The following is a 54788-nucleotide window of genomic DNA, read 5'->3' on the forward strand; positions in this document are numbered from 1 at the left end:
CGCCGGTGCCACGCGAGCGGTGGGAACGCGGCAACGATCGTGGCTTTACATTCCTCTAGAAGAATGTATGATGAGCGCATGACTGAAACGATCGAGCGCGTCGTCGCCGCATCGCCCGAGCGCGTCTGGCAGCTGTGGACCACACCCGAGGGCATCTCCCGCTGGTGGGCGCCCGAGGGGTTCCGCACCGACGTCACCCAGCTCGACCTGCGCCCCGGCGGCGAGCTGACCTACACCATGACCGCCGTCGCGCCCGAACAGGTCGCGTTCATGCAGCAACACGGGATGCCACTGGCCACCGAGTCCCGCAAGTACTTCACCGAGATCGACGAGCCGACCCGACTGGGCTACCGGTCGGTGATCGACTTCGTGCCCGACTACGAGCCGTACGAGCAGCTCACCGAGATCGAGCTGACGCCGGTCGAGGGCGGCACCCGCGTCGTGATGCGCATCGAGGAGATGCACGACCAGGAGTGGACCGGCCGGCTCGTCGCCGGCCGCACCAACGAGCTGGACAACCTCGCCCGGCTCGTCGCCGCCCAGTGACATCCGACGCTGCCGACTCGGCCGACGAGCCGGTCGACATCCAGCGCGCGCTCGCGGCCATCGGCGAGCCCACGCGCTTCCGGATCGTCGAGCTGCTCGCGGCGCGAGCGCGCACGGTGGGCGAGGTGACCGAGGCGATCGGCGCCCTGCAACCGCAGACCACCAAGCACCTGCAGGCGCTGGCGGCGGCCGGCGTCGTCCGGCTGCACAAGCTGGGACGCCGCCGCGTCGCGCGCCTCGACCGGGCCACCCTGCAACAGCTCGCCGACCACTTCGGCCGCTTGGCCGAGAGCGACCCCGACGACGCCGTACTGGACGACTACGAGGCCGCGATCGCCACCGAGGCCGCGCCATCGCCGGGCGACAGCAGCCGAGTACTGCGGATGCACCGCACCGTACGGGCATCGGCCGCGACCGTCTGGGCGGCGTGGACGCAGCCGCAGTGGGCGGCACGCTGGTGGGCGCCGCGGCACTTCCGCGTCGAGACCTTCGACCTCGCCCCACGGGTCGGCGCACCGATCCGGCTGGTGCTGCGAGAAGGAGACAGCACCCGGTACGAGTCGGCAGGCCAGGTGGCCGCGGTCGACGCCGGCCGCAGGCTGGTGTTCACCCTAGCGCCGGTCGATCAGTCCGGGGCGCCACTGTTCTCCGCGGAGCACACGGTCGACATCCACCAGAACCGCACCGGCACCACCACCGTCACCCTGCTCATCCGGGTGTCGAACGCGTCGCCCGAGGCGGCGCCGGCCGTCGCCGGACTCGAACCCGGCTGGGCGCAACTCCTCGACGCGCTCGTCGCCCTGGTGCAGTCCGAAGACCGGCCCTGACCGGTTGCAGATCTCGACGCGGTCCACGGCTGTCGCCGCGAGAAGCCCCCGCATCGAAAACCACAGCTCCGGTATGGACAGAGCTGGCAGCGCGCTCCGAAGTTCCGCGAGAGAGCGTTCGCGGCACGCGGAACCCCAACGACGTGGGCGACTCGACTGCCAACGGGGCGCGTGCTCTCTGCGCGCCGGCCAGCATTCGGGCCGTGCCCCTGACCTGCTCGGTTGGCGCCGTCAGGCAGGATCGAGGATGCGGTGCAGGTTCTCGGCACGGGCCCGGCTGGCGGCATCGCCCTGCTCGAAGTGACCTGCCGCGGCAGCAACGACCTTCCGACAGGCCGCGTTGCCGCCAAGCCGCCACTCCACCAGGTAGCGCACCAGCGCGTCTGCCGCGGCGTCGCGGTGTGCGCACGCCGGGTCCTGCGCCAGGCGGGCCGCGATCTGCACCGACAGCAGGTGCCCGTCGCCGGTCAGCCGCTTACTCAGGGTATGCAGCCGAAGCAGTGCACTGTCGATCTCCCAACTCGTGACGTGGGTGATGTCCGGTGCGCCACCCAGCGACTCGGCCGCGTTGTACGACGAGGTGCTCGTCGTCCACCAGCTCTGGTGATCGCGCAGCGTCTGGTAGATGTACTCGACGCTGGTCTGGTCGCCGACCTCCACCAGCGAACTCAACGCCTGGTACGACGGGTGCTTGACGAGGAGGGCACCAAGCTCTGCCAACGCGTGCTCATCACCGGTCTGCACCAGCATCTTCATCGCCTCGTGCGAGTTGTACTTCGTCACGCAGGCTCGCAGGTGCTCGGCCGCGCGGGGGTCGCCGGTGTTCAGCAACGCCCGTAGGCCGTCCAGAGAGTTGTTGCCGACCCTGGTCAGGAATGTGTCCAGGGCATCCGCGGAGCGCGGGTCGCGAAGCTGGGCGAGCTTGCGGGTGGCGCAGTTGCGCACGCTGCTGTCCCGGGAGTCGAGCTGCCGGCAGACCCGGCGCACAACGCGTAGCGGAACCTCGGTCACCTGGCCCTTTTCCAGCCGCTTGGTGCAGCCGTCACAGAACATCAGCGGGGCCATTCTGAGCCCGACGCGGGTGGCGTGCTGGTCGCGCTTCCCGCAAAGCTGACACCGCACCCGAGGTACACCCGCGCCCATGGCATGACCATAGCCGCATCTCGGTCACGGCTCAACGCCTGCGTGGTCGGTCCCGGTGGGCGGCCCGCGGCGCGGTCGAGTTGCCGCGCACGTCGTCTCGTAGCGGCTGGCCCGCCGCGCTGCCTGACTGAGCGTTGTCGGTGGAATGCATTGCAGGCATGTTGCGATAGCAGTATTTTCGCCATAAAGAGGATCTATCGACTGGTCGGTCAGGTGGCTCGACATGGGTGAGATCCGGTGGTGGTTCGAGCGGCGCTTCCGCTCGGGCGCGGTGGCGGTGGCTTCCCGCGTGCGCGTCGGTCACGGAGCCCGAGGACGACGCAGACCCAGCCCCGGACCATCCGGCGCAGGGCCATCGATGGCGCTGGAGTCCCTCGTCTGACCGTCCACTGAGGACTGTCTCGCGTGCGGTAGGTCCAGATCCTCGGCTCCACGAAACGCAGGACTGCGTGAGGGGAGCACACACATGGCAGAGTTATCCGGCAACAGACGCCGGTGGCGGCTGGGCACCTCGATCGCCGCCGCGGGCATCGCGGCGGTCACCGCGCTGGCGCTGGTGGTACCGGCGCTGTGGACGCGCGCGCAGCACGGCGCCGCCGCCCCGTCGTGCACCTCGGGCACCACCGTGAACACCGCCGACGGCCCGGTCTGCGGCACCAGCGCCGACGGCGTCACCTCGTACCAGGGCATCCCGTACGCGGCGCCGCCGGTCGGCGCGCTGCGCTGGCGGCCGCCGCAGCCACACCAGCCGTGGAGCAAGACGCTGCCGGCGACCCAGCCAGCCAAGAGCTGCCCGGAGCCCAGCGTGGCCGGCGCCGACACCAGCGAGGACTGCCTGTACCTCAAGATCGAGAAACCGGCCGACGCCAAGCCCGGCGAGAAGCTGCCGGTGATGTACGAGTTCCACGGCGGCGGCTTCCTCGGCGAGAACCGTACCGACCAGGGCGAGAACCTGGTGCGTACCGGTCGCGTCGTCTACGTGTACGTCGGCTACCGGCTGGGCGTGCTGGGATTCCTGGCGCACGCGGCGCTCGGCGAGCACTCCGGCGACTACGGCCTCCAGGACCAACAGGCCGGGCTGCGCTGGGTACAGCGCAACATCACGCACTTCGGCGGCGACCCGCAGAACGTCACGGTGTTCGGCGAGTCGGCCGGCGGCGCGAGCGTGTGCGACCAGGTGGCCTCGCCGACCGCGAAGGGCCTGTTTCAGAAGGGGATCAGCGTCAGCGGCTTCTACAACTATCAGAACAACACCATCTGGTCGAAGGCCGACTGCAAGTCCACCTACTACACCGAGTCACAGGCGCAGCGCACCGGCGCGCAGTTCGCGGCGAAGCTCGGCTGCGGCCACGGCGACGTCGCGGCCTGCCTGCGCAAGGTGCCCGCGCAGACGCTGGTGGACAAGGGCGGTCAGTTCGTGGATCCGACCGCCGGTGGCACCATCGGCCCGATCGTCAACGGCACCACGCTGACCATGCCCCCGGCCAAGGCGTTCGCCACCGGACACGTCAACCACGTCAGCCTGATCACCGACGTGGGACGCGACGAGTTCAACGGCGGCATCTACGAGAACCAGCCCGGACTGCACACCGTGGTCGCCGACACACCGGCGCAGTACCGGCAGCTGACCACCGAGCAGTTCGGCCGGCTCGCGCCGGCGGTGCGGCGGCTCTATCCGCTCAGCCGGTACTCCTCGCCGTTCATCGCCTACCGCGCGATCATGGCCGACTCGGCGTCGGTGTGCCCGCTGCTGGACGCCAACGACGAGCTGGCCCGGCACATCCCGCTCTACGCCGACCTCGACGAGGACGCCGACAACCCGGCGCACGAGATCACCGGACCGGTCGGCGCCGTACACAGCGGTACCAACCTGCTCGTGCACTACCCGCCGGGCAAGCTGGATGCCAACCAGGCGGCGCTGCAGGACCAACTGCTCGCCGAGTGGACCAGTTTCGCCCGCACCGGCAACCCGGCGGCCGCGCACAGCCCGGCCTGGCGGCGCTACGACCGGCAGCACCAGCAGGTGCTGTCGCTGCGGCCAGCCGGCGCGAGCGTACTGATCCCGGCCCAGCAACTGCGCGACCAGCACCACTGCGCGTTCTGGTCGCGCACGACGCACTACTGATGCACGGCCGTGCGGACGCGAACGGTGCGCCCGCACGGGCACCGTGCGTACGGCGAGGTCCGGCCGGTAGCGCACGCTCGCCGTTGGCCACCCGGCACTTGCGCTCCGCGGTACGAGCGAGGCGCGGCACTCCGTGGCCGACAGAAACCGTGACAGGCTCGGGGTACCTGTCACGGTTTCTGTCGACACCGGATCTGCCTGCCCTGGGTAGCCCGACGTCCCACCGGCGTGCGGTGACATCGCCCGAACGATCGCCAGCCCGGTGCCACCGCCAGGGCCGGCCTGGAAGCTGTGTCGAAGATCGAGAGGCGACCGGTCAATCGGCGCCGGCATCGTCAGGTGCGGGGTTTCAGGCTGACGTGCTCGTGCTGGACGCTGGTGTTGTAGTGCGGGTCGCCGCCCTGGTAGGGGGTCGCGGAGACGGTCTTGCCGTCCACGACGAACGAGCCCACCGGAAGGTAGTTGAGCGTGCCGGAACGCAGGCTTGCCGGTACGTCGAAGGCGAGGTCGAGGTGGCCACCGGCGGCCCCGGGAGCATCCGACTCGCTGGTGGTGTCGCCGCTGCTGGTGGCGTGGCCGGTCAGGGTGGCGCCGCCGGCGGTCAGGGTCAGGCTGCGCGCCACGTCCGGCTTGAACTGCGACAGGCTGTCGGTGTTGAAGCCGACGGTGACGAACAGCCAGGCGCGGCCCTTGCGCGCCCAGCCGAGCTTGTCGGCGTACGGGGCGAGCACGGCCTTGCCGCTGGCGAAGGTCAGGCCGGCGGTGCTGTGCGGACCGGTCACGTAGTACGCGTCGTCGAACGAGGGGCTGGCCGCGCGCACCGGGTAGTACAGCGGGCTCGCGGTGCGGGTGCGCTTGCCGGTGCGCAGGTCGAGGTCCTGCGCCCGGCCGCCGTCGTTCATCCGCAGCGAGACCGGCGCGCCGGCCGGCACCGACACGATGATCGTCTCGTCGGCGATCAGCTGGCCGGGCACGCTGCGGCTGGTGCCGTCGACCACGAGGGCGGCCTTGCTGGCGTTCAGGGCGTCACCGTCGTAGCCGGGCAGGCCGGGCTGGGCGGCGCCCGTGCCGCTGGTGCTGTTCGGGGTCAGGTGTGCCAGCACGAACTCGTACCCGGACCTGGCGTGCACGGGCAGCGCCTGGTCACCGAGTTGGGCGACGCCGAGCTGGTCGGCGGTAAGCGTCGTCGCCCGCGCCACCCGGTCGAGTTGCAGGTACGAGTGCGGCCCGACCAGCACCGCCTTGCTCGGCGTGAGGCTCTTGGTGCTGCTGATCCCCTGGTACGCGCGGCCGATCGCGGTGGTGAAGTCGGCCGGCGCGGTGGAGCCGGTCTCCGATGGCGACGGCGTCGGCGAGGCCGCCCTGCTGCCACCGGGCGGGGTGGCGCATCCGGCAGCGAGCAGCATCGCCGCCCCGATCGTGACCGCTGCTGTCGCCCGCCGCATGCTGCCCCCTCGTCGCCGACCGCACAGACGTTAGCGCCTCGCCGCCGCGGGGCCGAGCGGAGTTACCGCGCCGTACTGCCGTGCGCGGCCCGGCGCACGGCAGTACGGGCGGCTGTGCGGGCTCAGCCCATGGACTTGGCGCCGTCGATCGACTCGCGGATGATGTCGGCGTGGCCGGCGTGCTGCGCGGTCTCGGCGGCGATGTGCAGCAGCGTGCGCCGCACCGACCAGCGGGCGCCGGGCTCGTTCCACGGCGCGTCCGGCAGGGGGTGGCTGGCGTCGAGGTCGGGCACGGTGCGCACCAGCTCGTCGGTGCGCCGGGCCACCTGCTCGTACTCCTCGAGCGCCCCGGCGAGGGTGTCGCCGGGCAGCATCGCGAACTCGTCGGCGCGGGCCTGGAAGTCGGCTTCGGTCATCTTGGTGAAGTCGGGCATCGCCGAGGGGCCCTGGACGATGAAGGCGGCCCAGCCGCGTTCGACCGAGGTGACGTGTTTGATCAGTCCGCCGATGCACAGCTGGCTGACGGTGCTGCGCTGCGCGGCCTGCTCGTCGGTCAGGTCGCGGGTGGTGAAGCGCAGGAAGTGCCGCTGGTGCGCGAGCATCTGCAGGATGTCGGCGCGCTCCTGGCTGATCGCCGGCTGCTCGGTGGTGCTGGTCGGCTCGTTCACGGTCGTCATGATGCTCCCAAGCGGCTCGTTCTCGCTGTTGAAGACGAGGTTAGTCGCCCTTGCGGTCAACTCCTGTCCTCAACAAGCGGCGATGCTGGGTGACCGCCGTAACGAAGCAGCCGCGGCACCTTGATCGCGAGGCCGGCCAGGAACAGCACCAGCAGGGTGCCGCTGATCATCGTGGTACCGGCGACGCCGAGTACCTCGGCGACCGCGCCGAGCATGATCGTCGCGAGCGGCATCACCCCGATCGCGAGCTCCTGCAGCCCGAGTACCCGGCCCTGCACCGCCGGCGGGGTCAGCATCAGCAGCAGCGTGGTCTGCAGTACCCCGAACGCCGAGCTGGCCAGCCCCACCCCGGCGAGCAGCGCGAACGAGACCGGTACCGAGCCGGAGATCGCGAACGCCACCCACAGCGTGCCCCACAGCGCCGTGCCACCGACGAACATCGCACCCTTGTACCGGAAGTCGCCCAGCGCGGCGATGACCAGCGAGCCGACCAGCCCGCCGAGCCCGCTGCAGGTCAGCAGCCAGCCCAGGCCGCCGGCGTCCAGCCCGAGGTGCACCTTCGCGAACACCGGCATGAACGCCTGGTAGATCGGCCACAGAAAGATGTTGGCCACCAACGTGATCAGCAGTACCGCGGCCGCCAGCCGGTTGCCGAACACGGTGCGCACGCCGCTGGAGACCAGCTGCCGCAACGACTCCCCGCCGGGGTGGGCCACCCGCCGCGCCGCGTTGCGCAGCGGCCACAGCGTCACCAACGAGACCGCGAACCATGCGGTGGACACCCACAGCGCGCCGGCGGCGCCCAGCGCGCTGATCATCGCGCCGCCGATCGCCGGCCCGATCACCTGCGTCATGTTCATCACGATGGAGTTGAGCGCGTTGGCGTTGCTGAGGCTCTCACGCCCGACGAAGTCCAGGACCAGGGTGGAGCGCGCCGGCTGCGACGGCGACTGCGCCAACCCCAGGCACAGCCCGCCGGCCACCAGCAGCCAGTAGGGCGCGGTGCCGGTGGACACCAGCACCGACAGCAGCAGTACCACCGTCAGCGCCCAGCCCGAGGCGACCAGCAGCAGCCGGGCGCGGTCGAACCGGTCGGAGACCACGCCCGACAGCGGGCCGAGCATCATCGGCGCCAGCCGTACCGCGGTGAAGATGGCCAGCAGGAACTCCGAGCCGGTGGTGTCGAACACCAGCCAGCCGAGGATCAGCGTCTGGGTCCACACGCCGCCGAAGAAGAACAGGTTCGACACCCACAGCAGCCGAAACCGCGGGTAGCGCAGCAGCGACGCGAACACCTTGCGGTGCAACCCGTCGGGCCGCGGGGGAGCGACCGGCGGGGCCGCCTGTACCATTGCTACTCCTCTGCACCCCGGCACGCCGGCGCCGACCCGAATCGCCATCCGGGTCGGATCGCCTGGTGTGAAAGGGAAAGCTACGTCAGCCGCGGACCACGTTGCCGGCGACGATGACGGTGTCGCGGTCCGGGGCGCGGGTGATCGCGTCCTGCGGGTTCTGCGCGTCCAGCAGGACCAGGTCGGCCGGCGCGCCGACGACCAGGTCGTGGCGCTCGCGGCCGACGAACCCGGCCGCCGCCGAGGTGGCGATGCGCGCCGCGGACAGCAGATCCTCGTCGCGCCGCCAGCCGGCCAGCTGCGCCAGGGTGCCGGCCAGTCGCAGCACGTCCCCGTCGCCGAACGGGCCCCACAGGTCGCGGATCCCGTCGGTACCCAGGCCCACCGGTACGCCGGCGTCGCGCAGCGCGGTGTTCGGCAGCCGCGGCGCGGTCACTCCGGCCACGGTGCTCAGCGACACCCCGGCCTCGGCCATCGCGTCGACCAGCTGCCGCTGCCGGTCGGGCGCGAGGTTACCCAGCGCGAAGCCGTGCGAGATGTTGACCCGGCCCGCCAGCCCGCTGACCCGGGTGCGCTCGATGATCAGCTCGTACTGGAAGGCGCCCAGCTCGCCGCGGTCGTGCAGGTGGATGTCGAGCCCGACGCCGCGCCGTACGGCGATGTCGAACAGCGCGTCCAGCTGGCCGACCGGGTCGCGGTCGATCGACGCCGGGTCCAGCCCGCCGATGTGGTCGGCGCCCTCGGCGGCGGCCTGGTCGAGCAGGTCCAGCACCCCGGGGCGGCGCAGCACGCCGTCCTGCGGGAACGCCACGATCTCCAGCCGGATACCGGGATCGACCGCGGCGACCGCGTCGCGCACCACCTGGATGCCGGTCAGGCCGACGCCGAGGTCGACGTCGACGTGGCTGCGAAACGCGGTGGTACCGAAGGCGACCAGTTGGCGCACCAGCGCGGTGGTGGCCTCCGGGCTGGGGATGCCGAGCTCGTCGCGGTGCGCCCGCTCGTGCGCGATGCGGTCCTGGGTGGTCGGCTCGCCGCCGTAGGACACCCAGGGCCTGCCCCACCAGCTCTTGTCCAGGTGCGCGTGCGCGTTGACCAGGCCGGGCAGCGCGAGCAGCCCGCGCCCGTCTACCAGCGTGGTACCGGCGGGCTCGCCGGCGCCGGTCGGCCGGATGTCGGCGATCGTCCCGTTCTCGATGACGATGTCGCTGGCCGCGCCACCCCACGGTCGCACGTTGGTCACCACGGAACGGGTCATCTCGCACCTTTCTTCGCTGGTCCCGGCGGCTCAGGCGGCCCCAGCGAAAATGGTATACCAAATGACGGCATGGATCCGTGGCGCGAGCGGTGACCGTACCCACCCGCTGCCGCGGCAGCACCGGGCGCAGCAACACCGGTTTCGCCGGTCCTGATGAGCGGTGACGACCCGGACCGTGGCGCTCGTCGTCCCACCGGCGGTGTCCGGCGACCTGCTCCCGACCGGGCAACCCGAGCAGCGTCGTCCGTGGACGGGGTGGACGCGCCGAGTGCGGCGGTCTCGCCGTCAGCGGCGCGGACGCACCCCGGCGAACAGGTCGTCCTCCTGCTCCGAGACCTCGACTCGTCGTCGGGATGCGTGGGCACGCTCATCAGCCGCAGGGTCTCGCCGGCGCGGTGGAAGCCTCCGGGTCTCGTACGATGGGGCGTTGCTGTCGGTCGTGGTGGAGCTGGTGTGGTGGGGGAGAACGAGCGGCCCGGCGAGCGCGGGCAGGCGCTGCTGGTCGCGCTGTTCGTGGTCTACCTCGGCCTGCTGTGCTGGCTGGTGCTGTGGAAGCTCGAACCCCCGCACCTCGGTGACGGCACCCTGCGCCACGTCAAGCTCATCCCGTTCAGCCCGGACGGCGGGCTGGACCCCAACTCGCCGCAGGAAGTGGCCGCGAACCTGCTGATGTTCGTCCCGTTCGGCCTCTACCTGCGACTGCTCGCCCCGGCCCGCCCGTGGTGGCAGGCGGCGGTCGTGGTCGCCGCGGCGAGCCTGGCGCTGGAGACCACCCAGTACGTGCTGGCCATCGGCTGGTCGGACGTCACCGACGTGATCACCAACACCGCCGGTGGGGTGGCCGGCATCGCCCTGACCGCCCTGGTACGCCGCCGCCTGCGCGCCCGTACTGCCCGCGTGATGACCCGCATCTGCCTGATCGGCACCGTGCTCGCCCTGCTCGCCACCGGCCTGTTCGTCGCCTCCCCGCTGCACTACGCCCCGATGCGCGACCGCACCGCCGCACCGGCGCATCCTCGTACCGCTGCGCTCACCGGCCACGCGGCGCCGGTGAGCGCGTTGCCGTAACCGTGGTGCTGCCGCGCGGCCGCGGCAGCTGCCCCAGATACCGCACGAACACGGCGGGATGGCTCGCCGCCGGCCACGATCGGAGCCCGCGAAACTGCCGACACCGGTCGGAGTCGGGCGGCGCCGATGCGGTCGGGCGGCGCCCCGCCAGTGGCGTACCAGGCCCACCCGGTTGCCGTCGGGGTCGGCGAACACCGCGATGCGGCTGACGGGCGTGTCCACCGGTGCCAGTACCCGGGTGCCGCCCAACTGTTCGGCGGGGGCCAGGGCCGCATCCACGTCCTCGACCGGGAAGCAGGCGACCAGCCCGACGTACGGGCTGCCTGGCGGGCGCTGCCCGGGTTCGAGGGCCGCAGCCGCGGCGACCGGATCGCCGAGATCGTCTCGTTCCTCGGCGCGGAGCACTTCGCGCCGTTCGGGCTGCCCGCCGCACTGGGCTGAACCCGGCACCGGTCAGCGGGAGGGGTGGGGGAGCCGACCGCGGCCGGGCTCGCGTAGCGGATAGCCGTCGGGTCAGCAGAGGACGCCGCGCTTGCTGCGGGCGCCGTGTGCGGAGGGGTGGGCGCCGATCCAGCGCGGATCCGCCGGCTGGCTGGCCCGCTGGTACCGCGAGTCACACGACAGCCGGAGCCGGCCGGTGTTGTTGTCCAGTCCACAATGGACGGTGAAGATGGTGAAGGTGAGCAGGTCGCCGGCCCGGAAGTCGGCGGTGAGCCAGCGGCCGCCGAGACGCTCCCGCAGGCGGCCCGGATCCTCCGGCAGCGCACCGTTCCACAGCAGACCCTCGTGGATCGCATCATGCTCGGCACTCGTACCGTTGCGGCAGAACTCGTCGACGTCGCGGCTGCCGTACCCGGCGCGCAGGTCGTCGTGGGTGTGCGAACGTTCCAGGATCGCCAACCCGCCGAGCGTGCGGTCGATGTCGCCCAGCGGAGTCCACGCCGTCAGCAGGTCCAGCGTGCCGCGGTTCATGAACACGCTGTCCATGTGCGGCGGCGTACCGGATCGCGGCGGCACCGCCCGCAGCCAGGTGTAGTCGAAGTGGCGGACCGCCTCGCCGAAGACCGCCTCGTACAGCTCGATCATGCGGCCGGTGTACAGCAGATCCAGCAGCGGCGTGCTGCGTGCCGCGACCTCCGGTGCGAAACCGGTGAAGCCCGGTGCGGCGATCGCGTCGTCGGCGCCGCTGCCGGGCTCGCACCGGCCCTGCTGCGCGAGCCGCGTCAGCAGATCGCGCCGGGCGGCCAGTACCTCGTCACGCGCCAGGAAGCCGGGCAGGAACAGGTACCCGTCGGCCGCCAGCCGGTGTCGCAACTCGACCGCGTCGCCCGCCACGTCGTCGGAACGGCGCAGCGCGCCCACTGCGTCGCGCAGATCGGCGCCCTGCGCGCTGATCCGGCCGTCAGCTACCGAAGACATCTCGGACCTCCTTCACACCGGCTGGCCTGCCCGACTCACCGTAGGTCGGGCAGCGCCGGTGGTGTTGCACGAACTGACCTGCGACCTTGTCGATTCTGGTCGCCGCCGGCGATGCTGGGAGCATGGCCGAGCGATCGCCGCTGCCGTCACAGCTTGTCGTCCGGGCCGCCGCCACGACGGCGGTGGGCGCCGTGCGTGCCGCCGGCCGGCTACGCGCGGGACGTGGCCTGCCCGTTGCGCCCTTGCGCGTTCTGGACAGCTACGCCGCGGTCTACCTGCTCGCCGGCTCGGGCCGCTACGCCGACGCCGGCGGAACCCGCACGGCGCTCGCTCCGGGGGACCTGCTGCTGCTGTTCCCCGGCCTCGGCCACACCTACGGCCCGCCGCCCGGCCAGACGTGGAGCGAGCTGTACCTGCTGTTCGACGGCCCCGTCTTCGACCTGTGGCGCTCCACCGGCCTGCTCGACCCCGCCCGGCCGGTGCGGCGCCTGGAGCCCGTCGACCGATGGGCGACCGCCTTCGAGCGCGTCGTTGCCGACCTGCAGCGCACCGACGCCGGCGCCGCCCTGTCCGCCGTCTGCGCACTGCTCTCGGTACTGGCCGACGCCGAGTCCACGCCGCCACGCGAGGACGCCCAGGCCGACCACTGGTGGCTGTCGTGGGCCAGCGCGCTGTTGGCTGCCGACCTTCGCCGCGAGCAGCCACTGGACGCCGTCGCCGCCCGGATGTCGATGTCCTACGACGGGTTCCGCAAGCGGTTCCGCCGCCTTGCCGGCGTCTCGCCGGCCCGCTACCGGGCCCTGCGCTGCATCGACCGCGCGTGCGAGCTGCTCGCCGACGGCGAGCTGACCGGCCGGCAGATCGCCGCGGCCCTCGGCTTCAACGACGAGTTCCACTTCTCCCGCCGCTTCCACCAGATCACCGGACGCACCCCGAGCCAGTTCCGGGCCGCGCTGCCGCCGCTGCCGCACCGCGCCACGATCTCCTCCGGCCGGGGCGACTGGTGTCCCGCGGGTCGCGTGACCCGCGAGCCGCCATCCACCCGCGGGGTCGACCGACGTTGATCGGCTCGTCCCGGTCGGTGTGACCGCGGCGCGGGCAACCGCCCGGCGACTGTGGGACCGATCCCACGTTCGGCCGGTAGCATCCCGCCATGTCCGAATCCTTCACCCGTCCGCCACGGCCCAACCAGATCACGGTGGCCGGCGTCGGCCTGATCGTGGGCAGCGGCATCGAGACGGTGGCGTCCGCGATCGCCACCATCGCCGCGATCCGAGACAGCATCGGCTACCACGAGCTGCGGGGACTCTCCCTGCTGGTACCGCTGGTGGGCATCCTCGCCGGCGGGCTCGCGGTGTTCGGCGGGGTGCAGCTGCTGCTCGGCCGCAACCGGAACCTCGTGTACGCGGGTGCGATCGCGTCGCTGGTGCCCGGCACGCTGTGCTGCGTGGCCGGCGGCGTATTCGGCGTCCTCGCGCTGGTTCTGCTGCCCCGCCCGGAAACCCGAGCCCACTTCGGCGAAGCCGTACGGGCGCAGAACGGTTCGCCGAACGCGCCGTTCGCCCCCACCTGGCCCGGCCCCACCCCGCCGGCACCCCGACCGACCACGCCGGCAGCCGACGCCCCACCGGCACCCGACCCCACCCCGCCGGCAGCCGACGCCAACCCGCCGTACCCGGATCCTGCAATCGCGCCGCAGAACGTTGATCCGGCCGCGCCGGGCGCCGACGTCGCTCGGCAGCCGGACCGGCCGGAGGAAGCGGACCGGCCCGAACACCCCGATCGGCTCACGACGTGAGGTCCTGACGTGATGCCCGGCCCGGGCCGCCGGTCCCGCCACGACGCGCACGAACATCGCCGGTACGGGCCGGAAGCCGCGGTCATCGCTTCGCCGCGACCGCCTGCCCTGCCCCGGCCGGCCGGAGCCCGTCTCCGGACACCGCCCGCCGGGTCCGGCGGCGGTGATAGTGCACCGTCAACACGGCGAGCAGCGGCCCCCAGGCAGCCAGCGGAAGGTACGCGGCGGCGAACGCCACCGACTGCCAGCCGTGCATGACCAGCCCACCGCCGTGCCGCACACCGGTGACCGTGCTGTCCAGCACGTAGTGCATGAACAGTGCGTACGGAAAGATCATCAGCAACGTCGACCCCACGGCTGCCGGGATCACCGCGGCGCGCATGGGCACCGTTCGCCCGCCGAGCCGCGGAAGCCACCGCGGGAACACCTCACCCCAACGGCACACCAACCCCAACGCCAGGAACGCCAGCGCCTCGCTGACGATGCTCAGGCCAACGACGTACACGCCCATCCAGCTGTCCGGGATCAGCGACGGCCCCTCCCCGGGGCGGTGTCCGGACACGCGCTCGACCACCGGTGCCCCGAACGCGAAACCGACGATGCGCCAGACGGAGGACGGCAGCACGGTCAGGCTCGTCAGGTACGCCGTCACCACCGCCCAGCGCGGCACTCCCGCCGCGGTCGGTCCGTGCAATCTTTCCAGTAATCCCGGTCCGGCCATGGCATCCCCGTCTCTTCGCTCGGCGCGGCTGACGGCTCCAGTGTCGGAACCTCGACGTACGCGCCGCATCGCGTCGACGTGGTACCCGGATACCTCCGCCGGGGGATTCGCCCCCCGGCCGGCCGTGGCACGATGCGCCGGTCGAGTCGACCCTCGCCCCGAGACCAAAATCGGCGCAGGTGGGCAGCCCCTAGACTGGTGGGCGTGGGGGTGCAGGCGCGGGACGGCGACGAGCCGGAGTCGGTACGGGTCGCCCGGGTGCTGCGCGAGCAGATCATCGACGGCGTGCGCGAACCCGGCTCCCGGCTGGTCGAACGCGAACTGTCCGCCGAGCTCGGCGTCAGCCGGGTACCGGTGCGTGAGGCTCTGCGCAGCCTGGTCGGCGAGGGGCTCGCGGTGCCGCGTCGCAACAGCTGGATGACGGTACGGATCTTCACCGAACGCGACATCGACGAACTCATCGAGGTGCGCGGCGCGCTGGAGCCGCTGGCGATCCGCCGCGCCGCCGAACGTCACGACCCCGCCGCGCTGCGCCGCATCAGGGCCGCGCTCGACGCCGAGGGTGACGCCGCCGGCCGCGGCGACGGCACCGCCGCGCGCCGCGCCGCCGCCGACTTCCACGAGGCGGTCACCGCGGCCAGCGGCAACACCCTGCTCGACGAGGTCGCGGTGACGCTGTCCGGCCGGATGCGCTGGCTGCTCGGCCAGCACGACGAGCTGGCCGAGGTGTACGCCGAGCACGAGGCGATCTACCAGGCGATCGCCGCCGGCGACGGGTCGGCCGCCGCCGAGCTGGCCCGCCGGCACCTGCGCACCAGCCGTACCGCCGCGCAGCAGACGACCGAGCGGCGGAGTTGACCTAGAGTTCGGTCTAGCATCTAGCGTGCCGGGCATGACGATGCGTTACCGGCCGCTGGGCGGCACCGGCATCGAGGTCAGCGCGTACTGCCTCGGTGCGATGATGTTCGGCTCCGAAGGCAACACCGACCTTGACGAGTGCACCCGGATGATCCACACCGCGCTGGACGCGGGCATCAACTTCATCGACACCGCCGACGCCTACGGCGAGGACGGCGGCTCCGAGCGCATCGTCGGCGAGGCGCTCAAGGGCCGCCGCGACGATGTCGTACTCGCCACCAAGGTGCACTTCGCGATGGGCGACGGCCCCAACCGCAGCGGCAACTCCCGCCGCTGGATCGCGCGCGCCGTCGAGGACAGCCTGCGCCGGCTCGGCACCGACTGGATCGACCTGTACCAGGTGCACCGGCCCGACCCGACCACCGACATCGAGGAAACCCTGTCGGCGCTGACCGACCTGGTACACCAGGGCAAGATCCGCGCCTTCGGCTGCTCGACGTTCCCCGCCGACCACATCGCCGAGGCGCACGCGATCTCGGCGGCGCGCGGCCTGCTGCCGTTCCGTACCGAGCAGCCCCCGTACTCGATCCTCGCCCGGGGCATCGAACGTGCCATCCTGCCGCTGTGCCAGCGGTCCGGGATGGGCGTGCTGACCTGGAGCCCGCTGGGCTGGGGGTTTTTGACCGGCCGCATCCGCAAGGACTCCCCGGTCGACCTGACCACCGGCCGCGCCGTGCACAACCCGTCCCGGTTCGACCCGAGCCTGCCGGCCAACCAGCGCAAGTACGAGGTGGTCGAGGAGCTGATCGCCCTCGCCGCAGAACTGGGCTGCACGCTGCCGCAGCTGGCGGTCGCGTTCCCGATCGTGCACCCGGCCGTCAGCTCGGTGATCCTCGGACCCCGCACCCCGAGCCAGCTCGACGACCTGCTCGCCGGTACGGCGCTGGAACTCGACGACGCGACCCTGGACCGCATCGACGAACTCGTCCCGCCGGGCACCGACCTGATGGAAGCCACCTGGACCCCACCGGCGCTGACCGACGCCACCCTGCGCCGCCGCCCCTCCACCGAGCGCGCCGCGGCTGATCGCTGATCGACGATCCGGGTGCGGTCGACATTCCGGGTCGGCCGCACCCTGACCAGAACGAACTCGGGCCGGCACCGACCAGTTTGCCCCGCCGGGATCGTCGAAGACGGTGAAGGGTTCGAACGGAGGGGTGCGATGATCGATCTGAAACCGGCCGGCGAGCAGGTGGCGCTGCTGGTCGGCGCGGTACGCGACGAGCAACTGGGCACCGCGACCCCGTGCTCCGAGTACGACCTCGGGGCGGTGATCGGGCACGTCGACGAGGTGTCGCAGGGGTTCGCCCGGCTCGCCCGCAAGCGGGTCGACGCCGACGATCCGGCCGCGCCGACCCGGTTCGACGAGGGCTGGCGGCAGCGGGTGGCCGCGCACGTACGGGATCTCGGCGCGGCGTGGGACGAGCCCGGCGCCTGGCAGGGCAGTACCGACGTGGGGACCGAGCTGCCCAACGAGACCTGGGGCAGGATCGCGCTGACCGAGCTGGTCGTACACGGCTGGGACATCGCTCGCGCCGCCGGGCTGCCGTGGGAGTTGCCCGAGGCGACGCTGCGCGCCTGCCTGGCGCACGTCGAGGTGTTCGTCCCGGCCGCGCCGGTGCCGCAGCTGTGGGGGCCGCGTCAGCCGGTCGCCGACGACGCCCCGCTGATCGATCGGATCGTCGCCATCACCGGCCGCGCCCCGCAGTACGGACAGCGCGCCGCCGGCGACTGACGCGCCGGTTCAGCGAGCCGGCGACGCCTCACCGGTCAGCGGCAGCGGTGCGCGCATGGTGATGCTGACGATGCCGTACGAGAAGCCGAGGTGCTCGTTGAGACGACGCATCGCCTCGTTGCCGCGCTGGGTCCAGGTGTAGATCTCGGTGATGCCGTGCTCGGCGGCCCACGCCATGCTGGTGCGCTTCAGGGTCGCGGCGACCGACCTGCCGCGCCACTCCCGGCGTACGGCGGTGTAGCCGACCTCCGCCCGCTCCGGGCGATCGGAGTCGAGCTTCAGGCCGGCGACCCCGATCACCTCGTCCCCGGCGACGGCCACGAACATCGCGGCCGGGTCGTTGATCCAGTCCTTCTCCCACTCGGCCAGCGAAACCTGCAACGGGGTCGGATGGTCCATGTCCGGCAGGGTCGGCAGCGCGACCTGGTGGTACGCCGCGGGCCACAGCTCCGGGCGCTCGGCGACCGACACGATCTCGTACCCGGTCGGCGGCTTCGGCCACGGTTCGGCACCGATCCGCCGAACCTGCTCGACCTCCCGGTTGCGCTCCACGAAGCCGAACCGTTCGGCGAACAACCGGGAACCCTCGTCGTCGACGAAGGCGCCCGCCGTGTCGAAGCCCTGGGCAACCGCATGGGCGGCGATCACCCGTACCAGGTGGGTGCCGACCCCGCGGCGGCGGAAGTCGGGATGGACCATCGCCGTCAGCGACGCCCGCTGACCGTCGCCCGAGGGTTCCGCCAATCCGCTGCCGACCACGGCGCCGTCGATCTCGGCCAGCACGATCAGCCGGCCGGGGCGCCCGTTGTCCCGGATCTCGGCGACGGTCGGGCAGCGCTCGTAGGGCATGACCGCGATCCGCACCGCGCGCCAGGACTCGTAGTCGGCGTCGGTGCGCGCCGTCCGGATGGTGGTGGCCATGGCGTCAGCCTGCCGCAGCGCGCCGGAAAGGCAACGTCATTTCTCGGGTTCGCCCCGGCCGTACCTCGCGATGTCCGGTGATCGGGCTGGTACCGGCGTGCTTGGCCGCATCGCTCGGGTGGTTGCGGGTCGTTTCGGGCGGCTGTCACTATTTGCTCGTGGACACACCCGGGCCGCTGCTCTTCGTCGAGGAGGTGCGCCGGTTCCCGCCGTGGCACCGGCAGCAGACCCGGCCCGGGCTTGCCCTGGTGTACGAATCGGCGTCCGGCCAGCTCAGCGCGCCGGTCGGCGGCTACACCGCCGGTGAGCTGTGGTGGCGCCACCCGCGCCGGGTGTACGGGGTGGATCTGACCCGGCAGCGCCTGCAGGTCACCGCAGCCGGCGCTGGCGGCGAGCGGGTCCGGATCACCGGCGTCGCCCGGGTGCACGATCCGGTCGCGGTGGTCGCCGCCCGTTCCGTCGACGGCTGGCGCGACTGCCGCGATCACCTGACCGGCCTGGCCGAGCGCCCGCCGGACGAGCGCGGTGCGACCTGGGACTCCGGCGACGGCATCCTGGTCACCGGCATCGAGACCGTCCCCGTCCGCGACGAGAGCCCGGCCGAGGTCGAGCGGTGACGGGGAAGTTCGTGGCCTGGGCGGTCGGCGTACCCGGGCACCTGCTCGGTGGCTGGGGCGCGCCCGGCTGGGTGCGCGAGCTGGTGTGGTGGGCGCTGCTGGCGGCCGCCGGGTACGTGCTGGCCCGGCTGCTCGGTGCGCTGCTGCTGGCCGTGGTGCGCCTCGCCGGTCCGGCGCTGGTCGTGCTCGCGCGCGTGCTGATCGTGGTGGCGCAGGGGCTGCTGCTGGTGCCCGACTTCGTACTGGCGAGCCTGTTTCGCCGCGCCACCGGGCGCGCGCCGACGCTGGTCCACCGGTACGGGCAGGCGGTGCTCGCGGCGGGCGCGTGGGCCGAGCACGGCGTACGGCGGTTGCCGGCGCGGCTGGAGCGGGTGATGTGGCGTGGCCGGGTGCTGGGCTGGCTGCTGGTGATCGTCGCCCTGGTACTGGCGTGGAACGCCGCGTCCTGCGCGGCGACGCCGAGCGGCCTGGTGTGCCAGCCGGGTCTCGCCCACGTCGCCGACTGGCTCCGGCCGGCGTGACCGGTCGCCGGCGGCAGGCAGCAACGGCGATGAGTTTCCCGGCGTTGACCAGTCTGCATGGTCGTACCCGACTTCGAGGAGCTCATCATGACCGCGACCTACACGATGGACGTGTTCAGCAGCCTGGACGGCTTCGGCACCGCTACCGGCGACTGGGGCGGCTACTGGGGCAAGCAGGGCCCCGAACTGCTCGAACACCGACTCGGGCTGTACGACAACCCGCAGCGGATGGTCTTCGGCGCCAACACCTACCGCGCGTTTGCGAGCCTGCTGTCCGCCGGTACCGAGAAGTCGGTTCTCGACGAGTGGGTGACCCGGATGCGTCACATGCCGGCGACGATCGTGTCGAGCACGCTGACCGAGCCGCTCGACTGGCCGGACGCGACGGTGGTGTCCGGTGACGCCGTCGAGGTCGTCGGCCGGCTCAAGCAGGAGTCGGCGGTACCGCTGCGCTCGCACGGCAGCCTGTCGATGAACCGTGCGCTGATGGCCGCCGGCCTGGTCGACCGGGTTCAGGTGACCGTGTTCCCGGTGATCACCGGGCAGACCGGAACCGGACCGATCTTCGCCGGCGCCGCCGACTTCGACCTCGAACTGCTCGACGCCCGCACGCTCGACGGCAACATCCAGGAGCTGACCTACCGGCCCACCCTCCATCCGACACCGAACTGATGCTCGGAGGCCCGGCCGCGCCGCATCGGCCGCCAGCCCCCGGTGTTCGTCTCCGACTCGGCACCCCGCCCGCCGGGGCTACACTCGGCGCTCGATGCGGCACCATGAGGACACCCTGGACGCGTACGTCCGGCGGGTGCGGGCTGACGCCGACGCGATCGCGGTCATCGTCGTGGGTTCGGTTGCTCGCGGAACCGAACGAGCCGACTCGGACGTCGACGTGTATCTGGTCGTCCCGAGGACGTGTTCGCCTCGGCGGTCGCCACGCACCGGGTGATCTTCGTCGAACGCTCCGACGCGACGTACCCGGGCGGCTACGTCGACGTCAAGCTCGCCACCATCGCGTTCCTGGAGGCGGCCGCCGAACGTGGCGACGATCCCGTTCGCGCCTCCTTCGAGGGAGCCCGGGTGGTTTGGGCCCGCGATGGCTACGACATCGTCGGGCGGGTCGCCGCGATTCCCGCGCTTCCACCGACCGTCTGGGAGGATCGCGCCGCCTCGTTCATCTCCCAGGTTCGGCTGTACGCGACCGACTTCCTGCCGGAAGCCGTCGCGTCGGGCAACACGTTCATGCTGCATCACGCCGCCGTACACGCGGTCGCCGCCGGCGGGCGGGCCCTGCTTGCGTTGAACCGCCGGCTGTTTCGCGGGCCGAAGTACCTCGACGCCGCGCTCGCCGGCCTGGAGCGCCTCCCGGACGGATACGCGGAGCTCGCCTGGCGACTCGTTGCCAGCCCCAGCCGGCAGAGTGCCGATGCGTACGTGCAGGCGTTGGAAGCCTTCCACCCGTGGCCGGTGGACCGGGCGGCGAGCGACTCGATGTTCATCCGGGACAACGAACTCGCCTGGTACACCCGGATACTCCCGCCCGAGGCGCGCTGACCAGCGACCGCCGCGCCTCGGGCCAGGGCCACCGCGGGCAGCGGCGGTCGACTCCCGATGCGTCCGACACGTCCCGGTAGCCAACGTCGGCCCCCGCCACGGCCGCGCGGAGCTCAGCCGTCGTGTTCCCATTCCAGCCGGACCACCAGGCTCGCCTCGCCGCTGGCCTCGGCCAGCACGCTGGTCAGCTTGCCGGACTTGATGGCGAACTTGAGGCCGAACTCGACGCCGACCTTCTGCGGCCGGCGGGGCAGGCCGTCGTGCACCGTGCGGTAGACCCAGCTGCCGATGCGATGGATCGACTCGGTGGCGTCGGCGAGGTCGAGCCGGTTGAACGCGGTCGCGTCGCCGCCGGCATCCGCCACCCGGATCTCGGCCTCGATGGTCTCGCCCGGCCCGACGTTGACCTGCTCGATCCGTGACTGCATCAAAGATTCCCCTCGTCGTGGCGCCCGTCGGTCCGCTCGTCGTGGCCCGCACCGAGCCGCTCGTCGGCGCGCGTCCGGTGGTCATGCCGCGCCCGGACCAGCCCGTCGCGCCGGGTCCGGACCCGCTCGTCGCGCCGAGTCCGGTCGTCGCGCCGCGCGCCGATCCGGTCGTCCAGGACACGCAGCGCCCGGGCCGTCCGGGGCCGCGGTACGGCGGGATCGGCGAGCAGCCGGGCCGCCGCAGCGCGAAAGCCCCACGCCAGCGTAGCGTCGCCCGCCAGCACCGCCGCCGCGTCCCGGGCGGCGGCGGCGTCCATCGAGACCAGCGTCGCCAACCCGTCCGCGCGCAGCCCGGGATCGGCGGCCGGGTCGGTGATCCAGCCCAGCAGCCGGTCGCGCGCGGCCGCCGGGGCGAACCGGCCCAGGTGCCACAGCGCCTCGGCGCGCTGCACCCCGGGCAGCCGCGGGTCGTGCGCGAGCCGCAGCAGCAACTCGGCCGCCAGCTCGTCGAGACGAAGGTTGGCCAGCATCCGCGCCGCGCCGAAACGCTCCAACACCGTGTACGTCGGGTCGCCGGCCAGGATCCGCACGGCGCGGCGCGCGCTGCCCGGCGCACTCGGGCGGACGTGGGCGATCGCGGCTGCGGCCCGCAGCGCCACCAGCCGCGGCGCGGCGCGGTCGGGCTGGGAGTAGCGCAGCGGCTCGGTGACCGGGGACGGATCCGGCTGCTCGATCGGCGTCTGCACCAGGGCCTCGAACAGGTCCAGCGCCTCGACCCGCTCGACGAGCGCGCGGGTGGGCTCGACGATGCGAGACAGGACGGCGGCGTCGAGCCTCCCGGCCTCCGGCGTGTCAGGGTCGAGCCCGGCGCCCTCCGGGCCGAACGGGGCCGGCGGACCGAGCTCGGCGAGCAGCACGGCGGCGCGCATCCACACGGCACCGTCGTCGCCGCGCGCCACGATCTGGCCGAGCCGAAAGGCCGCGTACCGCCGGTCCCGGTCGGTGCCGACCGCCGCGAGCGTCCGCATCGCCCACAGCCGACCCTCCGCCGCCCGTCGCCGGTACGCGATGTCGCGCAGCAACTGCCGCGCCGGCTCGCTGTCCCGCTGCTCGACCAACGTGCGAGCGGCCTCGATGCGGATGATCAGAGCGGTCCGCGGGTCGCGCATCACCGCCTCCAGGCACCAGCCGCCGTCCCCGCGTACCAGCAGCACCCGCAGCTGGTCACGCAACCGGGCCAGCGACACCTCGTCGTCGAGCCGGCGGATCCGCCGCAGGTTCGGGCGTACCAGTTCCAGCAGCTCGCGCCGATCGGCGTCGGGAAGGGCGATCCCGTCGCGCAGTACCGCGCAGAAGTTGCCGACGGCGGCCCAGGCGCCGACCGTACTGCCGCCGCCGACCAGCTCGACCGCAGCCAGCGCGATCCGCCGCACCCGCGACTGGTCGCCGTCGCGCAGCGCCAGCCGGGTCCGGCGACCCAGTAGCAGCCGGCGCAGCAGCGGCACCGGGTCGTTGCCCAGCTGGATCCACCGGGCCAGGCCGAACAGGTCCCGGCTGCCCGGCCCGAGCGCGTCGATGTCGGCCAGCCACGCCGACGGGTCGAAATGCCGGGCGGCGTGCCCGGCGGCGAGGTACTCCGCGAAGCTCTGGTGGCTGAACCCCAGCCCGTCGCGCTGCGCAACCAGCAGCCCGCTGCCCAGCAGCAGCTCGCGCAGCAGCACCGCCAGCGGCACCCCGGCCGGCACCTCTGTCGCCTCGCGTACCCAGGCCTGCGCGGCCTCGATCGTCGGTGCCTCGGCCCGCGCCAAAAAGCGATGCGCCAGGTGCTCCAGGCAGGCCTCGGTGTGGTCGAACAGCCAGTCGGCGAACGACTCCGCGGCCGGGCCGAACGGCCGCAGCGTGCGGCGCAACTCGTCGCGGGTGCTCAGCCGTACCCGCCGGGTGTACAGCAGCGCCTGCACCGTCTCCCGGTACAGGCTGGTGCGGTCGGCCGGCAGCGACGCCGCCGGATCCCGCTCGTACACGATGGCCGCGATCGTCGCCAGCAGCGGCACCTGGACCAGCGAGAACAGCCGGGCCCGGCGCACCTCGGCGAGGAACCCGGCGCTGAGCGCCTCGGCACGATCCGGTGTGCGCCAGGCGAACCAGTGCCGGGAGAAGGCGGCAAGGCCGGCCGGGTCGAACGGGTCGAGCAGGTACTCGCCGTAGCGGTCCGCGGTGCCGGTGGCCACCCCGTCGGCGAGCGCGTCCAGCTCGCCGTCCGGCAACACCCGGCTGGTGATCAGGAACCGGGCGTCGGTGGCGAACTCCGCCAGCCGGTCGTGCAGCACCGCGAGCAGCCGGGAACGTTCCGCCGCGTCGAGCACCTCGTCGACGCCGTCGATCAGGTACAGCCAGCTCGCGCCCGGCGCCGGTGGCGCCTCGAACAGGGCCGGCTCGATCGCGCTGTCCAGGTGCATGCCCAGATCGGCGGTCGCCGCCCGCGACACCGCGACCGGAAACGGCGCCCGGGTGCGTACCAGCCCCGCGGCCGACAACCGCACCGCAACGACCGGGCCGGCCGCCGGCGCGTCCGCCCGGTCGGCGTCGGGGTCCGCGGCGAGCCACCACGCCGCGGTGTCGACCGCCAGGTGCTGCACCAGCGTCGACTTGCCGCTGCCCGGCCCACCCAACACCAGCACGTTGCGGTTGCGGCGCAACACATCGGTGACCGGAGCGGGGTGAGCGTCCTCGTCGGTACGTCGGGTGTGCTGGCGCACGTACACCGACGACAGCGGCGGCGGCCGGTCGTCGAGCCCGTACGGCAGGCGGTCGACGACCCGGTGCTGCGCGGCGAGCAGCTGGTACAGCGGGGTGCCCGGATCGGGCCGCAAAAGCGACACCGCCGGCGCCGTGGTGCGAAGCAGTTCCGGATGCTCGTCGAACAGGTCCTGCACCGCGGCGGTGCGGATCAGCCAGCCGCCGCGCGGCGTCGCGTAGTCACGCGACCCCTTCACCACCCCGTACACCTGACCGGTCGCCGGGTCGAGCACCGGGCCGCCGCTCATGCCGCGGTGGATCTCGGCATTGGTGACGTTGAGGTACCGGGCGCCGCTGCGGCCGGCGACCCACAGCTCGACGCCCTCCAACCCGACGCCGGGATCCGGTGTCGCCGTGGTGAACCCGTACGCGGTCAGCCGCCGCGGCACCTTGGCACCCGGCTGCGCCAGCCACGGCACCGGATGGTCGATCGCGGTGCCGATCCGGATCACGGCGAGGTCCGGGAACCCGTAGAACGAGCCGGCGCCGAACTCGGCCGGCGCGCGCACCACCACCTCGCCGGGCAGCTCGTGCTCCTCCCAGCGCAGCGTCACCCGGTCCGGCTGCTGCCACACCACGTGCGCGCAGGTCAGTACCAGCCCGTCGGCGGCGAAGAAGCCGCTGCCCAGGTGCGTCCCGCCGGACCACACCTGCACTGTCGACCGGCGCCCCATTTCCAGCGCCACCCCGGACCGCACCGCCATGCCCGCAGCCTACGAGCCCGGGGCGAGCCGTACGCCCGGCTAGGGTCCGTTTCGGAGTCCCGGGTGCCGGCTGCGGCGGCCCCGAAACAGCCCCTAGACGGTGGCGAGGAAACCGCGCACCGCTGCGGCGAAAGCCTCCGGGGCGTTGGTGTACACGAAGTGGTCGGCGTTCAGCCCGACCGCGCGGGTGTTGGCCCGGCGCTCGACCATCGCGCGCACCTGCTCGGTCGCGATGACCCCGTCGGTGCCGTGGACGAGCAGCGCCGGGCAGCTGGTGGCGGTCCAGTCGGCCCAGTGGTCACCGTGCACCTGCTCCTCGGAGTCGTACATGTCCTGCGGGTGGAACGGCAGCCGCCAGCTGCCGTCGGCGTCCTCCCGAAGCCGGTCGGCGAAGTACGACGCCGCCGGGCCCAGGCCCGTGACCAGCGCCTCGCGGCTGGGTGCCCGGTAGGGCAGGTTCAGCAGGAAGCCCAACGGGTTGGCCCCCTCGAGACCGAGCGCCGCCGGCCCCTCGGCGTCGACCAGCGCGTCGACCCGCTCCGGGCGGCGGGCGGCGAACTGGTAGGCGTTGATCGCGCCGAGCGAGTGACCGAGCAGTACGATCCGCTCCAGTGCCAGGTGGTCCAGCAGCGCCTTTAGGTCGCCGAGGTAGCCCTCTCGCGAGTAGTCCGCCGCGCGGTCGGACTCGCCGTGGCCGCGCTGGTCGGGCGCGATCAGCCGCCACTGCGGTCGCAGCGCCTCGGCGAGGGCCGTGAACGTCGCCGCCTCGGACAGGTGGCCGTGCAGTGCCACCAGCGGTCGGCCGGGACCGCCGAAGTCGAGGTAGGACAGCCGGCGCCCGTCGACGACGAACTCGGCGCGGGTCGCGGTGTTGGTACGAACGGTCTCGCTCACGGTCGCTCCCTGGCTCCGGCTTGCTGTCGAGAAGGACCGTAACAGGGACTTGCTCGACCGTGCAACACGATCGCGCAACTCGATCGTGCAAGCTCGCGGGTGCCGGCGTGAGCCGCAACCATGCTCGGAGGGGCTCCGGACGGCTTGGCCGATTCGCCGAGCCGTCCGGACGAGGCGCTTCCGTCAGAGTTCCGCAGCCTTCGCCAGGTGGCCCGTCTCGGAGCCATTGGTACTGCGGGATCGCCGCAGGATGCCGATGGCGAGCGCCGCGATGGCAGCGGCGGCGGCAGCGGCGAGCAGCCGCTCGAACAGGCCGCTCAGGCTGGGGGCCAGGACGTCGGCGGCACCGAGCGCGAGGAACAGGATCCCCGTCCCGCGGGCCGGCCAGGCCCAGGACTGCCAGCCGGGAACGCGCCGCATGGCGTGGGCGAGGAAGAAGCCGGCGAGCACGAGCACCAGCAGCCCGATCGAGGTCATGGTGTTGTCCAGCGTTCCGCCGGAGTTCGAGATCATCCGGGTGGTGGTGCACCCCGGGTCGGCCATCCGGCAGGCCACTCGTTCGAAGGGGGTCAGCAGGTCGCCGAGGCCGGCGACGGACAGGGTGAGCAGGATCGAGCCCACCGTCGCGGCCCAGCCCCCGAGCGCAGCGCGGGCCAGACGGAGCGGAGCGTGAACACGATGGTCGCGGCCCCGCAGAGCGTGATCACGATCAGCAGGAACAGCGGGTGCGGCGCGGTGACCGCGTACATTTCGCTGATCGAATGTGCCAGGACTCGGTAGCGCGGGCCCTGCCACGAAGCGGCGACGAGCCAGCTGGCCACGAAGATCACCTGGGCCGTGAGGCCCACCTGCGCCCAGCGCCGGATGCTGGCCCATCGCTTGGGCGGGCCGTGCACCGGCCTGAGCGCGTCGGATTGTCCAGTGGCCATGGTCTCGTCCTTCCGTCCTGCCTGTGGCGCCGCGCCGGATGTGGCGAGGCTTCGGGAGATGTCGTTGACTCTTCGGCTAGCGGGTGGCGGTGGCCAGCGCCGCGCGGATGGCGCCCTCGCCGGCCGGTTGGCCGTTCTCGTTCGAGTAAGGGCCGTACGGCGTTCCCCACACGGGCGTGCCCGTCTCCTGCCGCCAGCTGTCGGCCAGCGATCCCGCGTCCACCACGCCGTACCCGATGGAGTCGATGAATGCGGTCACCGCTGCCTTCGCCGGCGCGGAGTCACCGGCGATCGGCAGAAACGAGCGGTCGGCGGCCCCGGCCGGGCGGGGGAGTGCCAGCAGGTGCCGGAAGAAGATGTTGTTGAACGCCTTGACGATCAGGGCGTCCGGGACGTACCGCGAGAGCAGCTCGCTCGACGTGCGGGAGTTGTCGTCGAGTTCGGGGATGTGCCCGTCACGCTCGGGGCCGTAGTTGCAGGTGTCGATGACGGTCTTTCCGGCCAGCGGCACGGCGGGCAGGTGGGGAAAGGCGTTGAGCGGTACCGCGACCACGACGAGGTCACCGGCCGCCGCGGCCTCCTCGCTCGTCGCCGCGGACGCCCGCGGCCCCAGCTCCTCGACCGTGTCCGCGAGTGTCTCCGGGCCACGCGAGTTGCTGAGCACCACCCGGTGCCCGGCCCCGACCGCGAGGCGGGCAAGGGTCCTGCCGATGTTTCCGCTTCCGATGAATCCCACCGTCGTCACGGTCTTCACGCCCTTCGAAATAACCGAACCTGTCGGTTGTCGCGCTCCCGCCGTCAGCCGGCGGGGAAGTAGTTTCCGTTGTCCAGATCGGCGAGCAGGCCGGGCTGGGCGGGTTCCCAGCCGAGGATCCGGCGGGTGAGGAGGTTGGACGCAGGGTAGCTCTGCGTCACGATGTTCGTGAGGAACCCGAAGTACCCGGGCGTCATCAGCTCATCGTTGGGGACGCTCACGGCGGGCAGGCCCAGGCGGCTCGCGATGGCCTCGGCGATGTCGCGGAACCTGATGCCCCCGTCCTCGACCGCGTGCCAGTACCTGCCGGCCGGCCCCTTCTCGAGGGCCAGCCGGAACAGGATGGCGGCATCGTGGACGTGCACGGCGTTCCACAGGTTCGCGCCGTCGCCGGGATAGCCGACGAACCCCTTGTCCTTCGCGAGCGCGATCAGCATGGGCAGGAAGCCGGCGCGATCGCTCGTGCCGTGCGCGATGTTGGCGAGCCGTACGACCGAGGACCGCACCCCCTGCCCGGCGAGGTCGACGACGGCGCTCTCCACGACGTTGCGGGCCCGCAGGGTGCCCCGGTGCTCCTCGCCGGCGGGCAGAGCCGGGTCGTCCTCGGTGACCGGCCGCCCCAGGTTCCCGGGCGAGCCGATGCTTCCCGCCGCGACCAGTGGCTTCCCGGTTCCCGCGAGCGCCGCACCGTACGCGTGCATGATCGGGAGCTCTGCGGCGGCCACGGCGTCCATCCCGCCGGAGGGCAGCAGGTCCTGCCGGTGGCCGACGTGGACGACGCCGTCGGAGTCCGCGGCTGCCTGCTTGAGCCCGTCGAGATCCTGAAGGTCGCCGCGGTGCACCTTCGCGCCGAGGGCGGACAGGGCCGCCGCGGACGCGTCCGACCGGGCCAGACCGGTGACCTCGTGCCCGGCGGCGATGAGTTCGGGGATGATGTACGAACCGGAATGGCCGGTCCCCCCAGCGACGAATACGCGCATCTGACTGTCCTTGTGAGGGTAGGTGCAGGGGGTTTTCTCGCGCCGGAGAAAGGCGTCCGGCGCGAGAAAAAGTGGCGGAGACGAGCTCAGTCGAGAACGGTGAGACCGAGCGAGAAATTGGTGTGCTTGACGGAGTGGGTCATCAGCCCCAACTCCAGCAGACCGACGTTTTCCAGTGCCCGCGCCATGAACAGCTCTCCGATGTCCCAGGGGCGTAGCCCCAGGCTTTCGACGAACGCGGACAGGCGTGCTTTGGCCTGCTCGTCGTCGCCGGCGATGAAGATGTCCAGCGGGCGGTCCTCGGCCGGGCCGGCCGCCAGGATGTGGGAGAACACGGTGTTGAACGCCTTGACGACGGGTGCGTCGCCGGGAGCCGCCTTGGCGAGTTCCTGAGCGCCGGAACTGTTGTCGGGCACCACGAAGCCCTGCAGATCGGGGGTTACGGGGTTGGTGATGTCGACGATGACCTTGCCGCTCAGCGCGTTCCCGTACTGCCGCACCACCGCCGCCGCTACGGCGTACGGCATCGCGAGAATGACGATGTCCCCCGTCGGGGCGGCGCCGGGAGTGCCGACCGAGGCGCCGCCGAGCGTGGCGGCCAGTTCCTTGGCCTTGACCTGGTCGCGGCCGATGATCTCGACGGCGTGCCCGCCGGCGAGTGCCCGGCCGGCCAGGGCGCGAGCCATGTTTCCCAGTCCGATGATACTGATGGCGGTCATGGGCGTTCCTTGCTTTCCGGGCTTTGGCCCCGCAGTCAATTCGGCGTCGAATTCTCGTGTCGCATTCACGTCGACGTCTTGAGTGTTCGGATTCGATGCTGCCATCGAATCCGAACAGCGTCCAAGACCTGTTGAAGCGGTGGTGATACCCTGGGGACATCACCGGATTTAGGGGTCCCGTGGATCTGGATCTGCGCAAGCTGCGCTACTTCGTGACCGTGGCCGACCGGCTGCACTTCGGCCGCGCCGCCGAAGAGCTGCACATCGCCCAACCGGTGCTGAGTCGACAGATCCGCGCGCTCGAGCACGATCTCGGGGTCTCGCTGTTCAGCAGGGACCGCCGCGGGGTCGAGCTGACAGCTGCGGGAAGGCAACTGCTGGCCGACGCCGGTCCGCTGCTCGCGTCCACCCACGCGGTCCGCCGCCGGGTTTCCGCGGCCGAGACCGGCACGCGACGGCTGATGGTCGGTTTCCGGGCCGGTATTCCGGTCATTCCGGCGACCCGTGCCTTCGAGAAGCAGCACCCGGACGTGCTCGTGGACGTGCGGCGGATCGAAGGCGACGACCAGGCGGCGATGCTGCTCGACGGCCGCATCGACATCGGCTACGTGCGGCTGCCCATCGACGAGGCCGGCCTGCGCATCATCCCGCTGTACGCCGAGCCGCGGATGGCAGTGCTGCCCGCTGGGCACCGGTTCGCCGGCAAGGACGAGATCACCGAGGCCGACCTGGCCGGCGAATCGCTGATCTGGCACGGAGACCAGGGCACGCAGCCCACCAAGCTGCCGTTCCGCAACGCCGGGTACCCGGTGCGCGGGGTGGACGAGACGCTCGAGCATGTCGCGGCCGGGCGGGGCATCTCCTTCCTGGCTCGCTCGGCGTCGGTGTTCTACTCGCATCCCGACGTCGTCTACGTGCCCGTTCCGGAACTGGCACCCGACCAGGTGTGCCTCGCGGTGACGGCATCGCAGGCCTCGCCGGTGGTGCGTGACTTCGTCGCTGCGGCCCGGTCGGTGGCCGGGATCACGTCGGAGTGCGGGAACTACGAGATGTGGCAGCTCGGCGGCGAGGCCGCCGCTACGCCTGAGTAGCCGGTACGCCTGTGCGGTCCGCCCGCTGCGTGACGGGCCGCCTCGATGGGGCGTCGTCAGCTGGACACTGCCTCCCGTGGACGGTCGACGCCGACCGTGGCGGGGATGGCGTTGTCGATGAGGACCGCGGCGATGGCGGCTGCCTCGGGGAAGGCGTCGGCGTTGAGCACCCGGGTACGGGCCGCGGCGCCGTCGATGAGCAGCGCGAGCTGCTCGCCGAGCCGTTCGGGGTCGGTGGCGCCGGCCTCGCGGGCGGTGTCGGTGAGCCGCGCGGCGACGGCCATCTTGTACTCGCGTGCGTACCGGGACCCGGGGTGCTCGGGGTCGTGTAGCTCGACGGCGGCGGCGATGAACGGGCACAGCGGGGCGTTGGGCGGCACGTCGAAGGCGGCGAGCAGCCGTTCCCGCGGCGTGAGGTCGGTGCGGTCGAACACGCTGGACAGCACCGAGGGGTCGAACCGGCGCAGGTACTCGGCGACGAGCTCGTCCTTGCCGGTGAAGTGCTGGTAGGCCGTGCGCTTGGACACCTGGGCCGCGGCGCACAGCTGGTCCATGCCGGTGCGGTTGATGCCCTGCTGGCGAAACAGCTGCTGGGACGCGCTGAGGATGCGCTCGCGGGCGCCCCGCCCGCGGCGACGGCCCGTGGGGCCCTTCTCCAACTCCGTCATGCGCTCAGCCTACCTCACTTGAAAACCGATCGGTGTACATAGTTGCGGTCGGGCCGACCGCCCCGTACGGTAGGCACACAGATCGGTGTACATAACATCGACGCCCAGGTGCGCACGAAGGCACCGACTCGAGGGAGCGACTCATGGGAAAGCTCGACGGCAAGGTTGCGGTCATCACCGGCGGCACGACCGGCCTGGCCCTGGCCGGCGCGAAGCTGTTCGTCGACGAGGGCGCGTACGTGTTCCTCACCGGCCGCCGCCAGGAGGCCCTGGATGTGGCGGTGAAGGAGATCGGCCGCAACGTCACCGGAATCCAGGGCGACGCCGCCAACCTGGCCGACCTGGACCGCCTGTACGAGACCGTCAGGCGGGAGAAGGGCAGCATCGACGTGCTGTGGGCCAGCGCCGGTGGCGGCGAACCGGCCCCGCTCGGCGAGATCACCGAGGCCCAGTTCGACACCTGGTTCGGGCTCAACGCCCGCGGCACGCTGTTCACCGTCCAGAAGGCGCTGCCGCTGTTCAACGACGGCGGCTCGATCTTCATGACCGGCTCCAACGCCTCGCTCAGCGCCTTCCCCGGCTGGAGCGTCTACGCCGGCAGCAAGGCCGTCCAACAGGCGTGGGCCCGCGTCTGGCTCAACGAGCTCAAGGACCGCCGCATCCGCGTCAACGTCCTGACCCCCGGCCAGGTCGCCACCGCCAAGCAGGAAGAGCTCTTCGACGAGGCCACCAAGCGCCAGTTCGAGTCCCTGATCCCCCGCGGGCAGATGGGCAGCCCGGACGAGATCGCCGCCGTCGCGCTCTTCCTCGCCTCCGACGACTCCAGCTACGTCAACGGCGTGGAGCTGGTCGCCGACGGCGGCACCATCGCCGTCTGATCCCAACAACCACTTCAAGGGCAGGAGATCTCATGAGCGCCATCAGCATCATCGGTACCGGGAACATGGCCCGCACCATCGGCGCGCGGGCGGTGGCCGGCGGCAACACCGTCGAGATCATGGGCCGCGATCGGGCCAAGGCCGCGGACGTGGCCCAGGCTCTCGGCGGCGGCACCACGACGGGAGAGTGGGGCACCGCCCCGGCCGGGGACATCGTCATCATGGCCCTGCTGTACGACGGGGTCGTGCCGGTCGTCGCCCGCTACGGGGACGCTCTCGCGGGCAAGGTCGTCATCGACATCAGCAACCCCTTCAACGCCACGTTCGACGGGCTGGACCACCGCGAGGAGACCTCGATCGCGCAGCGGGCCGCCACGGTGGCCCCGCAAAGCACCAGCCTGGTGAAGGCGTTCAACACCGTCTTTCGTCAGGTCCTGGAGAAGGGCCGGCCCGACATCTTCCTCGCCGGCGACGATGCGCAGGCCAAGAAGGACGTGGCGGTGTTCGTCGAGAGCCTCGGGCTGCGCCCGCTGGACGTCGGCGGCCTGAAGATGGCGCACTGGCTCGAAGGAGCGGGCGTGGTCACGGTCGGCCTCGCCAACCACGGGGTGGGGAACCTGGACTTCTCCCTGAGCATCACCGAGCTTCCCGCCTCGGCCACCACCTGACCGGAGGCCGGCGGCTCGACCGTGTCACCGGGGGCGGCTGCGTCAGCCGCTCCCGGTTCGGCTCGGGCGGAGGGGTTCTCGGTGGCGCTACAGCGTGACGACGATCTTCTTGCCGCCGTGCAATCCATGGTCGAAGCGGCGATGCGCCGCGACGACGTCGTCGAGCGCGAACACCTGGTCGATGGCGGGCTGTAGCGCACCCAGGCGCACCCCGGCGTCCAGGAACGCCGCCGCACGCCGGACCACCGAGGGATCGACGAGGTGGTCGAAGGCCCGGTAGTCGACGACGGTGACCGGCGCGTCGCCAGGGTCGGGGGTGGGCCGCGGATCGAGGAACCCCGCCGCGACCAGCGTCCCGCCGGGGCGGGTCGCCGCCAGCAGGTCCTGCTGGCCGGGCCCGCGGACGAGATCCAGGACGACGTCCACGCCGGTTCCGCCGGTACGGCGGTGGGCGGCGTCGGCGACGTTCTCGCGATCGGTGGCGATCACCACGGCGGCCCCGGCGGCGAGCAGTTCCGCCGATCTCGCGGTCGCCCGGGTCACGCCGATGGGCACCGCGCCGATCTAGTGCGCGATCTGCATCGCCGCGCGCCCCACGCCACCCGAGGCGCCCGAGATGAGGACCCGATCGGCGGGGCGCATCCGCGCCGTCTCGACCAGCGCGTGGTAGGCGGTGAAGTAGGCGACCCAGAACGCCGCCGCCTGCGGGACGTCGAGTCCGGCCGGCCGGTGGACGACCGCGCTCGCCGGGATCGTGATCTGCTCGGCGTAACTGCCCCGGACGACCGAGTCCGGGATGGCCGTGACGACGACCGGTTCCCCCGGCCGCAGCCCGCGGACCTGGGCGCCGACCGCGTCGATGACACCGGTGGCTTCGATCCCGAGGCGGGCGTGCGGCAGCGGTACGGGCGCCGGCGAGGCGCCGGCGCGCATCATCGCATCGATCGGATTGACGGCGAACGCCTCGATGCGCACCCGTACCTCGCCGGCCCCGGCCCCGGGCTCGGGCACGGGCTCGTCGACGATGCGCAACACCTCCGGCCCACCGAACTCGTCGAAGACGACGACTCGTGGCATGGTGGCTCCTTCGTGTCCGGTTTCGTTCTCGCCTCACCACGCTAGGTCGACGTGCGTTACCTGCAGGTACCTTGGATCTCATGCAGAACACGGCAGGGCCGGCCTTCCTCGCCGACTGCCCGACCCGTCTCTCGACCGAGATCCTCGCCGACAAGTGGTCCGCACTGGTGCTGTTCGGGCTCAGCCAGCGCCCGCGCCGGCACGGCGAACTGATCGAGGCGATCGGCGGCATCTCCCGCAAGGTGCTGACCCAGACGCTGCGCCGGCTCCAGCAGTACGGCCTGATCGAACGCCACGCCGAAACGGCGCGGCCGGTCGAGTACCGCCTCACCGACCTCGGTCAGACCCTCATCGAGCCCATCGAGGTCCTGACCAGCTGGGCCAGGGACCACGGCGCGGCGATCGCCGACTTCCAGGAGGCGGCCGAAGCCTGACGAAGCCCGGCGCCGGATCTTTGGCGCCGGGCTTCGGGCGGGTTGGGTCAGCCGGTGCAGGTGAGTTGGGCGTCGGCCCAGTCGGCGTTGTCGTGGCCGATGCCGTCGCCGGCGTCACCGACCTGCAGGACCAGTTCGTGCACGCCGGTGACATCGGCGGTCAGGTGCTGGGCTGCGGTGGTTCCGGTCAGCACGCCGGTACTCGCCACCGTCCGGCCGTCGGCGAGCACGGTGAAGGTGACCGAACCCTTCCCGCCAGCGGAGTCGTCGACACCCGCGTAGCTGCTGAACGAGGTGCACTTTCCGGCGAGATCGAGGACCACGGTGCTGACCGCGTTGGTACCCACGCCCTTGGCGTAGGTGGTACCGCGGATGGTGATCGGGCTCCCGTCCCCGGCGCCGCTGCCGCCGACGTTGGTGTCGCGTTCGACGGGGCCGTAGCCGTTCGTCGCGGAGACGAACGGAAGGTCGCTGACGTACACCAGCCCGGCGGGGCGGATCGTGACCGGGTAGGTGGATCCGGCCCGGGCGGTGGCGCCGTCCTGCCGGTAGCCGACGATCGCGGCCAGGGAGTACGCGCCGGCCGGCGCATCGGAGCCGACCGTGACCCGCCAACTCAGCGGTACCGTCGCGCCCGGCGCAAGCATGGCCGGTGCCTGCCGGACCGCGGTGGCGCTCCAGCCGGTGGGTACGTCCAGGCGGGCGTCGATGGCCGTGAGGGTCCCGCCCGCGTCGTTGCGCAGCACACCGCCGACGGTGAAGCTGTCCCCGGGCTTCGGCTGATCCGGTATGTCGGTACTGGTCAGCGGGGTGACGGAGGCCCGGCTCGGCAACGTGGGCCGGCCGTAGACGCTGGCGCTCCAGTTCGGGGCGTGGTTCTGGTGCACCGTGACGCCACCGCGCACGGTGCCCAGGTCGGTCAGCGCCACCTTCTCCGGCCCGTTGCCGGGGCCGCCGTCGCTGGTCACGGCCAGCGCGATGGTGTTGTCGCCCCGCGGGTTCAGGATGCCGTCGGGCACCGGGAAGGTGTGCTGCGGGCCGACGTCGGCGATGTACTGGCCGACGTTCCAGCCGTTGACGTAGATCAGCGCCCGGTAGTTCGCGTCCGACCGGGCGGTGTCGGGATCGCCGATGGTCAGGCCGATCGAGGCGTCGTCGTCCGCCGGTACGTTCAGCGACACGCGGGTGCGGTACCAGGTGGTGCCGGGCGCCGCGCCGGCCTGTGGAAGGGTGGTGTTCGCCCAGGAGCCGTCGGGGTAGCCGGGAAGCTGCCAGCCGTGCCGCTCGCCGTAGAGACCGCTGGCGTTCATCACCCCGCGGGCGGTGTCGACGATGTTCTCGCCGCCCAGGTTGCCCTGGATGCGCCAGCTGATGGCCGGCTGCGCCGGGCTACCTGCCGAGTCGGTCATCGTGGCCGCGATCAGCCCACGCCCCTCCTTGTGCGCGTCGTTGACGCCGCCGTCCTCGTTGTGGCCGTCGTTGCGGACCATCACCGACAGCACGTGCGAACCGTTGGTACGCAACCGCTCGGGCACCGTGAACGTGGCGGTACCGGTGGTCGGCGGGCTGCTGGCGCCGGTCTTGAGCACGTCCTGGCCGAGGTAGACGCCGTCCAGCCAGGCCTGCAGCATGCCGGCGCCGCCACCGCCGTAGCGCAGCGCGATCGTACTGGCGTCCGAGCCGCCGGTGTAGCGGCCGCGGTACCAGACGTCGCCCTGGTGGAAGCCGTAGTCGTCGGCGGTCAGTACCGGTTGGCCCGCCGGCGGCTTGGTGGTGGAGTTCGTCGTGGTCCGGTCGGCGTGCTGCCAGCCGGAGTCGTCGAATGCGGGCGTCGATTCCGGCGAGCCGGCCGCGGTCTGCCAGGTGGCGGTGCCCAGGTCGGGCAGCGTCACCGCCTGCGCGCCGGGCAGCTTCGAGGTGGCGAGCAGGCTGCCGTCTGGCTGGGCCTTGGTGGCCACGTCGTCGCCGTTCCAGACGATCGACCGGATCTTGGCCGGGCCCCACACCTCCAGCGGGGCGGGGTCGGTCGTGTCGCCGGTCAGGTGCAGGCTGGCGCCGTGCGAGGCCGCCGTGCGGACCAGTTCCGGGCCGCGTTCCAGGACCGGGCCGGCCGCGGTGTCCTGCTGCCAGAACGTACCGGCGGTGTCGGTGTCGGCCAGCAGCAGCGTCAGCGGATCCCGCCCGCCGCCGCTGATCCGGACCCGGGCGAGACCGTCGTGCACGTAGTCGAGCCGCAGGTCGCCGCTGGTGGCGTCGTAGCTGCTCGCCACCGATCCGGACAGCACCTGCACCGTCGGCTCGCTGTCGTAGCGCAGCACGGTCTCGCCGTCCTCGCCGTGCGGCGCGTACAGCAGCGCCAGCTGGCCTTTGCCCGTGTCGAGGTGGGTCATGATCTGCGAGGTGGAGTAGACCAGGTGTGGGCTGGCGGTGCCGGCCGCGGAGTCCAGGTCGTAGTTCGCGGTGAGGATCTTGGCGTCCTGCCCGTCGATGCGCAGCCGACCCTGCTGCGGCACGGTGTAGCTGCCGTCCGCGGTGTCGACCGGGAAGCTGAACGCGGTGTCGGTCGTGGCGTTGGACGGGTCGTGCATCGCCACGTAGAAGTGGGTTCCGGTGTCGGGATTGACGTCGTGGTAGACCTTGATCTCGGAACTCGACGGCGTGATCGGGTCACCCTTGTCGACCTTGGTCACCGGCTCGACGCTCTGCAGGAACAGGCCGAGTTGTTTCATCGTGGTGGCCTTCGGCCGGATCTGCCGGGCCTCGCTGATCGCGGCGCCGTAGTCGTACGAGCTGTAGACCACCGGCGCGGGCAGCCAGCCCCAGGAGGTGCCGCCGTAGGTCATGTAGACGTTGTGGATGCTCAGCCGGTTGGCGATGTCGGTGCCGTAGGTGACCCGCTCGTAGCCGGAGCCCTCCTGCTTCGACATGCACTCGTAGCTGCCCGGACCGCCCCAGTAGTCGAACCAGCCGCCGCCGCGCTCGGCGACGAAACCGGGGGTGTTGGGCGAGGCGGTCGAGCCGCCCTTGGCACCGCCGGCGCCCCAGATGCCCCAGTCCGGTGCGACGGTGGGCGATCCGGGGGTGTTGTTGCTGTGGCAGGAACCGCCGCCGTAGCCGTCGAACGCGTACAGGTCGGTCGGTCCCTCGACCGTGCCGGGCACGTCGCTGCCGGTGGGCACCCACACGCCGTTGCGGCCCTTGTCGTTGTGGAAGATCGGCACCGTGATGCCGTCCTGGCGAGCCATCTCGTACAGGTGCTGCAGGTAGTTCTTCTGCGCGGTCCCGGTCGAGGCGAGTTCGTTCTCGATCTGGTAGAGGATCACCGGCCCGGTGCCGTTGGTGTACTGGTGGCGGGCCAGGATCGCATCGATGTGGTGCAGCCACTCGTCGGCGGCCGCGAGGTAGTCCGGTGCGTCGCTGCGTGCCCGGCCCGCCTGCGTGGTCAGCCAGCCGGGGAACCCGCCGCCGTTGGTCTCGCCGTTGATGTACGGCCCGGGGCGGGCGATGACGTACAACCCGGTCTGCTGGGCGATGTCGAGCAGCTCGTCGACGTCGCGGACGCCGCCGAAGTCGTACTGGCCGGGTGCGGGGGAGTGGTAGGCCCAGTCGAAGTACAGCGACACCGCGTTGTAGCCCTCGGCCTTGATCTTCTGCAACACGTCGCGCCACAGATCCGGGCTGGGCAGCCGGAAGTAGTGGAACTCGCCGGACCAGACGTAGGTCCGCTTGCCGTCGAGCAGCAACGAGTACTTGTCGAACGTGACCGTGTGCGCCGTCGCGGTGCCTGCCCGGCCGGCGGGAGCCGGGGCGGCGCCGGCCGTGGAGTCGAAGCTCGCCGCGAGCATCGTCACCACGAGGGCGAGGCCGATCACGGTTCGGGTGAACGCGCGCCGGTGCGGCCAGTGCGAGCGAGCTGAGGGGGCGTGAGAGTTCGAACGCAGCATCGTGCGGCTCCTGGTCTCTACCAGTAGAAACTCACCTGTCCACGGAGGGTGGATTGCGTTGGAGTTTGATCGTTCGCGAGCGAACCTGTCAAGAGTTGTCCCAGGCCGAGCGGGCCCAGGCCGTTCGAGCCTGGTTGTTCATGAACGATTACGTCCAAATACCAGCGCGCCGCCGCATTCCGGTCGAGATGCCGCCTCCATTTGACTGACTGACTTCGTCAGTCAATAATCAGCCCATGCGTGGACGGGTACCGCCGAGGCCGGTGGCAGAGATCGCCGAGGCCGGGGCACGGGTGTTCCTGACCAAGGGCTACCGGGCGGCCGGGATCTCCGACGTCGCCGCTGCGCTGAAACTCAGCCACGGCGCGGTCTACACGTACGTCCGGAGCAAGGAGGCGTTGCTCTACCTCGCGCTGCTGCGACTGACGCGACCCGAGGCGCTGGCCGGGCTGGAGATTCCGGTGGCCACACCGACCGCCGCGCAGGTCGCCGCGGCGTTCGAGACCGGCGACGACCCGTTCCCGGTACTGACCGCGGCGGTCGGCCCCGACCGCCCACACGTCGCGGTCGCCGCGGAACTCGCCGCCGTCGTCGACGAGCTGTACGGGTTCGTCGAGCACAACCGGCACCTGCTCGCGCTGGTCGAGCGCTGCGCCGCCGACCTGCCCGAGCTGGCGCAGTACTACTTCGTGCGGCGCCGGCGCGCGCTGCTCGCCTCGCTCGCCGAGTTCCTGGAGCGCCACCTGCGCTCGGGTGCGCTGCGCCCGATGCCGGACGTGCCGGCCGCGGCGCGGTTCATCGTCGAAACCGTCACCTGGTTCGCCTGGCACCGCCGCGACGACCCCGACTCCGCCGACCTCGACGACGACGCGTGCCGGCGCACCGTGCGTCACCTGCTGCTCGCCGCGTTCGTCCCCGACACGCCCGCCTGACCCTCGAACGGAGACCGCACCGTCGTGCCCGATCTCGAACTACCCGCCACCGCCCACCGTGCCGGCGCGCCCGCCGCCGGACCCGCCGCGCCCGATCGGGGCGCCGACGAGCCGGCGTCCGGGTCCGGTGCGTCCGACCGGGGCGCCGACGGGCCGCTCTCCGGGTCCGCCGCGCCGGATCGGGGCGCCGACGAGCCGCTCTCCGGGTCCGTCGCCGGCCCTGCCCGGGACGAACCCACCGTCGACGGGAGGCGGCGTGCCACGCTGGCGTGGCGGCCGGTACTGGCGATCATGGCGGTCACCGGGCTCGTGCACCTCGCGGTGGCGACCCGGTTCGGCTGGCATCGCGACGAGTTCTACTACGTGATCTCCGGCCGTCACCTGGCCTGGGGCTACCCCGATCAGCCGCCGCTGGCCCCGCTCCTGGCCCGGCTGGCCGCCGACCTGCCCGGCGGGGTACTGCCGCTGCGGCTGCTCGCGATCGCCGCCCAGCTCGGCTGCGTACTGCTGGTCGCCGCGCTGGTCGCCGAGCTCGGCGGGCGCGGCCGCGCCCAGGCCGTCGCGGCCGGCGCCGTCGCCGCCTGCCCGGTGTTCGTCGCCGCCTCGATGCTGTTCGGTACCACCGTGCTCGACCAGCTGGCCTGGGCCGCCGTGTTGCTCACCGTGACCCGCGCGCTGCGTACCGGCACGGTGCGCGGCTGGCTGCTGGCGGGCGCCGTCGCCGGGATCGGGTTGGAGAACAAGGACACCATCGGCGTGCTGCTGCTCGGCATCACGATCGGCGTGCTGCTGTTCCACCGCGCCGCACTGCGCACCGCCGGGCCGTGGCTGGGCGCGGCGCTCGCTGTACTGCTGACCGTACCGAACCTGCTGTGGGACGCCCGGCACGGCTGGCCCGAACTGCACATGGGCGCGGTACTGGCGGCGCAGCAGGGCGGCCCGCTCGGCTCCCTGGCCCAGCTGCCCGAACTGGCGCTGCTGCTGGCCGGTCCGCCGCTGGTCACGCTGTGGTTCTTCGGCATCCGCTGGCTGGCCTCGGAGTCCGGCCGCAACCACCGGTGGATCCTCGTGGTGGCGGCGACCGCGATCGTGGTGTTCACCGCCAGCGGCGGCAAGAGCTACTACCCGGCGCCGGTGCTGATCGGGCTGTTCGCCGCCGGCAGCAGGTGGTTCGAGGCCCGCAGCGTCGCGACGGCGCCGCGGCAGCGCTGGCGGTACCCGGTCGCGATCGTCACCTGCGGGATCTTCGCCGTCGTGTTCGGCCTGCCGGTGCTGCCGGTACGCGCCGAGAACGTGTTGCGCGCGGTCAACCCGCAGCCGGTGGAGACCTACGGCTGGCCGTCGTTCGTCCGGCAGGTCACCGCGGCCGCGGCCACGATGCCGCCCGGTACCACCATCTTCACCAGCAACTACGGTGAGGCCGGGGCGCTGACCACGCTCGGCCCGGCCGACGGGCTGCGACTACCGGTCGCCAGCGGGCACAACGCATACATGCTGTGGGGCCCGCCGCCCGGTACCACGCCCGACCACGTGCTGTGCGTCGGCGAGTTCCACCCGCACTACCTGCACCGCGCCTGGTCCGACGTGCGGGAGATCGCGCCGATCACCACCCCGGGCGGCATCGTGGACGAGGAGACCGCCCAGCACGCCGCCATCTACTCCTGCTCCCGGCCACACGGCAACTGGACCCGACTCTGGCCCGCTCTCCGCCACCTCGACTAGGCCCGACTTCGACTGCGCCGGCCGCGCGGGTGCCGCCGGTCTGTGCGGCATGCCGGGACCGGAAGAGCGACCGGCAGCTATCCGAGGCGCCGGAGCGCCGCCTCGACAGCATCCTCGACCCGGGAAGTCATGCCGGACACCTCGACGGGACGGCGCCCGGCGACCTGACCGCGGATCCACTTCGGCTGGCTGTCGCCATGGTGCAGCAGGGCGTACAGGTCCCACCACGGATCGAGCGTCACCCCGGCGATCGACTCGTAGAGCAACCGGAGCTGCTCGGACCACTCGGGCGATTCGAGCGCCGCCAGGTACCGGCGACACTGCCCGACGTCGATCGCGCGCGGCCCTCGATGGATGCCGTTCCAGTCGGTCAGCCCGGTGATTCTCCCGCGCGACCACAGCAGGTTGACCGGCAGGAAGTCGCCGTGCAGGAACACGGCGGTGTCCTCCGGTGGCGGCGCCGCCATGGCGGCAAACGCCGCCTTCCACACAGCTGGCCTCCGCGCGCCGGCCGGCACCCGGAGCTCGCCGACGGGCGCGATCCAGGAATCCGTCCACGGGTCGAACGTCTCCGCGGGTAGATCGAGGGAATGCAGCGACACGGCGATCTCCGCGATCCGCGTCAGCCACGACCGAGGGTCCGCCGGATCGAGGTGAACGTGCCCCGGCAGCCGGGTCATCAGCAACGACGGCGCGCCGCCGGTCGATGCACCGGCCACGTCGGTGGCCAGGACGCTCGGGACCGGGAGCCCGCTTCCCGCCACGACACCAAGGTTGGCGATCTCGTTCGCCAAGGCTTCCTGCAGGCCGAGCCCGGCCGGGTACTGCCGCAGCACGACGAAACTTCGCCCGCCACGCCCCTCGACAGTCACCCGGTGCACGGCAGAGCAGACACCACCGGTCAATCGGCGGTAGCCGACGACGCGGCTGCCTCGACCCATCGAGGCCGCAACCCAGGCGAGGGTCTCCGCGGAGGGCCGACGCTGCCTGAACCCGCCGTCCCGCCAGTCGCCGTCGGTCATGTGATCGAGGCTATTGGGCGCGGAACCCCCGGCGACAGCCGTTTCTCACCCGCAGCGGCGATGACCCGGCCGGACACCACCGGGGACTGGCGCGATGGAGTAGGCGGGTGAGGTGGGCACGGCGGGGAGCCGCCGGCGCTACGGCCGGCGGCTCCCCGGTCGCTACGACCGCTGTACGGGCAGCGAGAGGTAGAGGCGGGTGCCCTGCGGCCGGAAACCGACGCGCTCGTAGACCCGGCGGGAGCCGTCGCCGGAGTACTCCAGCCACACCGATCCGGCTCCCTGGACGAACATCGCCTCGGCCAGCGCCGCGGTCACCGCGGTCGCGATGCCCCGTCCGCGGTATGCGGGCCGGGTACCGACACCGCCCAGCTCGGCGGTGTCCTCGGCCGGCGGGGAGCACGCCGCCCCACCGGCACAGCCGCCGTCGGCTGCCGGTACGAAGCGCACCGCCCCGCCGTCGTCCTGCATGCGCCGCAGCCGGGCGACGCCCTCCGGGGAGGACGCGAAACCGTCGCCGAACGCCTCACCGAGCGCGGCATCCAGCGCCGCGTACTGCTCGTCGGTGGCGGGTGTCTGCACCCGGGGAACCGAGACGGCCCGGGGAACCGTCAACGTGTCGGGGGTGCAGACGAGGTACTCGTGTACCGCCTCGGTGGTGAAGCCGGCCGCGCGCAGGGCCGGCTCGACCCGCGGTGCGGCCTGCGGCGCGAACTCCAGCCGGGGCAGCAGACCGCGGTCCCGGAACTGCGCGACCAGGCCGGCAACGTCGTTCGCGGTCGGCGCGGCACCGGGCAGCGGCGTGGCGTAGTTCAGGTACGGGCTGTCGGTGTCCGGGCTGAATCCTGCGACGAATCCGCCGGTCTCGACGACCAGCGGGCGGCGCCGAAGGTTGGCCACGGCGAAGCGTTGAATCTGGGTGTCCATGGTGGGTACTGACCTCACGAAGTCTCGAACGAAGCCCCGGCGGTGCGGGGCAGGAGAGAACGGCGGTGTGCAGGACACCGCATCGTGGGGCCGCCGCGGGGGCGTGGCAGTGCGGCTGCCGCGTGGCAGCCGGTCAGTGCCGGCGGCGGCCGCTGGGGCGCGCCGAGTTCATTGGCTTCGTTCCTCACCGTGAGCGCGGCTGCGTGGCCGCAGCGCGCCGGCCAGCATGCCAGGGCCGCCGGCGTGCCGGCAAACGGTTATCGGAACCTGCGCGGGCGGCCCCGGCAGGGTCGGCTGGGCACCGCGACCCGGTGCTCAGTTCGAGACCCGATCGGAGGGCAGCTCGGGCGCCCGGTCCGGGGTGCGGGAACGGTGCCGTGCCACGGTACTGGCCAGGCCGATCAGGCAGACCGCCGCCGCGATCAGGAACGGTACGGCCGGCGTGCGCGGCGACAGGGTGGCACCGGCCGCCGCGGCAGCGAGGGTGGCGCCGACCTGGCGGGTGGCGTTGAGGATGCCGCCGACCGCGCCGGCGGCATCCGGCGCGGCACGGTCGACCGCGTAGCCCACCAACGCCGGCAGCGTCCAGGACACGCCGGCCCCGCACAGCAACAGCCCGACACCGAGCAGTACGGCGTGGTCGCCGGCCACCGCGGCCGCGGCCAGGCACAGCCCGACCGGGAACGCGACGAAACCCAGCCTGATCGGCACCACCGGTCCGAAGGCGGCCACCAGCCGCCCGGTCAGCAGCGGGTTGACCGCCACCAGCAGCGTCATCGGCAGCAGCGCGACCCCCGTTCGAGCCGGGCTCGCCGCCAGCACCAGCGGGATCGAGAAGATCACCGTGGTCAGCGCGTAGTTGATCGCGGCGCCCCAGCCGAACGCGGTCCACACCGGCCGGTTGCGCCGCAGCGAGCCCGGGACCAGCGGCGCCGGCGAGGACCGATCGATCGCCGCCGTGCCGAACGCCAGAGCCAGCGCGACCAGGCCGAACAGGGCGGCCTGCGGCCACGAGCGCTGGCCGGCCCGGGTGATCGCGAGCGTCGCGGAGGCAAGCGTCGCGGCCAGCACGAGATGCGGCAGCCACGAGATCGCCCGGGCCCGCCGCACGGTGGCGATCCGCGACCGGCACAGCACCAGTACGACCAGCGCCAGCGGCGCGTTGAGCACGAACACGGCGCGCCAGCCCGCCACGGCGATCAACCACCCGCCCAGTACGGGGCCCGCCGCCATCGCGGCGCCGCTGATCGCCGCCCAGGCGCTGATCGCCCGCCCGCGCGAGCGCGGCTGCCGGTACAGGTGGGCGATCAGGGCGAGCGAGCTCGGCACGATCGCGGCGGCGAAAAGCCCCAGCAGCGCCCGGAACACCAGCAGCGCGGCGAGGTCGGGCGAGCACGCGCAGGCCAGCGAGGCGGCGCCGAAGCCGGCCACCCCGACGACGAAGACCCGGTAGCCGCCGAGCCGGTCGGCGAGGCTGCCGCCCAGCACCAGCGCGGCGGCCAGCGCCATGGTGTAGGTCGTGGTCGCCCAGCCGACGCCGACGACGCCGGTGTGCAGCGAGGTCATGATGCTGCGCTCGGCGACGGCGAGCACCGTGGTGTCCAGCAACACCATGAAGTACGCGAGCGACAGTCCGAGCAGTTGCGGGGTCCGGGAACGTTCGGCGGGCACGGTGGGCGCGGACACGACTCTCCTTGTACCGACGGTGACGGGACGCTGCACCACGCTGCTCCCGTACGCCGCCCGGTTCGACCGGCCCGGCCGCATCCCCGTTCGGCATCTCCGAACACCTGCCTACGCTGGGCGGGTGGACCTGGACCAACTCCGCACCGCGCTCGCGCTGCTGCGGTACCGGACGATCAACCGCACGGCCGCGGCCGAGGGCCTCGCGCCGTCGTCGGTGTCCGACCGCGTCCGCCGGCTGGAGGCCGAACTCGGCGCGCCGCTGTTCTCCCGCGACCACACCGGCATGCACCCGACCGCCGCCGGCCGCGACTACCTCCGGGCCGCGGCCACCGCGCTGGCGACGCTCGACGAGGCCGCCGAGCACCTGCACGCCACGCCGGGTCTGGTCGTCGGCGCGCAGGCGTCCGTCGCCGACGAACTGCTCCCGGCGGTACTCGACGAGCTGCGTCGCTCGCACCCCGACCTTCGGGTACGGCTCCGGCCGGATCCCGACCGCGGGCGGCTGCTGGCGGCGCTCGACGGCGGCGAGATCGACGCCGCGGTCCTGCTCGACACCGGCGAGCAGGTCGGCGATCTCGGGTTCCCGCCGCCGGCATCGGCGCCGGAACATCTCGACCTGCGTACCGTGGCGATGACCGTGGTCGCCGCGCCACGCCATCCGCTGCTCGGCCGGCCGGCGACCATGGACGAGATCCGGCGCACCGGCGGGCTGCTCGGGCGCGAGCCCGGCTGCTCGTTCTGGATGGCCACCCGGCGCTGGCTCGGCCCCGACGTCGACCTCACCGCCGTCGGCGGCCTGGCCCAGGTACGCGACTGGGTCGCCACCGGCCGCGGCATCGCGCTGCTGCCCCGCTTCGCCGTCCGTGCCGACCTCGACTCCGGCCGCCTCGCCGCGCTGGACGTAGCGGTACCGCCGCTGCAGTTGCGGCTGATCTGGCGGCACGACGACGACGCGGCCGACCGGCTCCGGCCGCTGCTCTACGCGCTGACCCGGGCGTGACCGGCGGATTCCGCTCGCCGGCGCCCGCCCCCGGTGGGTACGATCGCGTTTCGCCGCGGGGACGCCACCGCCCCTCGGCTACGCGTTCCGGCGTTCGAGAGTGGGTATCTGGTTCATGGCGGCTCGTATCGGTGAACTCGTCCTCGGTTGTCGCGACCCCCAGTTGCTGGCGCGGTTCTGGTGCGAGATGCTCGACTTCGTCGTACTCGACCGCGAGGACGACGGCACCCTGGAGATCGGTCCGCGCGAGGGATGGGGCGGCCCGCAGGCGACGATCATCCTCAGCTACCGGGACGAGCCGGAGCCGGGCAAGTCCCGGCTGCACATCGACCTCAACCCCACCGACCGCGACCAGGACGCCGAACTGGAGCGCCTGCTGAAGCTCGGCGCCCGCCCGGCCGACATCGGCCAGACCGGCGAGGAACCCTGGCACGTACTGGTCGACCCGGAGGGCAACGAGTTCTGCCTGCTCCGCGCCCGCATCGACCCGGTCTGACCCGCCCGCCGGCGCTCCGCGCGCCCGATCGGTCGTTCCTCCGCCCCTCCGCTGGGCCGTCGCGGGCGCCCGGATCGGTTGTGCATCCGGCACCGCCCCGCCCGGTGGTCTCGGGCGCCCGGTCAGCGGTGTGTCTCGGTTCGAGTGACCCGACGATGCGGCGACGGGATTGGTTCGAGCTCGGTCAACGGATGCGCTGCCGACCCGGCACGATCCCAGTCGATCAACGCCAGTTGCCCCGGTAGCAACCCGACCACCGTCCCCCGCGACGCGCACAGGTCGCCGCGCCGTTCGTGGTCGTCGCGATCGAAAACCCTGTCACCAATACGGATCTGCACACGATCACCCCCATCAGGAATCCTGCATGCCGCGGGTCCGCCGCCGGGCCGGGCCGGCTCGTCCAGCCCGACAATGTCATCCGGTTGGTGGGGCTGCCCGCAGGAGAAGACCCCGCCGTCCGGCGTGGCCGGCGGGCTGAAGGAACTGCCTCGCCCGCCTCCTGTGACGCCGGCTCCGCTGCGGGTTTGAAATCTCAGCTACCAGCGGGGCGGGCAGCGTTGCGCGCAGTCGGTCGATGACGCGCAGGATCTCGCCGCGATTCTTCGCCGACTTCAGCCAGCCGGGCAACCGGGCCAGCATCGTCAGCCCGCCGACGTCGCCGCGTTCGCGCAACCGCGCACCGACGTAGCCTTCCAGGACGTCCAGGTGGGCTTCGTTGAACGCCCACAGAGTCTGCCCGCAGCAGCGCTCCCGCAGCCACAGCGGCTGATGAAAGTACGGATCGCTCGGCCCGCCCCCGCCCTGGCACGAGTACGTGACCGGTCCCGCGCCGGGCGAGTCCCGTACGTGGCCACATGCACGGCACGATAGTCGGCGCGGCCATCGGTCCGAGTACCGATCGGGAGCCTGATCGCCGAGCCACGGCGCCACCTCGGCACGGCCCCGGCAGCCGGGGCAGACCACGTGGACCGGGTACTCCGCCAACGCCTCCAGCGACACACCTGGGTCTGCGGCCAGCCGTGCTCCACCGGCGTGGTGCGTGCCGACCGGTCACACGATCATCCTGTAGCCGAGTTCTTCGGCGGCGATACTCCAGAACGAGTCCTCGTCGGCGACCGCGGGTGCGTCGAGTTCCCGGAACCTGGCCCGCAGCGCATCGGCGAACTGGTCTGCGCCACGCTCGGACGCTTCGGCATCGTTCGACTCGTGGGCCTCCACCTCGGCGTTGGCCTTCACATACTCGTGCGTGAACGCGACGAACGCCTCGACGCTGGCGTTGACCAGATCGGGTTCGTCGTCGTCGGGCAGGATCCACAGCGATCCGTCGTCGCGGCGTACGCCCAGGGCGCTGATGCCGGAATCGAGCGCCACGATCGCGTGCGGCACCCCGCCGACGGAGCGCTCCGACAGCGGAGCGGCCTGCCACTCGCCCGGGTACGGGCAGCCGGCGGAGCCGGCGAACAACGCGACCAGCGCGGCATCATCCATGCGCGGAATCTATCCGCACCGCCTACGTCGAGGCGGTGTCGGTGGTGTCGACGGGTTCGGTGGCGAGGGTGGCGGCCCAGGTGGCGAGCAGCTTCAGGTTGTCGGCGGTGGGGGTGTTGGGGTCGGCGGTGTAGATGTTGAGCCGCAGTTCGGGTTCGGAGGCCAGCGGCATCGACTCGAAGTTGAGGTCGAGCCGGCCGACGACCGGGTGGCGCAGCCGCTTGCGGCCGCTGCGGTGGAACTTGACGTTCTGCGAGGCCCAGTGCCGGCGGAACAGCTCGCTCTGGGTGGACAGCTCGCCGATGAGGGTGATGAGGGCTCGGTCGTGCGGGTTGTGGCCGGCTTCCAGCCGCAGCGCCGCGGCGGCGTCCTCGGCGATGCGATCGTGGTCGACGAAGTACTCCCGCGCCGCCGGGTCGAGGAAGGCGAACCGGGTGGTGTTGGCGGGCCGGTTGCCCTTCGCACCGGCCACCGGCGAGGCGAGGACGGGGGAGTAGAGCGCCCGCGCCATCGGGTTCATGGCGAGGATGTCGTGCCGGGAGTTACGTACCCAGGCGGGTGCGTCGGTGATCGCGTCGAGCACCTGCCGGATGACCGGCCGTACCGTGGTCGCGGCGGGGCGGCGGCGACGGTTGGTGGCGGGGCCGGCGGCGCGGGCGAGCGCGAACAGGTGCTCGCGCTCGGCCTCGTCGAGCTGCAGGGCGTTCGCGACACCGTCCAGGACGGAGTCGGAGGCGCCGGTCAGGTTCCCCCGTTCCATCCGCACGTAGTAGTCGACGCTGACCCCGGCGAGCAATGCGACCTCCTCGCGGCGCAGGCCCTTGACGCGCCGGCGTCCGCCGTAGGCGGGCAGCCCGGCCTGCTGCGGGGTGATGCGTTCGCGTCGGGAGATCAGGAAGTCCCTGACCTGGGCGCGTTGCTGCGGGGTGTCCACCCGGTCCACGGTAGGCGCCGGCGCGCCGGCCAGGGAGGTAAAGCCTTTACCTCTCAGCCCGGTCGTTCGGCTTCTAGCCTCGGACGCATGACCTCGACTCCAGACCTGCTGATGAACAACGGTGTGACCATGCCCGCGCTCGGCTTTGGCGTGTTCCAGAGCTCGCCGGAGGAGACCGCGGCCGCGGTCGAGACGGCCCTGCGGGTCGGCTACCGGCACATCGACACCGCCGCCGCGTACTTCAACGAGCGTCAGGTCGGCGAGGGCATCCGCCGATCCGGGGTGGACCGCGCCGACGTGTTCGTCGAGACCAAGGTGTGGGTCAGCGACTACGGCTACGACACGACATTGCACGCGTTCGACAAGGCCGCCCGCAAGCTCGGCGTCGACCAGCTCGATCTGCTCATCCTGCACCAGCCGGCCCCGGACCGCTTCGATCAGACGATCGCGGCATACCAGGCGTTGGAGACGCTGCTGGCCGACGGCAAGGTCCGCGCGATCGGTGTCAGCAACTTCATGCCGCACCACCTCGACGAGTTGCTGAAGCAGACCACGATCGTGCCTGCGGTCAACCAGATCGAACTGCACCCGTACTTCGCGCAGCCGGAGGTGCAGCGCGCCGACGCCGAGCACGGCATCCTCACCCAGGCGTGGTCGCCGATCGGTGGCATCACGTTCTACCCGGGTTGGGGTGAGCACCGCCGCAACGTTCTCGACGATCCCACCATCGGCGCCATCGCCGCCGAGCACGGCAAGTCGCCGGCGCAGGTGATGCTGCGCTGGCAGCTGCAGCACGGCCGCTCCGCCATCCCCAAGTCCACCAACCCGGGCCGGATCGCGGAGAACTTCGACGTCTTCGACTTCGAGCTGACCGCCGACCAGGTCGCGAGCATGGATGCGCTGGACACCGGCGTACGCAACGGCCCCGACCCCGACGTGGCCCGCCCGGAGATGTTCGCCCGGGTCATCCCGGAGGACTGAGTCCGGCAACGCCAACCAGCCGGAGCCGCCTCGCGGCGGCTCGATCCTGCCCGGCACACGCGATACGGAGATCATCGAGATGCAGAAGAATCCTCGGGCCGGCACCATGCGGATGGCGGCGGCGAGTTTCACCGGTGAGGTCTGGCTGGATCCGGTCTTCGACGGTGACGGCAGCTCCCGGCTGACCGTCGTGTTGGTCCGGTTCACCCCCGGTGCCCGCAGCAACCGGCACTCGCACGCCAACGGGCAGCTGCTGGTCTGCACCGACGGCGTGGGACTGGTCGCCACCCGCGACGGCAACACCGTCCTGTTGCGTGCCGGCGAGAGCGTGTGGACACCGGCCGGCGAGGAGCACTTCCACGGTGGTACCGCCGAGCACATGATGTGCCACTACGCCATCCTGGACGCCGCCGGCCACGCCGACGCCACGACCTGGCGGGAGGCCGTCACCGACGAGCAGTACGCCGCCGCCAACGCCGCCGTGGCCGTGCAGCGATGACCAGCGGCCGCAGCGGCGGTCCACCGGCGGCGGGAGGCACCCGAGGTCAGGTCGTTGCCCGGCGGCGGCGTCGGTAGGCGGCGACGCGGGCCCGGTTCTGACAGGTCACCGAGCAGAAGCGACGATCGTGCGTGGGGGAGGCGTCGACGAACACGTCGGCGCAGGCCCGCCCGGTGCAGATTCCCAGTCGATCGCTGCCGTACCGGTCGAGGTGCTCGCGCAGGGTCAGGGCGCCGGCTGCGACCAGCGCGTGGGCGGGCGCGCCGACCGTCCAGGCGGCCAGGACGCCGTCCGCGCCGTCGACGATGGTCGGGCGTACCCCGGTGTCGGTGAGCATCGCGGCGACCAGGGCGACGCGTTCGGCCGGATCGGTGCTGGCGAAGACCGGATGCAGCAGGTCGGCGGCGCGGCGCATCGCCGGCTCGTCGACCTGCTCCTCGGGCACGCCGAGGCCGGCCGGCGGCCGGGCCGGGAACGGGTGGTCGGTCTCGCCGGCGACCTCGCGCGGCACGGTGCCCCATTCGTTCACCAGTTCCACCAGCGCGGCCGGCTGCATCGGATCGAGAGTGATCGGCACCCCACGAGTGTAACGCGCAGCCTAGCGTCAGCGCGTTGCTTGGCGTACGGTACTAAGCATGTCCAGTGCGTTACGGATTCGGTCATGATCGACGCCAGCCTGCTGCCCGCCTACGTCGTGGCCGTGCTGCTGATCGCCCTCGCCCCGGGGCCCGACATGGCCTACATCGTGGCTGCCGCCACCGCGCACGGCCCGCGGGCCGGGGTGCTGTCCGCCGCCGGCATGGCGCTGGGCATGGTCGTGCACGTCACGGCCACCGTGGTGGGGGTCGCTGCGCTCGTGACGGCCGTGCCGGTCGCGCTGGATGCGATCCGTCTCGCCGGCGCGGTCTACCTGGGCTGGCTCGCCGTGGACACGCTGCGCTCCGCCGCCGCCGGCGGGCTGACCGGGCGCGTCGCGCCGAGCCGCGGTCAGCTGCTGCGCCGGGCGACCCTGACCAACCTCGCGAACCCGAAGGTGATCCTGTTCTTCGCCGCGTTCCTGCCGCACTTCGTCCGGGCCGACCGCGGTGCGGTCGCCGGTCAGCTCCTGGTGCTCGGCGCGGTGTTTCTGCTCGTCGGGCTGGTGGTGGACAGTGCGATCGGGCTCGCCGCCGGGCAACTGCGCACCGCGCTGGCGCCGGGCTCGCGGGCCGGCCGCGCCCTCACCGTGCTGGCCGGCGCCACCTTCGCGGTACTGGCCGTCCTGCTGGTGGTCGACGTGGTCACGGCGTGGCGCTGAGCAGCGCGCGGGCGAGGTGATCGAGGCCGGCCCCCGCGCGCGCGGCCGGGTACTCGCCGGTGAGCGCGGCGCGTAGGTCGGCGGCGAGCGGCGCGAGCAGCGCGTGCGCCAGGTAGTCGGCGTCGAGTTCGGGTCGCGCCTGGTGCAGCAGGATCGCCACGTGCCGATGCCAGAACCGGTACGCGCCGATCCGGTACCGGGCGCCGGGGCTTGCGGTCTCGGACACCCGGATCAGGTCGAGGTGGGTGTCGAGGAACTCCGCGTACGCGCCGAGGAAGGCGCGGAGCCGCTCCCCGGCCGGCGCGCCCGGCCCCAGCGGCGGCTCGCCGGACAGGATCTGTTGCTGCAGCACGCTCTCGCGGGCGTCGAGGACCGCGACGGCGAGGCCGGCCTTGTCGCCGAACCGGCGAAACAGCGTGCCCTTGCCGACGCCGGCGGCGGCGGCGACGGCGTCCATCGACACCGCGCCGACGCCGTGCTCGGCGAACAGCCGCTCGGCGGCGTCGAGGATCTTCGCCCGGTTCCGCACCGCGTCGGCGCGGGTCGCGGGCGCGGTGGGTGCGGCGAGGCGCAGCAACTCCGGGGGAGCACTTGCGGAAGCGGACTGCGGTCCGTTAATGTCGTCCATGGCAAGTGGACTGTAGTCCGAATCTACCGAAGGACGCCACCCATGACCGCATCCATCACCCGCGACGAGCTGCGCGCGGCCGTCGAGACCGGCACCGTCACCGTCGTCGACGCCCTCGGCGGCGAGTACTGGCAGCGGCAGCACCTGCCGGGCGCGATCCCGCTCGTCGCGGCCGAGGTCCAGGCCCGGGCCGCGGACCTGCTGCCCGACACCGCCGCGCCGATCGCCGTCTACTGCTCCAACCCCGCCTGCGGCAACAGCAAGGACGTCGCCGCGCGGCTCGAACGCCTCGGGTACACCGACGTCCGGACCTACCGGGACGGCATCGAGGACTGGGTCGGCGCCGGCCTACCCACCGAGTCGGCGACGGAGGCGCGGGCATGACCACCACACCCATGCCGGTACGAACGGTCGACGGGGTCACGCTTCCGGCGCCCGGCAGCTGGCGCATCGACCCCGGCCACGCCGAGGTCGCGTTCGTGGGCCGGCACTTCCTGATCACGAAGGTCCGCGGTCGGTTCACCGGGGTCCGGGGCGCCGTCGCGGTGGCGGAGGCACCGGCCGACTCGTCGGTCACCGTCGACATCGACATGACCACCGTCGACTCCGGCGACGCCACCCGCGACGAGCACCTGCGCTCGGCGGACCTGTTCGACGTCGAGCGGTTCCCGACCGCGACGTTCCGCAGCACCGAGGTGCGCTGGCACGGTACGCAGGGAACGGTCACCGGCGAGCTGACCGTGCACGGCGTCAGCCGGTCCGTCGAGCTCGCCGCCGAGTTCCGCGGGCACGTCCGCGATCCGTGGGGCGGCGACCGCGCCGTCTTCTCGGCCACCACCACCATCGACCGGGAGGCGTTCGGGCTGACCTGGAACATGGTGCTCGACAGCGGCAGCCTGCTCGTCTCCCGCGAGATCACCGTCGAGATCGAGGTGGAGACCGTACTGGAGCCGCACTGACCAGGTATGCCACGACCGCGAGCCACGGTCGGGCACAGCGCCGCCGGGCGCCCGATCCTGGGTGGCCCGGCGGCGCGGGGCCGAACCGACTCGCCGCCCCGCCAACCGGGATCGGGGCGGTCCGCCGACCGAGCGGGTGCCGGTACGACTCCGCCGTGACGGCGCCGAGGCGTCCCAGCTACGGTGACGGTCGCCGGGGTGGCCCCGGCGCACGGGGAGATGTCGGTGACCACCGACCACACGGCACGGCCCTCGCGTCGCTGCGGCGGCGACGAGGCGGACGGGAGTACGACATGGGCACCGCACTGATCGTCGGTGATGTCCAGCGGGGCATCACCGGCAGCTACCCGTTCGCCGCGCGGGTCGTACCGCCGCTCACCGACCTGCTGCCCCGCGCCCGGGCGGCCGGCGCGCTGATCGTGTTCGTCCACTTCGGCTTCCGGTCCAACGGTGCCGATCTGCCGCCGAACAACCCGCTGTTCCGGTCCTTCTTCGACGCCGGGGACGCCTTTCACGAACAGTCGGACGGACCCGAGATCGCCCTGCCGGTCACCGCCGACGACGTCGTGATCCTCAAGCGCCGGGCCAGCGCGTTCGCCGGTACCGACCTCGATCTGGTGCTGCGCGCGCGGGGCATCGACACGCTCGCGATCGCCGGCGTCGCCACCAGCGCCATGGTGGCCGCCACCTGTTACGACGCGGCCGACCGCGACTACCGGCTGACCGTCCTGCGCGACGGCTGCGGCGACGGCGACCCGGCCGTACACGACTTCTTCATGGACACCGTGTTCCCCAGCCGCGGCGTCGAGGTCACCTCCTGCGCGGACTGGCAGCCGGCCTGAGACCGGTGCCGGTCGTCGCCTCGTCCGAGCCAGCGCACGGCTAGGCTGCGGACGATGGCACGGACCAAGGGGGACCACGACGCCCGGCGCCGCGAGGTGTCCGAGGCGGTCTGGCGGGTTCTCGACGCGCACGGGTTCGGTGGCCTGACCCTGCGCGCGGTCGCCGCCGAGCTGGGCGCCACCACCGGCCTGCTGACCCACTACTTCGCCACCAAGCGCGACCTCGTGGCGTACGCGCTCGACCTGCTCGAACAGCGGACCCTCGACCGGCCCCGCGAGACGGCACCGGACGAGTCGGCGGCGCTACGCGTCGCGCTGCTCGGGGTTCTGCCGCTGACCGCCGAGGCGGCGACGAGCAACCGGATCTGGGTCTCCTCCTGGGATCCCGCGCTCGCCGACGCCGGGCTCAGTCGCGACCACGCCCGCCGGTACGCCCGCAGTCGCGACCGGCTGCGCGACCTGGTCGCTGCCGGGCAGCGGCGCGGCGACCTCGCCGCCGGCGACCCGGCCGACATCGCCGCCGGCGCGCAGGCGTTCGTGCTCGGGCTGGTCGTCCAGTCGCTGTTCGAGCCGGCCGCGTTTCCGGCCCGGCGCCAGGTCGCGCTCGTGGACGGCTACCTGCGTAGCCTTTCGCCGATGCCACGCTGACGCCGGACCCGGTGCGGTACCGGCGATGCGCGGCTGTCGGATCCGGCCGCGGCCTCGCTCCGAGACCACGGGGGCTACGGCATCGCGCGTCTGGTACCTATGCTGGACGACACGCGTGCCCCATAAGGCCGATTCGGACGGGTGAGGCCGATGCGACGAACGCTTCTGGTGGTGCCGGCCCTGCTGCTCGCCGCCGCCGGCACGGGTGCTGCCGGTTGCTCCGCGGACCGGGAGAGTCCCGAGCGTTCCGCCGCGTCCGGTCGGGCGACCCCCACCCGGGCCATGATCACGTGGGTGGATGCGGTGTGTGCCGCTGACGACGACCTGCAGGCGAAGCAGGGCGCCGTCCGGGTCCTCGCGTACAGCATGGTTCCGCGCCAACCGACCCGCACGGAGATCGTCCGTCTCGTCGCCGGGGCGCGCCGGGATCTCCAGCAGAGCCTGACGACCTTCCAGAAGATGGACAAGGGGACCGTCGAGGGCGGCGACCGGCTGGTCGCCGCCTACATCGCGGCCGTGCAGGACGCGGTCTCCGCGATCAAGAAGCTGGAGACGACGGCGAAGGACAGCTCCGTTTCCCACAACGTGCTGCTCGATGTTCCCGGCGACCTTGCCGGCGCGATCACGGTCGCGCCGGCGGGCACCGACCTGCCGACGCTGCGCACCCGCAACGCGGCGCTGGACCGGGCGTACCGGCAGGCCGACAGCTGCCAGCACAAGCACTATCGGCCGGCGAGGACGAGCCCGAAGCCCACCTCGACGACCTAGGGTCTGTTCGCAAGTCCCGCGGCCTTGCTCGGCCGGGGGCTTGCGGAACAGACCCGAGCGGGACCTCGACGCCGCGCCGAGCGGGCAGTCGAACGGGCCTGGCACGGCGGCCAGCTGGCCGTGACGATGTTCCGGCTCAGCGGAGGTGGCCGTCCCCGGTGGCCACGTACTTGGTGCTGGTCAGCTCGGGCAGCCCCATCGGCCCGCGGGCGTGCAGCTTCTGGGTGGAGATGCCGATCTCGGCACCGAAGCCGAACTCGCCGCCGTCGACGAACCAGGTGGACGCGTTGACCAGTACCACGGCGGCGTCGACGCGGGCCACGAAGTCGCGGGCCGCCGACTGCGAG

At 72.3% G+C, this 54788-nt stretch carries 59 protein-coding genes and 1 pseudogene (1 of these 60 running past the window's edge); 30 read left to right on the forward strand and 30 right to left on the reverse strand.

From position 1 onward, the window contains the following. Nucleotides 1–78 precede the first annotated feature (78 nt). Nucleotides 79–546, forward strand: coding sequence for an SRPBCC family protein (locus tag Asera_RS14095; protein ID WP_030448581.1), 468 nt, complete (start codon nucleotides 79–81; stop codon nucleotides 544–546). Next, nucleotides 543–1373, forward strand: a complete 831-nt coding sequence (locus Asera_RS14100; protein WP_211255737.1) for an SRPBCC domain-containing protein — start codon at nucleotides 543–545, stop codon at nucleotides 1371–1373. The genes Asera_RS14095 and Asera_RS14100 overlap by 4 nt, the downstream gene beginning before the upstream one ends. Nucleotides 1374–1604: 231 nt before the next feature. Here Asera_RS14100 and Asera_RS14105 read toward each other — a convergent pair whose 3' ends face one another. Then, nucleotides 1605–2516: a HEAT repeat domain-containing protein gene (locus Asera_RS14105; protein ID WP_157035076.1), complete on the reverse strand. Its 912-nt coding sequence runs from the start codon at nucleotides 2514–2516 to the stop codon at nucleotides 1605–1607. Nucleotides 2517–2982: 466 nt separating this feature from the next. On the opposite strand from Asera_RS14105, the gene Asera_RS14110 reads away from it, so the two are divergent. Beyond that, nucleotides 2983–4641 carry a carboxylesterase/lipase family protein gene (locus tag Asera_RS14110; protein ID WP_030448578.1) on the forward strand — a complete coding sequence of 553 codons (1659 nt, stop codon included), beginning with the start codon at nucleotides 2983–2985 and terminating at the stop codon, nucleotides 4639–4641. A gap of 335 nt (nucleotides 4642–4976) precedes the next feature. Here the strand turns inward: Asera_RS14110 and Asera_RS14115 are convergent, their stop codons facing one another. The 4 genes from Asera_RS14115 to Asera_RS14130 all read right to left on the reverse strand — a co-directional run bounded on the left by Asera_RS14115 (nucleotide 4977) and on the right by Asera_RS14130 (nucleotide 9373). Beyond that, entirely contained in the window at nucleotides 4977–6086 is a 1110-nt protein-coding gene (locus Asera_RS14115) for a hypothetical protein (protein ID WP_030448577.1), read from the reverse strand. A 122-nt stretch (nucleotides 6087–6208) separates the two neighbouring features. Further along, nucleotides 6209–6763, reverse strand: coding sequence for a DinB family protein (locus Asera_RS14120; protein ID WP_030448576.1), 555 nt, complete (start codon nucleotides 6761–6763; stop codon nucleotides 6209–6211). Between the two features lie 56 nt (nucleotides 6764–6819). Continuing rightward, nucleotides 6820–8115 (reverse strand): MFS transporter, encoded by a 1296-nt coding sequence (locus Asera_RS14125; RefSeq protein ID WP_051802758.1) that lies wholly within the window; start codon nucleotides 8113–8115, stop codon nucleotides 6820–6822. 85 nt (nucleotides 8116–8200) lie between these two features. Next, complete coding sequence (locus Asera_RS14130; protein ID WP_030448574.1) at nucleotides 8201–9373, reverse strand: amidohydrolase; 1173 nt, start codon at nucleotides 9371–9373, stop codon at nucleotides 8201–8203. 456 nt (nucleotides 9374–9829) lie between these two features. Here Asera_RS14130 and Asera_RS14135 point away from each other — a divergent pair, with 456 nt between their 5' ends. Continuing rightward, entirely contained in the window at nucleotides 9830–10441 is a 612-nt protein-coding gene (locus tag Asera_RS14135; RefSeq protein WP_211255736.1) for a VanZ family protein, read from the forward strand. A 225-nt stretch (nucleotides 10442–10666) separates the two neighbouring features. On the opposite strand, the pseudogene Asera_RS33940 reads toward Asera_RS14135, so the two are convergent. Together Asera_RS33940 and Asera_RS14145 are read right to left on the reverse strand one after the other, a co-directional pair. Beyond that, nucleotides 10667–10891 (reverse strand): annotated as a pseudogene (locus Asera_RS33940) (hypothetical protein); the annotation flags it as partial. A 63-nt stretch (nucleotides 10892–10954) separates the two neighbouring features. Continuing rightward, the gene (locus Asera_RS14145; RefSeq protein WP_030448571.1) at nucleotides 10955–11860 is read right to left on the reverse strand and encodes a phytanoyl-CoA dioxygenase family protein; all 906 of its coding nucleotides are present in this window, start codon (nucleotides 11858–11860) and stop codon (nucleotides 10955–10957) included. A 122-nt stretch (nucleotides 11861–11982) separates the two neighbouring features. Here Asera_RS14145 and Asera_RS14150 point away from each other — a divergent pair, with 122 nt between their 5' ends. Together Asera_RS14150 and Asera_RS14155 are read left to right on the forward strand one after the other, a co-directional pair. Continuing rightward, nucleotides 11983–12924: an AraC family transcriptional regulator gene (locus Asera_RS14150; protein ID WP_030448570.1), complete on the forward strand. Its 942-nt coding sequence runs from the start codon at nucleotides 11983–11985 to the stop codon at nucleotides 12922–12924. 89 nt (nucleotides 12925–13013) lie between these two features. Continuing rightward, nucleotides 13014–13658, forward strand: coding sequence for a hypothetical protein (locus Asera_RS14155; RefSeq protein WP_030448569.1), 645 nt, complete (start codon nucleotides 13014–13016; stop codon nucleotides 13656–13658). A gap of 82 nt (nucleotides 13659–13740) precedes the next feature. Here Asera_RS14155 and Asera_RS14160 read toward each other — a convergent pair whose 3' ends face one another. Beyond that, nucleotides 13741–14352, reverse strand: a complete 612-nt coding sequence (locus Asera_RS14160) for a hypothetical protein (RefSeq protein WP_211255735.1) — start codon at nucleotides 14350–14352, stop codon at nucleotides 13741–13743. 231 nt (nucleotides 14353–14583) lie between these two features. Here Asera_RS14160 and Asera_RS14165 point away from each other — a divergent pair, with 231 nt between their 5' ends. The 3 genes from Asera_RS14165 to Asera_RS14175 all read left to right on the forward strand — a co-directional run bounded on the left by Asera_RS14165 (nucleotide 14584) and on the right by Asera_RS14175 (nucleotide 17032). After that, on the forward strand, nucleotides 14584–15237 hold the full coding sequence (locus Asera_RS14165; protein ID WP_212804585.1) for a GntR family transcriptional regulator: 654 nt from the start codon (nucleotides 14584–14586) through the stop codon (nucleotides 15235–15237). A 40-nt stretch (nucleotides 15238–15277) separates the two neighbouring features. Further along, nucleotides 15278–16330 carry an aldo/keto reductase gene (locus Asera_RS14170; RefSeq protein WP_030448566.1) on the forward strand — a complete coding sequence of 351 codons (1053 nt, stop codon included), beginning with the start codon at nucleotides 15278–15280 and terminating at the stop codon, nucleotides 16328–16330. A gap of 129 nt (nucleotides 16331–16459) precedes the next feature. Further along, nucleotides 16460–17032: a TIGR03086 family metal-binding protein gene (locus Asera_RS14175; RefSeq protein ID WP_030448565.1), complete on the forward strand. Its 573-nt coding sequence runs from the start codon at nucleotides 16460–16462 to the stop codon at nucleotides 17030–17032. 9 nt (nucleotides 17033–17041) lie between these two features. On the opposite strand, the gene Asera_RS14180 is transcribed toward Asera_RS14175, so the two are convergent. Continuing rightward, nucleotides 17042–17953, reverse strand: coding sequence for a GNAT family N-acetyltransferase (locus tag Asera_RS14180; protein WP_030448564.1), 912 nt, complete (start codon nucleotides 17951–17953; stop codon nucleotides 17042–17044). A gap of 158 nt (nucleotides 17954–18111) precedes the next feature. Between Asera_RS14180 and Asera_RS14185 the strand changes: the two genes are divergently transcribed. The 5 genes from Asera_RS14185 (at nucleotide 18112) to Asera_RS14205 (ending at nucleotide 20645) form a co-directional block, all read left to right on the forward strand. After that, the gene (locus tag Asera_RS14185; RefSeq protein ID WP_030448563.1) at nucleotides 18112–18570 is read left to right on the forward strand and encodes a hypothetical protein; all 459 of its coding nucleotides are present in this window, start codon (nucleotides 18112–18114) and stop codon (nucleotides 18568–18570) included. After that, on the forward strand, nucleotides 18567–19091 hold the full coding sequence (locus tag Asera_RS14190) for a hypothetical protein (protein WP_030448562.1): 525 nt from the start codon (nucleotides 18567–18569) through the stop codon (nucleotides 19089–19091). The genes Asera_RS14185 and Asera_RS14190 overlap by 4 nt, the downstream gene beginning before the upstream one ends. 57 nt (nucleotides 19092–19148) lie before the next feature. Continuing rightward, nucleotides 19149–19763, forward strand: a complete 615-nt coding sequence (locus Asera_RS14195; protein ID WP_244843875.1) for a dihydrofolate reductase family protein — start codon at nucleotides 19149–19151, stop codon at nucleotides 19761–19763. A 94-nt stretch (nucleotides 19764–19857) separates the two neighbouring features. After that, complete coding sequence (locus Asera_RS33945) at nucleotides 19858–20040, forward strand: nucleotidyltransferase domain-containing protein (protein WP_212804587.1); 183 nt, start codon at nucleotides 19858–19860, stop codon at nucleotides 20038–20040. Then, complete coding sequence (locus tag Asera_RS14205) at nucleotides 20007–20645, forward strand: hypothetical protein (RefSeq protein ID WP_212804589.1); 639 nt, start codon at nucleotides 20007–20009, stop codon at nucleotides 20643–20645. The genes Asera_RS33945 and Asera_RS14205 overlap by 34 nt, the downstream gene beginning before the upstream one ends. 113 nt (nucleotides 20646–20758) lie before the next feature. Here Asera_RS14205 and Asera_RS14210 read toward each other — a convergent pair whose 3' ends face one another. The 8 genes from Asera_RS14210 to Asera_RS14245 form a co-directional block, all read right to left on the reverse strand. Next, nucleotides 20759–21073, reverse strand: coding sequence for a CU044_2847 family protein (locus Asera_RS14210; RefSeq protein ID WP_035297999.1), 315 nt, complete (start codon nucleotides 21071–21073; stop codon nucleotides 20759–20761). Beyond that, nucleotides 21073–24576: a serine protease gene (locus Asera_RS14215; RefSeq protein WP_030448558.1), complete on the reverse strand. Its 3504-nt coding sequence runs from the start codon at nucleotides 24574–24576 to the stop codon at nucleotides 21073–21075. Before Asera_RS14215 ends, Asera_RS14210 begins: the two co-directional genes overlap by 1 nt. 93 nt (nucleotides 24577–24669) lie before the next feature. Next, entirely contained in the window at nucleotides 24670–25470 is an 801-nt protein-coding gene (locus tag Asera_RS14220) for an alpha/beta fold hydrolase (RefSeq protein WP_030448557.1), read from the reverse strand. Nucleotides 25471–25653: 183 nt separating this feature from the next. After that, nucleotides 25654–26091, reverse strand: coding sequence for a hypothetical protein (locus Asera_RS14225; protein ID WP_212804591.1), 438 nt, complete (start codon nucleotides 26089–26091; stop codon nucleotides 25654–25656). Then, nucleotides 26040–26399 (reverse strand): hypothetical protein, encoded by a 360-nt coding sequence (locus tag Asera_RS14230; RefSeq protein WP_212804593.1) that lies wholly within the window; start codon nucleotides 26397–26399, stop codon nucleotides 26040–26042. The genes Asera_RS14225 and Asera_RS14230 overlap by 52 nt, the downstream gene beginning before the upstream one ends. A gap of 76 nt (nucleotides 26400–26475) precedes the next feature. After that, a complete protein-coding gene (locus tag Asera_RS14235) occupies nucleotides 26476–27135 on the reverse strand; it encodes an NAD(P)-binding domain-containing protein (RefSeq protein WP_030448555.1) in 660 nt (219 codons plus the stop codon). Between the two features lie 62 nt (nucleotides 27136–27197). Next, nucleotides 27198–28133: an SDR family oxidoreductase gene (locus Asera_RS14240; protein WP_030448554.1), complete on the reverse strand. Its 936-nt coding sequence runs from the start codon at nucleotides 28131–28133 to the stop codon at nucleotides 27198–27200. An 86-nt stretch (nucleotides 28134–28219) separates the two neighbouring features. Beyond that, nucleotides 28220–28852, reverse strand: coding sequence for an NADPH-dependent F420 reductase (locus tag Asera_RS14245; RefSeq protein WP_030448553.1), 633 nt, complete (start codon nucleotides 28850–28852; stop codon nucleotides 28220–28222). 179 nt (nucleotides 28853–29031) lie between these two features. Between Asera_RS14245 and Asera_RS14250 the strand changes: the two genes are divergently transcribed. After that, nucleotides 29032–29943 carry a LysR family transcriptional regulator gene (locus Asera_RS14250; RefSeq protein WP_030448552.1) on the forward strand — a complete coding sequence of 304 codons (912 nt, stop codon included), beginning with the start codon at nucleotides 29032–29034 and terminating at the stop codon, nucleotides 29941–29943. A 56-nt stretch (nucleotides 29944–29999) separates the two neighbouring features. On the opposite strand, the gene Asera_RS14255 is transcribed toward Asera_RS14250, so the two are convergent. Then, nucleotides 30000–30611 (reverse strand): TetR/AcrR family transcriptional regulator, encoded by a 612-nt coding sequence (locus Asera_RS14255; protein WP_030448551.1) that lies wholly within the window; start codon nucleotides 30609–30611, stop codon nucleotides 30000–30002. Between the two features lie 143 nt (nucleotides 30612–30754). On the opposite strand from Asera_RS14255, the gene Asera_RS14260 reads away from it, so the two are divergent. Both Asera_RS14260 and Asera_RS14265 read left to right on the forward strand, forming a co-directional pair. Beyond that, complete coding sequence (locus Asera_RS14260) at nucleotides 30755–31489, forward strand: SDR family NAD(P)-dependent oxidoreductase (protein ID WP_030448550.1); 735 nt, start codon at nucleotides 30755–30757, stop codon at nucleotides 31487–31489. A gap of 32 nt (nucleotides 31490–31521) precedes the next feature. Beyond that, nucleotides 31522–32157, forward strand: a complete 636-nt coding sequence (locus Asera_RS14265) for an NADPH-dependent F420 reductase (RefSeq protein WP_030448549.1) — start codon at nucleotides 31522–31524, stop codon at nucleotides 32155–32157. Between the two features lie 87 nt (nucleotides 32158–32244). On the opposite strand, the gene Asera_RS14270 is transcribed toward Asera_RS14265, so the two are convergent. Together Asera_RS14270 and Asera_RS14275 are read right to left on the reverse strand one after the other, a co-directional pair. After that, nucleotides 32245–32712, reverse strand: coding sequence for a zinc-binding dehydrogenase (locus Asera_RS14270; RefSeq protein WP_211255734.1), 468 nt, complete (start codon nucleotides 32710–32712; stop codon nucleotides 32245–32247). 9 nt (nucleotides 32713–32721) lie between these two features. Then, nucleotides 32722–33234, reverse strand: coding sequence for an alcohol dehydrogenase catalytic domain-containing protein (locus Asera_RS14275; protein ID WP_211255733.1), 513 nt, complete (start codon nucleotides 33232–33234; stop codon nucleotides 32722–32724). 80 nt (nucleotides 33235–33314) lie between these two features. Here Asera_RS14275 and Asera_RS14280 point away from each other — a divergent pair, with 80 nt between their 5' ends. After that, complete coding sequence (locus Asera_RS14280; protein WP_030448548.1) at nucleotides 33315–33668, forward strand: winged helix-turn-helix transcriptional regulator; 354 nt, start codon at nucleotides 33315–33317, stop codon at nucleotides 33666–33668. Nucleotides 33669–33715: 47 nt separating this feature from the next. On the opposite strand, the gene Asera_RS14285 is transcribed toward Asera_RS14280, so the two are convergent. Continuing rightward, nucleotides 33716–37540 (reverse strand): beta-galactosidase, encoded by a 3825-nt coding sequence (locus Asera_RS14285; RefSeq protein ID WP_157035074.1) that lies wholly within the window; start codon nucleotides 37538–37540, stop codon nucleotides 33716–33718. Nucleotides 37541–37848: 308 nt separating this feature from the next. Here Asera_RS14285 and Asera_RS14290 point away from each other — a divergent pair, with 308 nt between their 5' ends. Then, nucleotides 37849–38544 (forward strand): TetR/AcrR family transcriptional regulator, encoded by a 696-nt coding sequence (locus Asera_RS14290; RefSeq protein ID WP_030448546.1) that lies wholly within the window; start codon nucleotides 37849–37851, stop codon nucleotides 38542–38544. 24 nt (nucleotides 38545–38568) lie between these two features. Then, complete coding sequence (locus Asera_RS14295; protein WP_211255732.1) at nucleotides 38569–40266, forward strand: glycosyltransferase family 39 protein; 1698 nt, start codon at nucleotides 38569–38571, stop codon at nucleotides 40264–40266. Nucleotides 40267–40343: 77 nt separating this feature from the next. Here Asera_RS14295 and Asera_RS14300 read toward each other — a convergent pair whose 3' ends face one another. From Asera_RS14300 to Asera_RS14310, 3 genes are all read right to left on the reverse strand, one after another. Further along, nucleotides 40344–41288, reverse strand: coding sequence for a phosphotransferase family protein (locus Asera_RS14300; protein ID WP_084132438.1), 945 nt, complete (start codon nucleotides 41286–41288; stop codon nucleotides 40344–40346). A 162-nt stretch (nucleotides 41289–41450) separates the two neighbouring features. Continuing rightward, nucleotides 41451–42215: a GNAT family N-acetyltransferase gene (locus Asera_RS14305; protein WP_030448543.1), complete on the reverse strand. Its 765-nt coding sequence runs from the start codon at nucleotides 42213–42215 to the stop codon at nucleotides 41451–41453. 315 nt (nucleotides 42216–42530) lie between these two features. Further along, nucleotides 42531–43901, reverse strand: coding sequence for an MFS transporter (locus tag Asera_RS14310; protein ID WP_211255731.1), 1371 nt, complete (start codon nucleotides 43899–43901; stop codon nucleotides 42531–42533). A gap of 121 nt (nucleotides 43902–44022) precedes the next feature. On the opposite strand from Asera_RS14310, the gene Asera_RS14315 reads away from it, so the two are divergent. Both Asera_RS14315 and Asera_RS14320 read left to right on the forward strand, forming a co-directional pair. After that, nucleotides 44023–44901 carry a LysR family transcriptional regulator gene (locus Asera_RS14315; RefSeq protein WP_030448541.1) on the forward strand — a complete coding sequence of 293 codons (879 nt, stop codon included), beginning with the start codon at nucleotides 44023–44025 and terminating at the stop codon, nucleotides 44899–44901. A 115-nt stretch (nucleotides 44902–45016) separates the two neighbouring features. Beyond that, nucleotides 45017–45397, forward strand: coding sequence for a VOC family protein (locus Asera_RS14320; protein ID WP_030448540.1), 381 nt, complete (start codon nucleotides 45017–45019; stop codon nucleotides 45395–45397). 122 nt (nucleotides 45398–45519) lie between these two features. On the opposite strand, the gene Asera_RS14325 is transcribed toward Asera_RS14320, so the two are convergent. The 3 genes from Asera_RS14325 to Asera_RS14335 form a co-directional block, all read right to left on the reverse strand. Next, on the reverse strand, nucleotides 45520–45735 hold the full coding sequence (locus Asera_RS14325; RefSeq protein ID WP_157035073.1) for a hypothetical protein: 216 nt from the start codon (nucleotides 45733–45735) through the stop codon (nucleotides 45520–45522). 712 nt (nucleotides 45736–46447) lie between these two features. Beyond that, nucleotides 46448–46885 carry an SUKH-4 family immunity protein gene (locus tag Asera_RS14330; protein WP_030448539.1) on the reverse strand — a complete coding sequence of 146 codons (438 nt, stop codon included), beginning with the start codon at nucleotides 46883–46885 and terminating at the stop codon, nucleotides 46448–46450. A gap of 22 nt (nucleotides 46886–46907) precedes the next feature. Next, nucleotides 46908–47819 (reverse strand): helix-turn-helix domain-containing protein, encoded by a 912-nt coding sequence (locus tag Asera_RS14335; RefSeq protein ID WP_211255730.1) that lies wholly within the window; start codon nucleotides 47817–47819, stop codon nucleotides 46908–46910. Nucleotides 47820–47906: 87 nt separating this feature from the next. Between Asera_RS14335 and Asera_RS14340 the strand changes: the two genes are divergently transcribed. Then, nucleotides 47907–48800, forward strand: a complete 894-nt coding sequence (locus Asera_RS14340; protein ID WP_030448537.1) for an aldo/keto reductase — start codon at nucleotides 47907–47909, stop codon at nucleotides 48798–48800. A 79-nt stretch (nucleotides 48801–48879) separates the two neighbouring features. Next, complete coding sequence (locus Asera_RS14345) at nucleotides 48880–49299, forward strand: cupin domain-containing protein (protein WP_030448536.1); 420 nt, start codon at nucleotides 48880–48882, stop codon at nucleotides 49297–49299. A gap of 46 nt (nucleotides 49300–49345) precedes the next feature. Here the strand turns inward: Asera_RS14345 and Asera_RS14350 are convergent, their stop codons facing one another. Beyond that, a complete protein-coding gene (locus tag Asera_RS14350; RefSeq protein ID WP_157035072.1) occupies nucleotides 49346–49876 on the reverse strand; it encodes a CGNR zinc finger domain-containing protein in 531 nt (176 codons plus the stop codon). An 84-nt stretch (nucleotides 49877–49960) separates the two neighbouring features. On the opposite strand from Asera_RS14350, the gene Asera_RS14355 reads away from it, so the two are divergent. Beyond that, the gene (locus tag Asera_RS14355; RefSeq protein ID WP_035297996.1) at nucleotides 49961–50596 is read left to right on the forward strand and encodes a LysE family translocator; all 636 of its coding nucleotides are present in this window, start codon (nucleotides 49961–49963) and stop codon (nucleotides 50594–50596) included. Here Asera_RS14355 and Asera_RS14360 read toward each other — a convergent pair. Continuing rightward, nucleotides 50580–51224, reverse strand: coding sequence for a TetR/AcrR family transcriptional regulator (locus Asera_RS14360; protein WP_084132434.1), 645 nt, complete (start codon nucleotides 51222–51224; stop codon nucleotides 50580–50582). The genes Asera_RS14355 and Asera_RS14360 overlap by 17 nt on opposite strands. A 42-nt stretch (nucleotides 51225–51266) precedes the next feature. Between Asera_RS14360 and Asera_RS14365 the strand changes: the two genes are divergently transcribed. The 5 genes from Asera_RS14365 (at nucleotide 51267) to Asera_RS14385 (ending at nucleotide 54441) form a co-directional block, all read left to right on the forward strand. Beyond that, complete coding sequence (locus Asera_RS14365; RefSeq protein WP_030448532.1) at nucleotides 51267–51608, forward strand: rhodanese-like domain-containing protein; 342 nt, start codon at nucleotides 51267–51269, stop codon at nucleotides 51606–51608. Continuing rightward, nucleotides 51605–52183: a YceI family protein gene (locus Asera_RS14370; protein WP_030448531.1), complete on the forward strand. Its 579-nt coding sequence runs from the start codon at nucleotides 51605–51607 to the stop codon at nucleotides 52181–52183. The genes Asera_RS14365 and Asera_RS14370 overlap by 4 nt, the downstream gene beginning before the upstream one ends. 293 nt (nucleotides 52184–52476) lie before the next feature. Further along, nucleotides 52477–53025, forward strand: a complete 549-nt coding sequence (locus Asera_RS14375) for a cysteine hydrolase family protein (RefSeq protein WP_030448530.1) — start codon at nucleotides 52477–52479, stop codon at nucleotides 53023–53025. Between the two features lie 54 nt (nucleotides 53026–53079). Further along, nucleotides 53080–53673, forward strand: a complete 594-nt coding sequence (locus tag Asera_RS14380; RefSeq protein ID WP_030448529.1) for a TetR/AcrR family transcriptional regulator — start codon at nucleotides 53080–53082, stop codon at nucleotides 53671–53673. A gap of 150 nt (nucleotides 53674–53823) precedes the next feature. Next, on the forward strand, nucleotides 53824–54441 hold the full coding sequence (locus tag Asera_RS14385; RefSeq protein ID WP_157035071.1) for a hypothetical protein: 618 nt from the start codon (nucleotides 53824–53826) through the stop codon (nucleotides 54439–54441). Nucleotides 54442–54577: 136 nt separating this feature from the next. On the opposite strand, the gene Asera_RS14390 is transcribed toward Asera_RS14385, so the two are convergent. After that, nucleotides 54578–54788 carry the end of a glutamate-5-semialdehyde dehydrogenase gene (locus tag Asera_RS14390; RefSeq protein ID WP_280529728.1) on the reverse strand. Its footprint extends 1181 nt past the window's final position, so only the last 211 of its 1392 coding nucleotides appear in the window; its start codon lies beyond the right edge, outside the window; it ends in the stop codon at nucleotides 54578–54580.

Source organism: Actinocatenispora sera, assembly GCF_018324685.1.
GTDB lineage: Bacteria > Actinomycetota > Actinomycetes > Mycobacteriales > Micromonosporaceae > Actinocatenispora > Actinocatenispora sera.

What these genes read in the sequence shown, in the direction of transcription:
- Asera_RS14300 (WP_084132438.1), bottom strand. Translation starts at nt 41,288, where the DNA reads ATGACCGACGGCGACTGGCGGGACGGCGGGTTCAGGCAGCGTCGGCCC.
- Asera_RS14380 (WP_030448529.1), top strand. Translation starts at nt 53,080, where the DNA reads ATGGCACGGACCAAGGGGGACCACGACGCCCGGCGCCGCGAGGTGTCC.
- Asera_RS14115 (WP_030448577.1), bottom strand. Translation starts at nt 6,086, where the DNA reads ATGCGGCGGGCGACAGCAGCGGTCACGATCGGGGCGGCGATGCTGCTC.
- Asera_RS14110 (WP_030448578.1), top strand. Translation starts at nt 2,983, where the DNA reads ATGGCAGAGTTATCCGGCAACAGACGCCGGTGGCGGCTGGGCACCTCG.
- Asera_RS14290 (WP_030448546.1), top strand. Translation starts at nt 37,849, where the DNA reads ATGCGTGGACGGGTACCGCCGAGGCCGGTGGCAGAGATCGCCGAGGCC.
- Asera_RS14265 (WP_030448549.1), top strand. Translation starts at nt 31,522, where the DNA reads ATGAGCGCCATCAGCATCATCGGTACCGGGAACATGGCCCGCACCATC.
- Asera_RS14150 (WP_030448570.1), top strand. Translation starts at nt 11,983, where the DNA reads ATGGCCGAGCGATCGCCGCTGCCGTCACAGCTTGTCGTCCGGGCCGCC.
- Asera_RS14170 (WP_030448566.1), top strand. Translation starts at nt 15,278, where the DNA reads ATGCGTTACCGGCCGCTGGGCGGCACCGGCATCGAGGTCAGCGCGTAC.
- Asera_RS14130 (WP_030448574.1), bottom strand. Translation starts at nt 9,373, where the DNA reads ATGACCCGTTCCGTGGTGACCAACGTGCGACCGTGGGGTGGCGCGGCC.
- Asera_RS14340 (WP_030448537.1), top strand. Translation starts at nt 47,907, where the DNA reads ATGACCTCGACTCCAGACCTGCTGATGAACAACGGTGTGACCATGCCC.
- Asera_RS14260 (WP_030448550.1), top strand. Translation starts at nt 30,755, where the DNA reads ATGGGAAAGCTCGACGGCAAGGTTGCGGTCATCACCGGCGGCACGACC.
- Asera_RS14095 (WP_030448581.1), top strand. Translation starts at nt 79, where the DNA reads ATGACTGAAACGATCGAGCGCGTCGTCGCCGCATCGCCCGAGCGCGTC.
- Asera_RS14245 (WP_030448553.1), bottom strand. Translation starts at nt 28,852, where the DNA reads ATGACCGCCATCAGTATCATCGGACTGGGAAACATGGCTCGCGCCCTG.
- Asera_RS14320 (WP_030448540.1), top strand. Translation starts at nt 45,017, where the DNA reads ATGGCGGCTCGTATCGGTGAACTCGTCCTCGGTTGTCGCGACCCCCAG.
- Asera_RS14155 (WP_030448569.1), top strand. Translation starts at nt 13,014, where the DNA reads ATGTCCGAATCCTTCACCCGTCCGCCACGGCCCAACCAGATCACGGTG.
- Asera_RS14385 (WP_157035071.1), top strand. Translation starts at nt 53,824, where the DNA reads ATGCGACGAACGCTTCTGGTGGTGCCGGCCCTGCTGCTCGCCGCCGCC.
- Asera_RS14120 (WP_030448576.1), bottom strand. Translation starts at nt 6,763, where the DNA reads ATGACGACCGTGAACGAGCCGACCAGCACCACCGAGCAGCCGGCGATC.
- Asera_RS14355 (WP_035297996.1), top strand. Translation starts at nt 49,961, where the DNA reads ATGATCGACGCCAGCCTGCTGCCCGCCTACGTCGTGGCCGTGCTGCTG.
- Asera_RS14330 (WP_030448539.1), bottom strand. Translation starts at nt 46,885, where the DNA reads ATGGATGATGCCGCGCTGGTCGCGTTGTTCGCCGGCTCCGCCGGCTGC.
- Asera_RS14180 (WP_030448564.1), bottom strand. Translation starts at nt 17,953, where the DNA reads ATGGCCACCACCATCCGGACGGCGCGCACCGACGCCGACTACGAGTCC.
- Asera_RS14145 (WP_030448571.1), bottom strand. Translation starts at nt 11,860, where the DNA reads ATGTCTTCGGTAGCTGACGGCCGGATCAGCGCGCAGGGCGCCGATCTG.
- Asera_RS14230 (WP_212804593.1), bottom strand. Translation starts at nt 26,399, where the DNA reads ATGGCCACTGGACAATCCGACGCGCTCAGGCCGGTGCACGGCCCGCCC.
- Asera_RS14360 (WP_084132434.1), bottom strand. Translation starts at nt 51,224, where the DNA reads ATGGACGACATTAACGGACCGCAGTCCGCTTCCGCAAGTGCTCCCCCG.
- Asera_RS14255 (WP_030448551.1), bottom strand. Translation starts at nt 30,611, where the DNA reads ATGACGGAGTTGGAGAAGGGCCCCACGGGCCGTCGCCGCGGGCGGGGC.
- Asera_RS14105 (WP_157035076.1), bottom strand. Translation starts at nt 2,516, where the DNA reads ATGGGCGCGGGTGTACCTCGGGTGCGGTGTCAGCTTTGCGGGAAGCGC.
- Asera_RS14375 (WP_030448530.1), top strand. Translation starts at nt 52,477, where the DNA reads ATGGGCACCGCACTGATCGTCGGTGATGTCCAGCGGGGCATCACCGGC.
- Asera_RS33945 (WP_212804587.1), top strand. Translation starts at nt 19,858, where the DNA reads ATGCGGCACCATGAGGACACCCTGGACGCGTACGTCCGGCGGGTGCGG.
- Asera_RS14345 (WP_030448536.1), top strand. Translation starts at nt 48,880, where the DNA reads ATGCAGAAGAATCCTCGGGCCGGCACCATGCGGATGGCGGCGGCGAGT.
- Asera_RS14305 (WP_030448543.1), bottom strand. Translation starts at nt 42,215, where the DNA reads ATGGACACCCAGATTCAACGCTTCGCCGTGGCCAACCTTCGGCGCCGC.
- Asera_RS14210 (WP_035297999.1), bottom strand. Translation starts at nt 21,073, where the DNA reads ATGCAGTCACGGATCGAGCAGGTCAACGTCGGGCCGGGCGAGACCATC.
- Asera_RS14275 (WP_211255733.1), bottom strand. Translation starts at nt 33,234, where the DNA reads ATGCCACGAGTCGTCGTCTTCGACGAGTTCGGTGGGCCGGAGGTGTTG.
- Asera_RS14240 (WP_030448554.1), bottom strand. Translation starts at nt 28,133, where the DNA reads ATGCGCGTATTCGTCGCTGGGGGGACCGGCCATTCCGGTTCGTACATC.
- Asera_RS14280 (WP_030448548.1), top strand. Translation starts at nt 33,315, where the DNA reads ATGCAGAACACGGCAGGGCCGGCCTTCCTCGCCGACTGCCCGACCCGT.
- Asera_RS14195 (WP_244843875.1), top strand. Translation starts at nt 19,149, where the DNA reads ATGGTCGTACCCGACTTCGAGGAGCTCATCATGACCGCGACCTACACG.
- Asera_RS14370 (WP_030448531.1), top strand. Translation starts at nt 51,605, where the DNA reads ATGACCACCACACCCATGCCGGTACGAACGGTCGACGGGGTCACGCTT.
- Asera_RS14215 (WP_030448558.1), bottom strand. Translation starts at nt 24,576, where the DNA reads ATGGCGGTGCGGTCCGGGGTGGCGCTGGAAATGGGGCGCCGGTCGACA.
- Asera_RS14175 (WP_030448565.1), top strand. Translation starts at nt 16,460, where the DNA reads ATGATCGATCTGAAACCGGCCGGCGAGCAGGTGGCGCTGCTGGTCGGC.
- Asera_RS14125 (WP_051802758.1), bottom strand. Translation starts at nt 8,115, where the DNA reads ATGGTACAGGCGGCCCCGCCGGTCGCTCCCCCGCGGCCCGACGGGTTG.
- Asera_RS14365 (WP_030448532.1), top strand. Translation starts at nt 51,267, where the DNA reads ATGACCGCATCCATCACCCGCGACGAGCTGCGCGCGGCCGTCGAGACC.